Annotated in this window: 49 protein-coding genes and 2 tRNA genes (2 of these 51 only partly in view); 22 read left to right on the top strand and 29 right to left on the bottom strand. The window is 68.2% G+C overall.

What is annotated here, in order from left to right; genetic code table 11:
* A protein-coding gene (locus tag L1Z78_RS21795) for a cobaltochelatase CobT-related protein (protein WP_234638431.1) crosses the window boundary here: on the top strand, positions 1–1535 show its 3' portion. 139 nt of this gene lie to the left of the window's left edge; the window shows 1535 of its 1674 coding nt (coding positions 140–1674); its start codon lies off the left edge, out of view; its stop codon occupies positions 1533–1535.
* Positions 1536–1973: 438 nt separating this feature from the next.
* Here L1Z78_RS21795 and L1Z78_RS21790 read toward each other — a convergent pair whose 3' ends face one another.
* The gene (locus L1Z78_RS21790) at positions 1974–3395 is read right to left on the bottom strand and encodes an NAD(P)/FAD-dependent oxidoreductase (protein WP_234638430.1); all 1422 of its coding nucleotides are present in this window, start codon (positions 3393–3395) and stop codon (positions 1974–1976) included.
* 341 nt (positions 3396–3736) lie between these two features.
* On the opposite strand from L1Z78_RS21790, the gene L1Z78_RS21785 reads away from it, so the two are divergent.
* Positions 3737–4135, top strand: a complete 399-nt coding sequence (locus L1Z78_RS21785; RefSeq protein WP_234638429.1) for a nuclear transport factor 2 family protein — start codon at positions 3737–3739, stop codon at positions 4133–4135.
* A 126-nt stretch (positions 4136–4261) separates the two neighbouring features.
* Positions 4262–5704, top strand: a complete 1443-nt coding sequence (locus L1Z78_RS21780) for an amino acid permease (RefSeq protein ID WP_234638428.1) — start codon at positions 4262–4264, stop codon at positions 5702–5704.
* Positions 5705–5742: 38 nt separating this feature from the next.
* Here L1Z78_RS21780 and L1Z78_RS21775 read toward each other — a convergent pair whose 3' ends face one another.
* On the bottom strand, positions 5743–7254 hold the full coding sequence (locus L1Z78_RS21775; RefSeq protein WP_234638427.1) for a PLP-dependent aminotransferase family protein: 1512 nt from the start codon (positions 7252–7254) through the stop codon (positions 5743–5745).
* 182 nt (positions 7255–7436) lie between these two features.
* Between L1Z78_RS21775 and L1Z78_RS21770 the strand changes: the two genes are divergently transcribed.
* From L1Z78_RS21770 to greB, 3 genes are all read left to right on the top strand, one after another.
* Positions 7437–7513: transfer RNA gene (locus tag L1Z78_RS21770), tRNA-Arg, on the top strand.
* 145 nt (positions 7514–7658) lie between these two features.
* Positions 7659–7735: transfer RNA gene (locus tag L1Z78_RS21765), tRNA-Arg, on the top strand.
* Positions 7736–7828: 93 nt separating this feature from the next.
* The gene (gene greB, locus L1Z78_RS21760) at positions 7829–8398 is read left to right on the top strand and encodes a transcription elongation factor GreB (RefSeq protein ID WP_234638426.1); all 570 of its coding nucleotides are present in this window, start codon (positions 7829–7831) and stop codon (positions 8396–8398) included.
* Between the two features lie 4 nt (positions 8399–8402).
* Here the strand turns inward: greB and L1Z78_RS21755 are convergent, their stop codons facing one another.
* A complete protein-coding gene (locus tag L1Z78_RS21755) occupies positions 8403–9740 on the bottom strand; it encodes a lytic murein transglycosylase (protein WP_234638425.1) in 1338 nt (445 codons plus the stop codon).
* Between the two features lie 84 nt (positions 9741–9824).
* On the opposite strand from L1Z78_RS21755, the gene L1Z78_RS21750 reads away from it, so the two are divergent.
* Positions 9825–10688: an NAD-dependent protein deacetylase gene (locus tag L1Z78_RS21750; protein WP_234638424.1), complete on the top strand. Its 864-nt coding sequence runs from the start codon at positions 9825–9827 to the stop codon at positions 10686–10688.
* Positions 10689–10721: 33 nt separating this feature from the next.
* On the opposite strand, the gene L1Z78_RS21745 is transcribed toward L1Z78_RS21750, so the two are convergent.
* The 4 genes from L1Z78_RS21745 to L1Z78_RS21730 form a co-directional block, all read right to left on the bottom strand.
* On the bottom strand, positions 10722–12989 hold the full coding sequence (locus tag L1Z78_RS21745) for a RelA/SpoT family protein (RefSeq protein ID WP_234638423.1): 2268 nt from the start codon (positions 12987–12989) through the stop codon (positions 10722–10724).
* Positions 12990–13090: 101 nt separating this feature from the next.
* Positions 13091–13294 carry a DNA-directed RNA polymerase subunit omega gene (rpoZ, locus tag L1Z78_RS21740; RefSeq protein WP_234638422.1) on the bottom strand — a complete coding sequence of 68 codons (204 nt, stop codon included), beginning with the start codon at positions 13292–13294 and terminating at the stop codon, positions 13091–13093.
* 18 nt (positions 13295–13312) lie between these two features.
* A complete protein-coding gene (gmk, locus tag L1Z78_RS21735) occupies positions 13313–13942 on the bottom strand; it encodes a guanylate kinase (RefSeq protein WP_234638421.1) in 630 nt (209 codons plus the stop codon).
* Between the two features lie 44 nt (positions 13943–13986).
* Positions 13987–14880: a YicC/YloC family endoribonuclease gene (locus tag L1Z78_RS21730; RefSeq protein WP_239384144.1), complete on the bottom strand. Its 894-nt coding sequence runs from the start codon at positions 14878–14880 to the stop codon at positions 13987–13989.
* Positions 14881–14969: 89 nt separating this feature from the next.
* On the opposite strand from L1Z78_RS21730, the gene L1Z78_RS21725 reads away from it, so the two are divergent.
* From L1Z78_RS21725 to hemW, 4 genes are all read left to right on the top strand, one after another.
* Positions 14970–16001: a serine/threonine protein kinase gene (locus L1Z78_RS21725; RefSeq protein ID WP_234638419.1), complete on the top strand. Its 1032-nt coding sequence runs from the start codon at positions 14970–14972 to the stop codon at positions 15999–16001.
* A complete protein-coding gene (locus tag L1Z78_RS21720) occupies positions 15998–16903 on the top strand; it encodes a PP2C family protein-serine/threonine phosphatase (protein ID WP_234638418.1) in 906 nt (301 codons plus the stop codon). The genes L1Z78_RS21725 and L1Z78_RS21720 overlap by 4 nt, the downstream gene beginning before the upstream one ends.
* Positions 16904–16995: 92 nt before the next feature.
* Complete coding sequence (gene rdgB, locus L1Z78_RS21715; RefSeq protein WP_234638417.1) at positions 16996–17598, top strand: RdgB/HAM1 family non-canonical purine NTP pyrophosphatase; 603 nt, start codon at positions 16996–16998, stop codon at positions 17596–17598.
* Positions 17595–18842, top strand: coding sequence for a radical SAM family heme chaperone HemW (gene hemW / locus L1Z78_RS21710; protein ID WP_234638416.1), 1248 nt, complete (start codon positions 17595–17597; stop codon positions 18840–18842). Before rdgB ends, hemW begins: the two co-directional genes overlap by 4 nt.
* Positions 18843–18910: 68 nt before the next feature.
* On the opposite strand, the gene L1Z78_RS21705 is transcribed toward hemW, so the two are convergent.
* The 4 genes from L1Z78_RS21705 to L1Z78_RS21690 form a co-directional block, all read right to left on the bottom strand.
* Positions 18911–19264: an I78 family peptidase inhibitor gene (locus tag L1Z78_RS21705; protein ID WP_234638415.1), complete on the bottom strand. Its 354-nt coding sequence runs from the start codon at positions 19262–19264 to the stop codon at positions 18911–18913.
* Positions 19265–19420: 156 nt separating this feature from the next.
* Positions 19421–20884 carry an SPOR domain-containing protein gene (locus L1Z78_RS21700; RefSeq protein ID WP_234638414.1) on the bottom strand — a complete coding sequence of 488 codons (1464 nt, stop codon included), beginning with the start codon at positions 20882–20884 and terminating at the stop codon, positions 19421–19423.
* An 88-nt stretch (positions 20885–20972) separates the two neighbouring features.
* Complete coding sequence (gene fahA, locus L1Z78_RS21695; RefSeq protein ID WP_234638413.1) at positions 20973–22289, bottom strand: fumarylacetoacetase; 1317 nt, start codon at positions 22287–22289, stop codon at positions 20973–20975.
* Positions 22290–22351: 62 nt separating this feature from the next.
* A complete protein-coding gene (locus L1Z78_RS21690) occupies positions 22352–23095 on the bottom strand; it encodes a GntR family transcriptional regulator (RefSeq protein WP_234638412.1) in 744 nt (247 codons plus the stop codon).
* A 177-nt stretch (positions 23096–23272) separates the two neighbouring features.
* On the opposite strand from L1Z78_RS21690, the gene L1Z78_RS21685 reads away from it, so the two are divergent.
* Together L1Z78_RS21685 and L1Z78_RS21680 are read left to right on the top strand one after the other, a co-directional pair.
* Entirely contained in the window at positions 23273–25507 is a 2235-nt protein-coding gene (locus L1Z78_RS21685) for a hypothetical protein (RefSeq protein ID WP_234638411.1), read from the top strand.
* A gap of 68 nt (positions 25508–25575) precedes the next feature.
* Positions 25576–26691 carry a 3-deoxy-7-phosphoheptulonate synthase gene (locus L1Z78_RS21680; RefSeq protein WP_234638410.1) on the top strand — a complete coding sequence of 372 codons (1116 nt, stop codon included), beginning with the start codon at positions 25576–25578 and terminating at the stop codon, positions 26689–26691.
* 65 nt (positions 26692–26756) lie between these two features.
* On the opposite strand, the gene L1Z78_RS21675 is transcribed toward L1Z78_RS21680, so the two are convergent.
* Both L1Z78_RS21675 and L1Z78_RS21670 read right to left on the bottom strand, forming a co-directional pair.
* Positions 26757–28499, bottom strand: a complete 1743-nt coding sequence (locus L1Z78_RS21675; RefSeq protein ID WP_234638409.1) for a hybrid sensor histidine kinase/response regulator — start codon at positions 28497–28499, stop codon at positions 26757–26759.
* A 15-nt stretch (positions 28500–28514) separates the two neighbouring features.
* Entirely contained in the window at positions 28515–29147 is a 633-nt protein-coding gene (locus L1Z78_RS21670) for a response regulator (protein ID WP_234638408.1), read from the bottom strand.
* A 141-nt stretch (positions 29148–29288) separates the two neighbouring features.
* On the opposite strand from L1Z78_RS21670, the gene L1Z78_RS21665 reads away from it, so the two are divergent.
* Positions 29289–33755 carry a M36 family metallopeptidase gene (locus L1Z78_RS21665; protein ID WP_234638407.1) on the top strand — a complete coding sequence of 1489 codons (4467 nt, stop codon included), beginning with the start codon at positions 29289–29291 and terminating at the stop codon, positions 33753–33755.
* 61 nt (positions 33756–33816) lie between these two features.
* Here the strand turns inward: L1Z78_RS21665 and L1Z78_RS21660 are convergent, their stop codons facing one another.
* Together L1Z78_RS21660 and L1Z78_RS21655 are read right to left on the bottom strand one after the other, a co-directional pair.
* Entirely contained in the window at positions 33817–34443 is a 627-nt protein-coding gene (locus tag L1Z78_RS21660) for a hypothetical protein (RefSeq protein ID WP_234638406.1), read from the bottom strand.
* A gap of 77 nt (positions 34444–34520) precedes the next feature.
* Positions 34521–35303 carry an SDR family NAD(P)-dependent oxidoreductase gene (locus L1Z78_RS21655; protein ID WP_234638405.1) on the bottom strand — a complete coding sequence of 261 codons (783 nt, stop codon included), beginning with the start codon at positions 35301–35303 and terminating at the stop codon, positions 34521–34523.
* Positions 35304–35369: 66 nt separating this feature from the next.
* Between L1Z78_RS21655 and L1Z78_RS21650 the strand changes: the two genes are divergently transcribed.
* Positions 35370–36305: a LysR family transcriptional regulator gene (locus tag L1Z78_RS21650; RefSeq protein ID WP_234638404.1), complete on the top strand. Its 936-nt coding sequence runs from the start codon at positions 35370–35372 to the stop codon at positions 36303–36305.
* A 72-nt stretch (positions 36306–36377) separates the two neighbouring features.
* Here the strand turns inward: L1Z78_RS21650 and L1Z78_RS21645 are convergent, their stop codons facing one another.
* Positions 36378–36815 carry an acetyltransferase gene (locus L1Z78_RS21645; RefSeq protein WP_234638403.1) on the bottom strand — a complete coding sequence of 146 codons (438 nt, stop codon included), beginning with the start codon at positions 36813–36815 and terminating at the stop codon, positions 36378–36380.
* A gap of 253 nt (positions 36816–37068) precedes the next feature.
* On the opposite strand from L1Z78_RS21645, the gene L1Z78_RS21640 reads away from it, so the two are divergent.
* The 5 genes from L1Z78_RS21640 to L1Z78_RS21620 all read left to right on the top strand — a co-directional run bounded on the left by L1Z78_RS21640 (position 37069) and on the right by L1Z78_RS21620 (position 39307).
* Positions 37069–37239 (top strand): hypothetical protein, encoded by a 171-nt coding sequence (locus L1Z78_RS21640; RefSeq protein WP_234638402.1) that lies wholly within the window; start codon positions 37069–37071, stop codon positions 37237–37239.
* Positions 37240–37585: 346 nt separating this feature from the next.
* Positions 37586–37942, top strand: a complete 357-nt coding sequence (locus tag L1Z78_RS21635; RefSeq protein WP_234642235.1) for a hypothetical protein — start codon at positions 37586–37588, stop codon at positions 37940–37942.
* A gap of 25 nt (positions 37943–37967) precedes the next feature.
* A complete protein-coding gene (locus L1Z78_RS21630; protein ID WP_234638401.1) occupies positions 37968–38282 on the top strand; it encodes an ArsR/SmtB family transcription factor in 315 nt (104 codons plus the stop codon).
* Positions 38279–38635, top strand: coding sequence for an SRPBCC family protein (locus L1Z78_RS21625; RefSeq protein ID WP_234638400.1), 357 nt, complete (start codon positions 38279–38281; stop codon positions 38633–38635). Before L1Z78_RS21630 ends, L1Z78_RS21625 begins: the two co-directional genes overlap by 4 nt.
* Positions 38636–38713: 78 nt before the next feature.
* Positions 38714–39307, top strand: a complete 594-nt coding sequence (locus tag L1Z78_RS21620) for an ATP-dependent Clp protease proteolytic subunit (protein ID WP_234638399.1) — start codon at positions 38714–38716, stop codon at positions 39305–39307.
* Positions 39308–39314: 7 nt separating this feature from the next.
* Here the strand turns inward: L1Z78_RS21620 and L1Z78_RS21615 are convergent, their stop codons facing one another.
* Positions 39315–40262 carry a DNA/RNA non-specific endonuclease gene (locus L1Z78_RS21615; protein ID WP_234638398.1) on the bottom strand — a complete coding sequence of 316 codons (948 nt, stop codon included), beginning with the start codon at positions 40260–40262 and terminating at the stop codon, positions 39315–39317.
* A gap of 357 nt (positions 40263–40619) precedes the next feature.
* Here L1Z78_RS21615 and L1Z78_RS21610 point away from each other — a divergent pair, with 357 nt between their 5' ends.
* Together L1Z78_RS21610 and L1Z78_RS21605 are read left to right on the top strand one after the other, a co-directional pair.
* Positions 40620–41153, top strand: a complete 534-nt coding sequence (locus L1Z78_RS21610) for a hypothetical protein (protein WP_234638397.1) — start codon at positions 40620–40622, stop codon at positions 41151–41153.
* Between the two features lie 15 nt (positions 41154–41168).
* Positions 41169–42503: an EAL domain-containing protein gene (locus L1Z78_RS21605; RefSeq protein WP_234638396.1), complete on the top strand. Its 1335-nt coding sequence runs from the start codon at positions 41169–41171 to the stop codon at positions 42501–42503.
* Between the two features lie 39 nt (positions 42504–42542).
* On the opposite strand, the gene L1Z78_RS21600 is transcribed toward L1Z78_RS21605, so the two are convergent.
* From L1Z78_RS21600 to L1Z78_RS21545, 12 genes are all read right to left on the bottom strand, one after another.
* The gene (locus L1Z78_RS21600) at positions 42543–43817 is read right to left on the bottom strand and encodes a glycosyltransferase (RefSeq protein ID WP_234638395.1); all 1275 of its coding nucleotides are present in this window, start codon (positions 43815–43817) and stop codon (positions 42543–42545) included.
* A gap of 51 nt (positions 43818–43868) precedes the next feature.
* The gene (locus L1Z78_RS21595) at positions 43869–45263 is read right to left on the bottom strand and encodes a sigma 54-interacting transcriptional regulator (protein WP_234638394.1); all 1395 of its coding nucleotides are present in this window, start codon (positions 45261–45263) and stop codon (positions 43869–43871) included.
* Positions 45264–45313: 50 nt separating this feature from the next.
* Positions 45314–47566, bottom strand: coding sequence for a TadG family pilus assembly protein (locus L1Z78_RS21590; RefSeq protein ID WP_234638393.1), 2253 nt, complete (start codon positions 47564–47566; stop codon positions 45314–45316).
* A gap of 16 nt (positions 47567–47582) precedes the next feature.
* Positions 47583–48104, bottom strand: a complete 522-nt coding sequence (locus tag L1Z78_RS21585; RefSeq protein WP_234638392.1) for a TadE family protein — start codon at positions 48102–48104, stop codon at positions 47583–47585.
* Complete coding sequence (locus tag L1Z78_RS21580) at positions 48101–48607, bottom strand: TadE/TadG family type IV pilus assembly protein (protein ID WP_234638391.1); 507 nt, start codon at positions 48605–48607, stop codon at positions 48101–48103. The genes L1Z78_RS21585 and L1Z78_RS21580 overlap by 4 nt, the downstream gene beginning before the upstream one ends.
* Before the next feature lie 36 nt (positions 48608–48643).
* Positions 48644–49087 carry a DUF3613 domain-containing protein gene (locus L1Z78_RS21575; RefSeq protein WP_234638390.1) on the bottom strand — a complete coding sequence of 148 codons (444 nt, stop codon included), beginning with the start codon at positions 49085–49087 and terminating at the stop codon, positions 48644–48646.
* A gap of 10 nt (positions 49088–49097) precedes the next feature.
* Positions 49098–50066: a tetratricopeptide repeat protein gene (locus L1Z78_RS21570; RefSeq protein WP_234638389.1), complete on the bottom strand. Its 969-nt coding sequence runs from the start codon at positions 50064–50066 to the stop codon at positions 49098–49100.
* A gap of 1 nt (position 50067) precedes the next feature.
* A complete protein-coding gene (locus tag L1Z78_RS21565; protein ID WP_234638388.1) occupies positions 50068–51060 on the bottom strand; it encodes a type II secretion system F family protein in 993 nt (330 codons plus the stop codon).
* 105 nt (positions 51061–51165) lie between these two features.
* Positions 51166–52128 (bottom strand): type II secretion system F family protein, encoded by a 963-nt coding sequence (locus tag L1Z78_RS21560; RefSeq protein WP_234638387.1) that lies wholly within the window; start codon positions 52126–52128, stop codon positions 51166–51168.
* A complete protein-coding gene (locus tag L1Z78_RS21555) occupies positions 52125–53447 on the bottom strand; it encodes a CpaF family protein (protein ID WP_234638386.1) in 1323 nt (440 codons plus the stop codon). The genes L1Z78_RS21560 and L1Z78_RS21555 overlap by 4 nt, the downstream gene beginning before the upstream one ends.
* A gap of 7 nt (positions 53448–53454) precedes the next feature.
* The gene (locus L1Z78_RS21550; protein ID WP_234638385.1) at positions 53455–54927 is read right to left on the bottom strand and encodes an AAA family ATPase; all 1473 of its coding nucleotides are present in this window, start codon (positions 54925–54927) and stop codon (positions 53455–53457) included.
* Positions 54928–54931: 4 nt separating this feature from the next.
* Positions 54932–55228, bottom strand: partial view of a type II and III secretion system protein family protein gene (locus L1Z78_RS21545; protein ID WP_234642234.1) — the 3' end only. The gene runs 1146 nt beyond the window's last position; the window shows 297 of its 1443 coding nt (coding positions 1147–1443); its start codon lies beyond the right edge, outside the window; the stop codon is at positions 54932–54934.

Raw genomic sequence — 55228 nt, 5'->3', positions numbered from 1 at the left:
TGCCCGCAGGGCTGGCCGACCAGCGTGGCCTGCTGGACGGCGCCGGCCTTCGGCTGCGCCTGAGTGATGCCGGCCTGCACGCGCGCCACCTGCCCGGCGATCCCGTGGAGCGGCTGGTGTTCGAGCTGCTGGAGCAGCTGCGCGTGGAAAGCCTGGCGCCTGAAGAATGGCCGGGCGCACGCGCCAACCTGCATGCGCGCTTTGTGCACTGGAGCCAGGCCTTTGCCGATTCGGGGCTGACCGAAAGCAGCCTGGGCATCCTGCTTTTTACCGTGGCGCTGACCGCCTGGAGCCGCCTGAGCGGACATGCGCCGCCCGAAGCCCTGTCCGACCTGGCAGAAGCCACGCGCGCCGCCCTCTCGGGACCGCTGGGGCCGCAATGGGCCCTGCTGCGCCGCCACCGGCATGACCAGCAGGCCTTCATCGCACCGGCGCTGACGGTCAGCCGCTGGGTGGGCGAGTCCGTGCGCGCGGCGCAGCAGGAGGCGCCACGCGGCGCCGGCGGGCCACGCCGGCGTAGCAGCTTCGCGCTGCCGCTGCACTTCGAATCCCAAGGCCTGGACGCGCCCCCCGTGGCGCTGAGCGGGGACAGCCGTGCCTGGGCGGGTTCGGCGCACAGCTACCGCGTGTTCACACGTGCCCATGACCGCGAGGCCCATGCAGTCGAGCTGATCCGCGCGGCGCAACTGGCCGAGTTCCGCGCGCAGATGGACGAGGAGCTGGCGCGCAGCGGCCTGCACGCGGGCCGGCTGGCGCGCCAGCTTCAGCAGCGCCTGGCCGTGCCGCGCCACGATGGCTGGCAGTTCGGGCTGGAGGATGGACACCTGGATGGCGCCCGCCTGGCGCAAGTGATCAGCGACCCGCAGCAGCGCACCATCTTCAGGGATGAGTTGCCGCGCCCCGCGAGCGATGCGGCCGTGGCCATCCTGCTGGACTGCTCGGGCTCGATGAAGGCGCATGCCCGCCCGCTGTCCCTGCTCGTGGACCTGCTGGGCCGTGCCCTGTCCATGGCCGGCGTGCCCGTGGACATCCTGGGCTTTTCCACCCAGGCCTGGAATGGCGGCCGCGCGCGCCGCGACTGGCAGCGCGCGGGCCAGCCAGCCATCCCGGGCCGGCTCAACGAGCGGCTGCACATCGTCTTCAAGGACGCCGCCCGGCCCTGGCGCCACGCGCGCCACGGCATCGCGGCGCTGCGCAGGCCCGACATCTTCCGTGAAGGCGTGGACGGCGAGGCCGTGGAATGGGCCTGCGAGCGTCTGCTGGCGCGGCCTGCGCGGCGGCGCATCCTGCTCGTCGTCTCCGACGGCTGCCCCATGGACACCGCCACGCACCAGGCCAATGACGAACACTATCTGGACCAGCACCTGCGCCAGGTCGTCGCCCGCCACGAGCGCGCGGGTGATGTGCAGATCCGGGCCCTGGGCGTGGGGCTGGACCTGGGGGTGTTCTATCGGCAGCGGCTGGCGGTGGAGCTGCCCGAGCAGATCGATGAGGCCTTGCTGATGGCGGTGGCGGAGTTGGTCTGCCGGCCTTGACAACGGCTTTCCGGCACTGCATTCCGCCCCTGCCGGGCGGTTGTTTTTCGAGGCCGGGTGCCGGCCCGACGCAGGCGCTGCCATGCGGGGCGCGTTCTCGCAGGCCTTCGCTGCGCGCGGCCTGCCGATCCATTGGCGGAAAAAAAGGCTGGCCACAACCACGCAGCCAGCCCAAGCAGCAACTGATTCAGCGAAGAGGAGGCCGTCCAGGCATTTCCTGCATGCCCGGGCGCAGCACTCAAGCCCGCGCGGCCTTTCCCTTGCCAGGGGTGCCGAGTCTTGGCCCGGCGCTCAAATCGGTGCGGCCCAAAACGAGGGACACCGAGGAAGGGCCTGAGCCGGCCGCGCCTGAGCCGGCCGCGCCTACGCCGGCCGCGCCGCCCCGCACCGAGGGTGTCGTCCCCCTTTCAGGGGGAAGCGGCGAAGCCGCTCAGGGGGTCAAAGCTTCTCATCCCGCAGGTAGTACCAGTGGTACAGGAACCGCTGTCCCATCCGCCGGAACGGCGCGAATGCCGGTGAGCGCACCATGTTGAAGACGTTGGGATACTCCAGCTCGGAGTTGTAGATGGGCAGCTCGAAGGCCTTGCTCTGGCGGCCCGCGATGCGCTCGGCCATGCGCCGGCCCGCATGGGCGGAGAAGGACACGCCGTTGCCGCCGTAGCCCACGGCGTAGAAGATGCTTTGGACCGGGTCGGGCTGGAACACGCGCGGCATCATGTCGTGGCTCACATCGACCCAGCCCCACCAGGAGTAGTCGATGGTGATGCCCTTGAGGGCCGGGAACTTGCGGTGCAGGCCGTCCACCAGCTTGGCCATGTGCACGGGGTTGGGCGCGTCGGCGCCCGTGACGGCGCTGCGGCTGCCGATCTGCACGCGGTTGTCGGGCAGGCGGCGGTAGTAGAAGCGCAGTGTGCGCGTATCGGTGATGACCTGGGTGGTCTTGAAGCCCGTGGCCTCCAGCTCCTGCTCGGTCAGGGGACGCGTGACCAGCGAGTTCGAGAGGATGGGCATGATCCTGGAGCGCAGGCTGCCGTGCAGTGCATTGCTGGTGTAGCCGCCCGTGGCAAAGCCCACGGCGCGTGCGCGCACGGTGCCGCCGGGCGTGCGCAGGTGGTGCACGCCGTTGCGCGTCTCCATGCCCAGTACCGGGCTGGCTGGATGCACCTTCACGCCCAGCTCGCGCGCCTTGCGCAGGTAGCCGAAGGCGAGCTTGAGCGGGTGCACGCCGATGCCGTCGGGCTCGTGCATGGCGCCGTGGCTGTCGGCGTCGTTGACGTAGTCGCGGCGGACTTCCTCGGGGCTGAGCATGCGCGCGTCATAGCCGAAGATCTCGCGCATGACCTGGGTCTCGTTGCGCAGGAAATCGAGCTTCTTGTCGCGGTGGGCGATGTACAGGTGGCCGCCGGGCTGGGGTTCGCATTCGGGGAACTCGGCCACCAGGTCCTTGAAGGTCTGGAAGCCTTCGCGGATCTCGGCATCGAGCTTGAGCGCCACGTCCTTGCCCCAGCGTGCGATCCACTGCGAGCGGTACAGGCGGCCGCTGGCATTCTGGCCCTGACCACCATTGCGGCTGGTGCAGCCCCAGGCCGTCTGGTTGGCATCCAGCACCACGGCGCGGATGCCATGCTCGCGCGCCAGGAACAGCGCCGTGGACAGTCCCGTGAAGCCCGAGCCGACGATGGCCACGTCCACATCCATGTCGCCGCAGACTGGGCCGTCATCCTCGGGCGGGCGGCCGGCGGTTCCCACCCAGTAGGTGGGGGCGTAGCCCGTGCCGTGGCCCGGGTTGTCGGCCACCAGCGGGTCGTAGCGCGGGTCGTAGGGACGCAGGTGGCTGGGGCGGATGTCCTCGGCTTTCATGGCGGATGTCTCCTGGTGCGGCGGCCTTTTGCGGGAGCCGGCTTTTTTGCTATGGGAAAAGGTGCGATGGGGTCCGTGCCGGCGGGCCTTGCGAGGCCTTGTGCCGACGATGGAACCAGCATATCCAGCGCCCGCCCGGGCCGGTTAGCGCCACAGGACCGCTTTCGATAGGGCCAGTGGAGGCGGCTGGCGGCGCGGCTGGACCTAACGATTGTTGGCATCTGGTTCTAACGGGTCCGTGTGCCTGCTACCTACCATGGCCCATCGACATCTCGATGACGCGGCAGCCGCCCCGCATGGACTGCGGCAGCCGCGCAGCCCACCACCGACAAGGAGACAGCATGAGCGCACACACCAATCCTCCCGACGCCCAATTCCTGGCGCGCTTCGCCGATGCCTGGAACCGCCACGACATCGAGGCCCTGATGGGCTTCATGGCCGAAGAATGCGAGTTCCATGCCGTGGCCGGCCCCGATCTCATGGGCCGCAGCTTCATCGGCCGCGACGCGGTGCGTGAAGGCTTCCAGATGGCCTGGCAGGCCTTTCCCGATGCAGCCTGGCTGGATGGGGACCACTTCGTGCAGGGTGATCGCGGCGTGTCCGAGAGCACCTTCAAGGGCACAAAGGCCGACGGCCTGCGCGTGGAAGCGCGCATGGTCGATGTGTTCACCTTCCGCGATGGAAAGATCGCCGTGAAGAACGCCTTCCGCAAGGATCGCCCGCCGGTGGCGGCCGCCTGACGGCAGGGGCCGCAAGGCCTCTTGCCGCCGGGCTCACCGGACACGCCACGGCATGGCACGCACCGCTGCGCAGCCGACCACTACAGAGCAACAGCCGTGGCGCCTGAAGACAACAGGAGACAAGACATGATCGGAAATCAGCACGCCTCTTCGCCGGGGCTTTCACACGGGCTCAAGCAGCGCCACATGACCATGATCGCCCTGGGAGGCGTGATCGGTGCGGGGCTGTTCGTGGGCAGCGGCGTCGTCATCAAGTCGGCCGGGCCGGCCGCCATTCTTTCCTTTCTCATCACGGGCCTGCTTGTGGTGTTGGTCATGCGCATGCTGGGCGAGCTGGCCTGCTCCATGCCCGGCGGCGGCTCGTTCTACGAGTACGCCAGAGAGGCCTGGCGCGACCGCCCCGGCGTGGGGCGGCTGGCGGGCTTTCTGACGGGCTGGATGTACTGGTATTTCTGGGTCATCGTCGTGGCGCTGGAGGCCGTGGCCGGTGCCGATCTCGTGCGCTACTGGCTGCCCGATGTCCCCAACTGGAGCATCAGCCTGGTGCTGCTGGTGATGCTGACGCTGACCAACCTGGTGTCGGTCAAGTCCTTTGGCGAGTTCGAGTTCTGGTTCGCCTCCATCAAGGTGGCGGCCATCGTGGTCTTCCTGTTCGTGGCCGGCATCTATGTGCTGGGCCTGACGCCGGCCTCGCAGGGCATGCACTTCACCAATCTGACGGGCAACGGAGGCTTCATGCCCAACGGCATCGTGCCGGTGCTGACCGGAGCCGTGGCGGCCACGGGCTTTTACTTCGGCGCCGAGATCGTGACGATCGCCGCCGCAGAGACGGCCGAGCCGCAGAAGGCCGTGGCCAAGGCCACGAACTCGGTGATCACACGCGTGCTGGTGTTCTATGTGGGCTCCATCTTCCTGGTGGCCTGCCTGGTGCCCTGGAACGCCGGCGGTATCGCCACACCCTATGTCAGCGCGCTCAACGCCATGGGTGTGCCTGCAGCGGCGCAGATCATGAATGCCATCGTGCTGACGGCCGTGCTGTCGGCGCTGAATTCGGGCCTGTATGCGTCTTCGCGCATGCTGTTCGCGCTGACGCGGCGCGGCGATGCGCCCAAGGCACTGGCCAAGGTCAGCCGCAATGGCGTCCCCGTGCGCGCCATCCTCGTGGCCACGGTATTCGGCTATGGCGCCGTGGTGATGTCCTATGTGTCGCCGGACACGGTCTTCGCCTTCCTCGTCAATTCGTACGGGACGGTTGCCATCTTCGTCTACATCCTGATCGCCATCTCGCAGCTGCGCCTGCGTGCCCGCCTGGAGCGCGAGGCGCCGCACCAGCTCAGGGTGCGCATGTGGTGCTATCCGTACCTGACCTGGTTCGCTATCTTCGGCATGCTGTCCATCGTCATCGCCATGGCCTTCATTCCCGAGCAGCGCACGCCGCTGGCGCTGGGCGTGGCCAGCCTGTGCCTCCTGCTGGTGGCCTACGGCGTGCGCCAGTTCCTTCAGCGCGGCGTGGCGCCGGTGGTCTCCTCGCTGTCGGAAGCCGCGCAGCCCGAGCCGCAGAAGTACTGAGGGCGGTCCGGGAGCGGGACATCGACCCCGCCCGGTCCCTACAGTTCCCGCATCGCATCGGCCAGGGCCTTCACGCCCTGGCCGATGTCGTTGGCGGGTATGGACTGGTAGCCCATGCGCATGAAGCTGCCGGGTGTATCCGGCCGTGCGAAGAACACATCGCCAGGCTCGATGAGCACGCCGTGCCCCGCGGCCCGCTGCGACAGGGCCTGCACGGGGATGTGCTCGGGCAACTGCACCCAGCACGATCCGCCGCCGCGCACGGGCGTGATGCGGCAGCCGGGGGCATGCTCGGCCATGGCGGCGGTCAGCGCCGCGTGCCGCTCCTTCTGCGCCTGCGCCAGACGGCGCTGCTGGGCCTCGTAGTGGCCCAGGGAGATGAACATGGCCAGCGTGCGCTGCACGAAGGTGGCGGGGTGGCGGATCATGAGCCGGCGCAGCGCGCGCAGCTCGCGGATCAGCTCGGGCGCGGCCACGATGTAGCCTACGCGCAGGCCCGGCGCCAGGCTCTTGGACAGGCTGCCCACGTAGATCACGCGGTTGCTGCGGTCCAGGCTCTTGAGCGCGGGAATGGGCTGGCCGTCGAAGCTGCTCTCGCTCTCGTAGTCGTCCTCGATGAGGATGATGTCGTGCTCCTCGGCCATCTCCAGCAGCGCCTCGCGCCGCGCCAGAGGCATGGTCACGCCCGTGGGGCACTGGTGGCTGGGGGTCACGTACAGATAGTCGAGCTGGCGCAGCAGCGGCGTCAGCGGCAGGCCCTGGCCATCGACGGGCAGCGGGATGACCTGGGAAGTGCGGCTGCTGAATATGTTGCGCGCGTCGGGGTAGCCCGGCTCCTCGATGCCCACGGCCGTGCCCTCGCGCATCAGCAGGTCGGCCACCATGTACAGCGCATGCTGGGCGCCCACGGTGATGATCAGCTCGTCGGCCGAGGCCCGCACGCCGCGCCGGGGCAGGATCTTGGTCTGCACCTGCTGGATCAGCATCTCGTCGTCGCGTGCGATCTGGTCCGGCGCCCACTGGCGTATGTCGAGCACGCCCAGGGCCTTGAGGCAGCATTCGCGCCAGGCAGCCGTGGGGAACAGCTCCTTGTCGAACTGGCCGTAGAGAAAGGGGTAGGGGTAGCGCTGCCAGTCGTCTTCCTTGACGATGCTGCGCTGCTGGCTGGGCAGCAGCCACAGGCGGCGCGACCAGTCGGTGCGGCGGCCCTGAGTGGCCGTCACGGTGGCGGTGCCTGGCGCGCGCCCCTTGAGCACGTCGGGGTGGATGAAATGGCCTTTGCGCTGGCGGCTCAGCAGGAAGGCTTCCTCGGCCAGCTGCTGGTAGGCCAGCACCACGGTGATGCGCGCCACGCCCAGGTGGCGGGCCAGCTCGCGGCTGGAGGGGATGGGCTCGCCGGGCGCAAGAATGCCGCAGAGAATGGCGTCGACCAGCATCTCGCGGATCTGGCCCTGCAGGCTCAGGGCGGGGCGGGCGCTGCGGCGAAACAGCTGCCCCCACATGGCGCCTTCGGGCGATTGAGGCGCGGTGGCCGCGCGCGTGTCTGTCATGTCTTGTCGTTCCCGCCGCTGCGGCGTGCCGCTCGCTGTGTTTGTCTCCCGCGAAGGGCGGAGCCGTGCCCGCATCCGCGACCGGTCAATATAGGACAGGCCGGGCCCTGCGGGGCCCGGAGTTTGCGATGCCTGCGATTTTTTCCGGCCGGTCTGAAAATTGGTATACAATAGATGTCTTGGCGGCTGTAGCTCAGCTGGATAGAGTACTTGGCTACGAACCAAGGGGTCGTGGGTTCGATTCCTGCCAGCCGCACCAAAAACGACAAGCCTCAGAATCGCAAGATTCTGAGGCTTTTTCGTTGATGGATCCGGGCAGGCCGTGCAGGGGCCCAGGATTCTTGTTTGCTTATTTTCTTGGATTTCTCGTTGGCTTGAAAAAGCACGCTATAATTCAAAGCTTGGCGGCTGTAGCTCAGCTGGATAGAGTACTTGGCTACGAACCAAGGGGTCGTGGGTTCGATTCCTGCCAGCCGCACCAAAACGACAAGCCTCAGAATCGCAAGGTTCTGAGGCTTTTTCGTTGGCGCGGCCTTGCCGCACGGCTGGTGCGTTCTGTGTGAAGATCGGCTCCATGAGCAAGGCTTTCACCAAGGAATCCGACGGCGACGACGACGATGATGAAGTCGGTCTGCCGCCGCTGCCTGCGGGCGGCAAGAACTACATCACGCCCCAGGGCTTCGCACGGCTCAAGTCCGAACTGCTGGACCTGATCGACAACGAGCGCCCGCGCATCGTGGAGATCGTGCACTGGGCCGCCAGCAATGGCGACCGCTCCGAGAATGGCGACTATCTCTACGGCAAGAAGCGCCTGCGCGAGATCGACCGGCGCATCCGCTTCCTCACCAGGCGGCTGGAGATCGCCGAGGTGGTCGATCCGTCCCTGCACGCGGGCAGCGAGCAGATCTACTTCGGCGCCACCGTCACCTATGCGGATGACGAAGGCGAGGAGCGCACCATCACCATCATGGGCATCGACGAGGCTGACAGCGCGCGTGGCCAGGTCAGCTGGATCGCTCCTGTCTCGCGGGCGCTGCTCAAGGCCCGCGTGGGCGACGAGGTGGCCCTGCCCACGCCCGCCGGCGTGCGCACGCTGGAGATCCTCGACGTGCGCTATCCGGAGCCGGGCACCGCCACCGGGTGAGCCTTCAGGGCCGCAGCAGCTGCAGCAGTTGCTGCGTGGGGTAGCCGTCGGCCACCAGTCCCTGGCTCTGCTGGAACTGGCGCAGGCCTGCACGCGTTGCCGGGCCCATCACGCCATCGGCACTGCCTGCAGAAAAGCCGCGCTCGTTCAGCGCCGTCTGCAGCGTGCGCAGCTGCTGGCGCGTCAGCGGCGTGAGATCGCGCGGCCACGCGGCCTGCACGCCGGGACCGCCGGCCAGTTGCTGTGACAGCAGGCCCACGCCCAGGGCGTAGTTCACGGAATTGTTGTAGCGCAGGATGGTGCGGAAGTTGGTGCCGACCATGAAGGCGGGCCCTCTCGCGCCGGCCGGAGCGATGATGCTGGCGTCGGCCATGGCGGGCGGGGCCGATCCGTCCATGGCCTGCACACCTTCTGCCGCCCACTGCGCGCTGCCCTGGCGCACGCTGGTCTCGGCGCGTGCATGGTCGAAGCCCGGGGGCAGGCGTACTTCCACGCCCCAGGGCTCGCCCGGCTTCCAGCCGGAATGCGCGAGGTAGTTGGCCGTGGAGGCGGTCACATCGGGCAGGCTGCCCCAGATGTCGCGGCGGCCGTCACCGTCGGCATCGACCGCATAGGCAAGAAAGACCGAGGGCAGGAACTGCGTATGCCCCATGGCGCCCGCCCAGGAGCCGACCATGTGGGCCGCATCGATGTCGCCGTTGTCGATGATGCGCAAGGCCGCGAGCAGCTCCTTTTGCGCCCAGTCCGCGCGCCGGCCGTCGAAGGCCAGCGTGGCCAGCGCATCGACGGTGGCGAAGTTGCCGAAATTGCCGCCGTAGTTGCTCTCCATGCCCCAGATGGCCGCGATCACCTCGGCCGGCACGCCGTAGCGCTGGCTGGCCGATTGCAGCGGCGCGGCTGCTTCCCGCAGCTTGGCGCGGCCCTGCGTGATGCGCGTAGCGGAGACGGCGCTGTCCAGATACTGCCAGGGCGTGCGCGTGAACTCGGGCTGGGAGCGGTCGAGCTGGACCGCGCGCTGCTGCAGCCGGGCCGGCTCCAGCGCGCCGCGCACGGTCTTCTCGGAAATTCCTGCATCCAGCGCCTTGCGTGCGAAGTCGCGCTTCCAGGCTTCGAAGCTGGCTGCCTCGGCCTGTGCGGGAGCATCCGCCGAGGCGGTGGATGTTTCTGCGGCGGGGATGGGAGACGGGGCTGGTTGCGCAGGCTCGGGCGCGGGAACGGGTGTCGGCCTGGATGCGCAGCCGCCCAGCAGTGCGGCGGCCAGGGCGGCTGCAAGTCCCGCGCGGGTCAGCATGCGGTGGGGCTGTCGGGCGGGACGGGGGGCTGTGGCAGGTGCATGGGGCATGCGACCATTGTCTCCTGTGCGCCTGGCCGCGGAATGCAACACGGTGTTTCCGATCGGACTGCCGGGCGGCTATGCTGTGCTGCCATGATCGCCCATCCGTCACCATCACCGATCTCCGCTGCGCCTGGCGCCGTGCAGGCGCTGCAGGCCTTGTTGCGCCCCGGCCAGCGCTGGCTGGTGCTGACCGGCGCGGGGTGCAGCACCGGTTCCGGCATTCCCGACTATCGCGACCGGGCGGGGCAGTGGAAGCGCGCCCAGCCCGTGACACTGCAAGCCTTCATGGGCAGCCAGGCCACGCGCCAGCGCTATTGGGCGCGCAGCCTGCTGGGCTGGCCCGTCATGGCGCAGGCCAGGCCCGGTCCGGCTCACGAGGCATTGGTGCGGCTGCAGCAGCGCGGGTGGATGGAAGGCCTGGTCACCCAGAACGTGGACGGACTGCATGCGGCCGCCGGCAGCGTGGATGTCATCGACCTGCATGGCCGCATCGCCGCCGTGCGCTGCATGGGCTGCGGCGCCATCACGGAGCGCGGGGCCCTGCAGGCTCTGCTGCTGGCGCGAAACCCTGGATGGGCGGACCTGCGCGCCGAGGCCGCGCCCGATGGCGACGCCGACCTGGAGGGGCGCGACTTCAGCCGCTTCGAGGTGCCTGCCTGCGGGCAGTGTGGTGGCGTGCTCAAGCCCGACGTGGTGTTCTACGGCGAAGGCGTGCCGCGCGAGCGCGTGCAGGCGGTGCGGGCTGCGCTGCTGCGTTCCCATGGCCTGCTGGTCGTGGGTTCATCGTTGATGGTGTATTCGGGCCTGCGCTTCGTGCATGAGGCCGTGGCCCAGGGCAAGCCCGTGGCGGCGGTCAACCAGGGGCGCATGCGGGGCGAGGAGCTGCTGGCGCTCAAGATCGAGCAGGACTGCGGCCAGGTGCTGTGGCAGCTGGTGCAAGACCTGCAGGAATGAAAAAGCCCCGCGCAGCGGGGCCAGGATCAGGGTTCAGGGGATGACGCGCGATGCGCGCACCACCGAATGCACGCGCCGCAGGTTGCGCAGCGCGGCCTCCACCTGCTGGTTGTCGTGCACCGAGATCACGAAGCACAGGTCGGTGGTGCTCATGGCGGCCTCGTCGGCCATGTCCACCCGCAGGATGTCCACCTCGGCGCCGGCCAGCTCGGCCGCCACGCGCGCCAGCACGCCCTTGCCGTTGTTGACGGTGACGACGATGCGCGCGTCGAACAGGCGCGCCGGGTCGATGTCATCGGCCCATTCGACGACGATGAAGCGGTCGCGGTCCTTTTCCTGCAGGCGCTGGGCGATCTTGCACTGGGCATGGTGCACGATCAGGCCTTCGCCGCTGCCCAGGTAGCCCACGATGGCATCGCCGGGCACGGGGCGGCAGCACTGCGCATAGTGGATGGATCCCTGGTTGGATCCATCCAGCAGCACGGCGCCTTGGAAAGGGCGGTTGCTGGTGTTGAAGCGCTCGCGCGTGAGCAGCAGGGCGTCGGGCCGGTGGCCGTGGCGCGCCATCAGCGCCGTCAGGCGCGAGGCCACCAGCGATGCGATGCGCCGGCCCATGCCGATGTCCACCATGAGGTCGGTGCGGCTGCGGCTGCCCGCCATGCGCAGCACCTCGTCCCATAGCGCCTGGTTGGCCTCGTCCGCGGGGGGGACGGCGTCCATGCCCTCGGCGCGCATGGCCTGGGCCAGCAGGTTCTCGCCCAGGCGCGCCGATTCGCTTTGCGCGGCCGTCTTCAGGTAGTGGCGGATCTTGGAGCGCGCGCGACCGGTCTTGACGAAACCCAGCCAGGCTGGGTTGGGGGTGGCTTCCTCGGAGGTGACGATCTGCACCACGTCGCCGCTCTTGAGCTCGGTGCGCAGCGGCACTTCCTCGTTGTTGATGCGCGCGGCCGTCATGTGGTTGCCGACCTTGCTGTGGATGGCGTAGGCGAAGTCCACCACGGTGGCGCCGCGCGGCATGGCCATGATCTCGCTCTTGGGCGTGAACACGTAGACGGCGTCGGGGAACAGGTCCACCTTGACATGGTCCCAGAACTCGGCGGCATCGCGCGTCTCGTTCTGGATGTCCAGCAGCGACTGCAGCCACTGCGTGCCCAGTTGCTCGGAGTCGTGGCCGGGCTGGGCCTTGTACAGCCAGTGGGCGGCCACGCCGGCCTCGGCGACGATGTGCATCTCCTCGGTGCGGATCTGGAACTCGATGTTCACGCCGGAGGGGCCGACCAGGGTGGTGTGCAGCGACTGGTAGCCGTTGTTCTTGGCAATGGCGATGTAGTCCTTGAAGCGGCCCGGCATGGGCTTGTACATCTGGTGCAGCACGCCCAGCGCGGTGTAGCAGTCGATCACGCGCGGCAGGATGATGCGGAAACCGTAGATGTCCGTCACCTTGGCGAAGCTCAGCTGGTTCTTCTCCATGCGCAGATAGAGCGAGTACAGCGTGCTTTCGCGGCCGGCCAGGCGTGCCTGCAGGCCGGCCTGGGCGAATTCGGCGTTGACCTCGTCCTGCACGCGCTGGACCAGATCGCGGCGGCGCTTGCGCGAGCGCGCGATGGCCTTCTCCAGCGTGGCGTAGCGCCAGGGGTGCAGGTGGCGGAAGGCCAGGTCCTGCAGTTCGCGGTAGGTCTGGTTCAGGCCCAGCCGGTGGGCGATGGGTGCGTAGATCTCCAGCGTCTCCGACGAGATGCGACCCCACTTGCTGCGCGGCATGTCGCCCATGGTGCGCATGTTGTGGGTGCGGTCGGCCAGCTTGATCAGGATGACGCGCACATCGCGCGCCATGGCCAGCAGCATCTTGCGGAAGGACTCGGCCTGGTTTTCCTCGCGGGTGTTGAACTGCAGCTTGTCGAGCTTGGTGAGCCCGTCGACCAGCTCGGCCACGTCCTGGCCGAAGCGCTGGGCGAGATCCGCCTTGGTGACGCCGCAGTCTTCCATGGCGTCGTGCAGCAGGGCCGCCATCAGGGCTGGCGCATCGAGCTTCCAGCTCGCGCACAGCGCGGTGACGGCAATGGGGTGCGTGATGTAGGGTTCGCCGCTGCTGCGCCACTGGTCGCTGTGGGCACGGTCGGCGAACGCATAGGCTTCGCGCACCTGCTCGATGCTGGAGGCATCCAGGTAGCTCAGTTGCTCCATCAGCCCCGCAAAGGCGCTGGCCGACACGGAGGCAGCCTGCTCGGCAGACATGCGCTCGGACCGGGGCGGCGGTACGGGATCGGACGGGGCTGTGAACGAAGTCAAGGCCGCTTTCATGACTTAAATGTAGCGTGCATGCGGGTTTGTGCAGGCTTCATGTAAAAAAAGCACCGCTGGGCGGTGCTTTTTTGGGGGCCATTGTGTTGCTTTGCAGCAAATCAGCCCGGAACCTTCTTGAGCATCTCGAGGCCGACCTTGCCGTCGGCGATCTCGCGCAGCGCGGTGACGCCGGGCTTGTTCTTGGTCTCGATCTTGGGGGTGTGGCCCTGGCTGAGCATGCGGGCGCGGTAGGTTGCTGCCAGCACGAGCTGGAAGCGGTTGGGAATTTGCTCCAGGCAATCTTCAACAGTGATGCGTGCCATCAGGATCTCCAGGAAACGTCAGTTGGGTTCAGAAATATTGAGCGACTCGAAGGTCTCGGCGCGGCGGCTGCGCTGAGCCGCGTATTTGAGACGCTGGGCGTGGATGATCGCCTTGAGATCAAAGAGCGCGGTCTCGAACAATTCGTTGATTATAACGAAGTCGAATTTCGACACCTGGGCCATCTCCTCGGCCGCGTTCTTCAGGCGCAACTCGATGACCTCGGGCGCATCCTCTCCGCGGTTTTCCAGGCGCGCGCGCAACTCGTCCCAGCTGGGAGGCAGGATGAAGATCAGCACGGCGTTGGGAAACGCCTGCTTGACCTGGAGCGCGCCCTGGTAGTCGATCTCCAGCAGCACGTCGGTGCCCACCTGGATGCGCTCCTCCAGGGCCTTCTTGGCCGTGCCGTAGCGACGGCTGTGCACGTGCGCCCATTCGACGAAGGCGTTGTTGCCGACCATGGCGTCGAACTCCTGGTCGGAGACGAAGTAGTACTCGCGGCCATGCTTTTCCTGGCCACGCGGTGCGCGCGTGGTGTGGGAGACAGAGGGCGAGACGCGCGCGTCGAACTCGCGCAGTGCCCGCACCAGGCTGGACTTGCCGGCCCCGCTGGGGGCCGAGACGACAAAGAGGTTTCCGGGGTAATCCATGGAATTTTGCGCAGTTGGGTTACGCATGGGCATCAGTGGGGGGCTTATTCGATGTTCTGCACCTGCTCGCGCATCTGCTCGATCAGCACTTTCATGTCCACGCTGATGCGCGTCAGCTCCAGCGTGGCGGACTTGGAGCCCAGGGTGTTGGCCTCGCGGTGCAGTTCCTGGATCAGGAAGTCCAGGCGCTTGCCGATCTCGCCGCCCTTCTTGAGCAGGCTCTGCAGCTCGTCGAGGTGCGAGTCCAGGCGCGTGACCTCCTCGGCCACATCGATGCGGATCGCAAAGGCGGTGGCCTCGGTCAGGGCGCGGTCCTGGGCGGCTTCGGGCGCGACGGCGCCTTCGGCCAGGGCCATGGCTTCCTTCCAGCGTTCCATGAAGCGCAGGCGCTGCTGCTCCACGAGCTGGGGCACCAGCGGGGTGGCGTCGGCCGCCAGCTTGCGCAGTTGGGCGATGCGGTCCTGGAGCATGGTGGCCAGGCGCTTGCCCTCGCTGGCGCGGGCCTCCATGAGCGAGGCCAGGGCCTGCTCGGCCAGGGCGGGCAGCACGCTGCCCCAGTCGATGGAGGAGGCGGCCCCACCGCCGGACAGGCGCAGCACATCGGCCACCGACAGGCTGCGCGCGTCGGGCAGCCAGGACTGGATGGTGTCCTGGAGCATGGACAGCCGCTGCAGCACGGCCGTGGAGGGATCGGGCAGGGCATTGCCGTCATCGCTGTCGATGGCGGCGCGCACTTCGACCTTGCCGCGCTTGAGGCGGGCAGTCAGAATGGCCCTGAGGGCCGGTTCATGGGCGCGCAGTTCGTCTGGAAGGCGGAACGACAGATCCAGGAAGCGGCTGTTGACCGAACGGATCTCCAGGCCGAGCCGGCTGTTGCGGCCCGACGCTCCACCATCTTCTGCGGATGCGCCGTGCTGGGCACTGGCGTATCCGGTCATGCTGTAAACTGGCATTGGACTTTTGATGGATGCTTGCAATCGCCCGATTATCCGGGTTTCGCTCCGTCCCTGAGGTTTACCCGAAAAAAATGTCATCCAAGATCAAGCCTGCGCCATTGCCGCCAGGCAGCGCGATCGGCGGCTACCGGGTGGTGCGCAGGCTTGCTTCCGGCGGTTTCGGCGTTGTCTACCTGGCCTTGGATGCGCAGGGCAAGCAGGTGGCGATCAAGGAATACCTGCCCGCCTCGCTGGCCACCCGAGCCCCAGGAGAGCTGCAACCTGTCGTGGCCCCCGAAAAACTCTCGCTGTACCGCCTGGGCCTCAAGAGCTTCTTCGAGGAGGGGCGCTCGCTGGCGCAGATCTCCCATGCCTCCGTGGTCAGCGTGCTCAACTTCTTCCGCGAGAACGAGACCGTCTACATGGTGATGAACTACCTGGAAGGGGCGACCCTGCAGGACTTCATCGTCACGGCGCGCGATCTCAAGGCCGAGAAGGTGTTCCGCGAATCGACCATACGCTCGCTGTTCGACGAGGTGCTGCGCGGTCTGCGTATCGTGCACCAGCACAAGATGCTGCACCTGGACATCAAGCCCGCCAACATCTTCATCACCAACGACGACCGTGCCGTGATGATCGACTTCGGCGCGGCGCGCGAGGTGCTTTCCAAGGAAGGCAACTTCATCCGCCCCATGTACACGCCGGGATTCGCCGCCCCCGAGATGTACCGCCGCGATGCGTCGCTGGGGCCCTGGACCGACATCTACGCCATCGGCGCCTGCATCTACGCCTGCATGCAGGGCTTTCCTCCCAACGAGGCGCCGCAGCGCCAGGACAAGGATCGGCTGGCGCTGGCGCTGACCAAGCTGCGCGGCGTCTACTCGGACAACCTCATCGAGGTCGTCGAGTGGTGCATGGCCATGGATCCGGGGTCGCGCCCTCAGTCGGTGTTCGCGCTGCAAAAGGAATTGAGCCGCGAGGGCGAGCGCCGCTACACCAGGCTCAGCGTTTCCGAACGCATGCGGCTGCAGCTGGACACGCTGGTGACCGACGCCAGGAAGAACATGCAAAAGATCAGCGGCGCGGCCGGCCTGCCGGCCGCGGGCCAGGAGCGCAAGCCATGAGGTTTTCGGTGTTCCAGCTGAGCCGCCGGGGCGGCAGGGTGCTCAACGAGGACCGCATGGGCTACTGCTACACGCGGGAAGCCGTGCTCTTCGTGCTGGCCGACGGCATGGGGGGCCACCCCGAGGGCGAGGTCGCGGCGCAGCTGGCGCTGCAGGTGATGTCCGTTCATTTCCAGCGCCAGGCCAAGCCCCTGCTGGAGGATCCCCAGACCTTCCTGGTCGATGCACTGCTGCAGGCGCACCGGCAGATCCTGCGCTATGCCAGCGGCAAGGGCATGATAGACACGCCGCGCACCACGCTGGTGGCGGCCGTCATCCAGAAGGGCAAGATCACCTGGATCCATTGCGGCGACTCGCGCCTGTACCTGGTGCGCGGCGGGGAGCTGCTGGCGCGGACACGCGACCATTCCTACCTGGAGATGGGCGAGATCGCGGCACAGCTCAAGACCTCGAGCCGCAACGTGCTGTTCACCTGCCTGGGCTCGCCTTCCAAGCCCATCTACGACGTGACCGAACCGCGCCGCCTGGAGCAGGGCGACAGGCTGCTGCTGTGCTCGGACGGCCTGTGGGGCAGCGTGGACGAGGGGCATCTGCTGCGGACCCTGCACGGACGCACCGTCTCCCAGGCCATCCCGCAGCTGGTGGACACCGCGCTGCGCAATGCCGGCGATGCCAGCGACAACGTCACGGCCATCGCCATGGAGTGGGAGACGCCCGACGCCTTCGCGTCCACCATGGGTATCTCCACCCAGGACATCGAGGACAACGCATTCGAGTCCACAATCCAGGGCGGGCCCATCGATGACCTGGAAGACGAGCTGGACGACGCGGCCATCGAGCGCTCCATCGCCGAGATCAACGAGGCGATACGCCGCTCGGCCGAGCGCCAGTTCAAGCGCTGAGCCTGGCCGCCGGTGCCTGCCGGTGGCGGCAGGCATGCCCATCACACCGATTGACGACAAGGGGCGCGCGGGCGCCCGAACGGATTTGCACGATGAAGATAGTGTTGGCCTCCAACAACCGCGGCAAGCTCGCCGAGCTGCAAGCCATGTTCGCCCCCCTGGGGGTGGAGCTGGTTCGCCAGGGTGACCTGTTCGAGGGCGAGGCGCCCGAGCCGCATTGCACCTTCGTGGAGAACGCGCTGTCCAAGGCGCGCTTCGCGGCCGAGCGCACGGGCCTGCCCGCCATCGCCGATGACGCCGGCATGTGCGTGGAGCACTTCGGCGGCCTGCCCGGCGTGGACACGGCGTACTACTGCACCCGGTTCGGCTACGAAAAGAGCGACGAGAACAACGTCCGTGCCCTGCTGGAGCAGATGCAGGGCGTGGCCGATCGCCGCGCGGCCATGGTCAGCACCCTGGTCGGCGTGCGCAGCGCGCGCGACCCCGAGCCGCTGATCGCCATGGGCCGCGTGCAGGGCGAGATCGCCACCGAGCGCCGGGGCACGCAGGGCTTCGGCTTCGATCCCGTGATGTACCTGCCCGAGCTGGGCCGGACCTTTGCCGAGATGGATCCGGCCGTCAAGCACGCGCACAGCCACCGTGGCCGCGCCACCTTGCAGATGATCGATCTCGTGCGCGAGCGCTGGCTGCGATGATTCCCATCCAGCCCCAGGATGTGGCGGCCGTCGGCGCGGGGGCGGCCGTGCAGCGCGACATCCAGCATTACATGCGCCCGGGCACGCTGCTGCTGGGCAGCCTGCCGCCGCTGTCGCTGTACGTGCACCTGCCCTGGTGCCTGCGCAAGTGCCCCTACTGCGACTTCAACTCGCATGAGCATGGGCGCGACGGCCCGGCCCTGCCCGAGCAGCGCTACGTCGATGCCGTGGTCGCGGACCTGGAAAGCGCGCTGCCACTGATCTGGGGCCGCACGGTGCACAGCATCTTCATCGGCGGCGGCACGCCCAGCCTGTTCTCGCCCGAGGCCATCGACCGGCTGCTGGCCGCCATCCGCGCGCGCCTGCGCATGGAGGCCGACTGCGAGATCACCATGGAGGCCAATCCCGGCACCTTCGAGACCGACCGCTTCCGCGCCTTCCGCGCGGCCGGCGTCACGCGGCTGTCCATCGGCGTGCAGAGCTTCGATGACCGCTTCCTGCAGGCCGTGGGGCGCGTGCATGACGGGGCCCAGGCGCGCGCCGCGGTGCGCGAGGCCGCCGACAGCTTCGAGACCTTCAACATCGACCTGATGTATGCGTTGCCGGGGCAGACCGAGCTGGACCTGGCGCGCGACCTGGACGCGGCCCTGTCGTTCGCGCCGCCGCACCTGTCGGTCTACCACCTGACGATCGAGCCCAACACCTGGTTCGCCAAGTTCCCCCCGGCGCTGCCCGAGGATGACATCGCCTACGACATGCTGGACCGCATCACGGCGCGCACGGCCACCGCGGGCCTGCAACGCTACGAGATCTCGGCCTATGCGCGCGACGGCCACCAGTGCTGGCACAACCGCAACTACTGGCAGTTCGGCGACTACCTGGGCATAGGCGCGGGCGCGCACAGCAAGCTCAGCTTTGCGCACCGCATCGTGCGCCAGGTGCGCTTTCGCGATCCGGCCCGCTACATGGACCAGGCCCTGGCCGGCACGCCGCTGGCGCAGGACAGCGAGGTACGCCGTGCCGACCTGCCCTTCGAGTACATGCTCAACGCACTGCGCCTGCGCGAGGGCTTTGCGCTGCAGGACTTCATGGAGCGCACGGGCCTGCCCCTGTCATCCATCGCCAGGGGGCTGGATGCCGCCCAGGCCAAGGGCCTGATCACGCGCGACCTGGGCCGGGTGGTGCCCACCGAGCGTGGCTTCGATTTCCTCAGCGACCTGCAGGAGCTGTTCCTGGCGGAGTGAGCGGAGACCACCACCCAAGGAAAAAGGACGCCGTGGCGTCTTTTTTCCATTCGGTGCGGCGAGGCTGCTCAGCCGCAGCGCACGGCCACGATGCGGCCCGTGCCATCGACCACCAGGTTCAGGCGCTCCTGGTTGAATTCCATGGTCGTGGGCTGGCCTTCGCGCAGCACGCGGGCCATGTAGGCGCCCGATTGCTTGCGCGCGGCCTCCAGCGTGGCCGAGGTGTTGTTCTTGCCCACGAAGGACTGTGCCGGTGCGGCATTGCAGACCTGCACGGGGCGCGGAGCGGGCTGGGCCGCTCCACCACCGGTGCCGCCCAGGGGATTCATGCCTGCACAGCCCGCGATCAGGGCGGTGGTGCCCAGCAGGGAGAGCGCGGCAAGGCGGCGATGGCGATGAAGGACAGGGGCGGTGTTGGGCATGGGCTTTTTCCTCGATTCAGGGGGCACTGAGCAGTATCAGGGCAGGTGCTGGCACGCTGCCTCGGACAACGCCGCATACCTTAGCCGTCCTCGGGCCGTGTCATCGGCATGCGGAAGTAACAGGCGGCAGCAAATGCAGGCATTGCCGCACCAGGATCAGCGCCGTGCGCCCTTGCCTTCCTGGGGCGTGTGGTGAAAGACCGTGGCCTCCAGCCCCATGGCGCGGATCCTGCCCGCCGCCTGGTCGGCGCTGCGCTCCTTCGCGAAGGGGCCGGAGCGCACGCGCACGATCTCGCCCTTGTTGCTGTGCAGCGTCTGGCTGAGCGCGGGCAGCCTGGCCTTTTCCAGACGCTCCACCACGCGGGCGGCATTGCCGGCATCCGAGAACACGCCGATGTTGATGTAGTAGCTGCCCGCCTCCAGCGCGGAGGAAGCGGGCTTGGCGGGCGCCGCCTTGGCGGCAGGTTCGGCGGATTTGGCCTGCCTGGATTCAGCCACCCTGGTGGATTTGGCAGGGGCGGGGGCGGGCGCAGGGGCTGGCGCTGGCGGCTTGACCGGCACCTGGGCCGCCTTCGCAGGCGCGGCCGCCAGGGCGGCGGCCCCGGCCGTTGCAATGGCCGGCATGGGCTCGACCATGCCTGACACCGCAGTGCCCGGGGCAGGCGATGGTGGCTGGGGCTGCGGATCGGGCCGGGGCTCGGCCTGCGCTGGCGGGTCTTGCTGCGTCTGTGCAGGGGTGGGCGGGATCGGCGGCTCTGCCACCGGTGGCTCAGCGGGCGGTGTGACTGCCGCAGGCGCCGGCTCCACGGCGGGCGTGGAAGCCGGTGCGGGTCCGGGCGGCGTTGCCGCGGACGATGCTGCCGTGAAATGCGCCGGGTCTGCCAGCACCCAGGCGGCTGCACCTGCGGCCGCAGCGAGCACCACGCCGGCCGCCGTCGCCAGCCGCTTGCGCGCGGGCGTGGCCGCGTGCCGGGACAGGCGCTCATGGGCCTGGGCCATGGTGGGGGCCTCGCCTATGGCCTCCAGGGTATGGCGGCGCACATGGCGCCAGTACAGGGCGTTGGCGCCCAGGCCCGGGATGGCGATGGCCAGCAGGGCCAGGGTGGCGTCCATGCCATGGGCGATGGCCGGTGGCAGGCCCAGGGCGGGGCGCAGCAGCAGGCCCCAGAGCAGGCCGGTGCTTGCCGTGGCCAGCGCATAGAGCCCGCCTTCGCGCCACAGGCCGCGCAGTGCGCACCAGGGAAGGGTGAACAGGCCGGCGGCCAGGTTCCAGGTGGGCAAGGCCTTGCCCAGTGCATCGAAGCGCTCGAACAGGCGCAGGTAGTAGCCGCGCGAAGCTTCGCCGATCATGCTGGCGTACAGGCCGGGCATCAGGCCCGTCCCCAGGCCGCTGCCGGTGTTCGTGCCTGTGCCGGGATCCCGGCGCTCGCCAGCGACCGGCGCATCATCCCCGTGCTGCAGCGCATAGGCCGCCGCGGCAAAGGCGCTGGCTATCGAGGGCGGCAGCTTGCTGGGGCCGGGCTCGGCAAACGACGGCTCCTGTCGGGCAGGAGCCGCCTGTCTGTCGAAGTCGATGGTGGCGGGAGGTGCTGAGAGGGCGTCTTCCGATGGGGCGGGCATGTGAACAATTGTGTCATGCACACGCACCCGTCGGAAAGACGACATTCACTTCGTTCGCCAGCCCAGGGAGGCGGATCGAGCCGCCCGCTCAGGCCTGGCGTGCCGGCAGCACGGTGGCGCGGCATTCGCCGAAGCCGATGCGCGCGGCGCCGGGTTTCTCGCACCAGCCACGCAGGATGACGGCATCTCCATCCTGCAGGAAGGTGCGGCTTTCACCGTTGGCCAGGACCAGGGGCTTCTTGCCGCCCTCGGTCAACTCCAGCAGCGCGCCGGCCTCGGAGGCCGTGGGGCCGGACAACGTGCCCGTGCCCAGCAGGTCGCCGGGCTGCAGGTCGCAGCCGTTGACGCTGTGGTGGGCCACCAGCTGGGCCATGGTCCAGTAGGCGTGGCGGTAGCTGGTGTGGGTGATCTGCTGCGCAGCCTGGCCTTCGGCGCGCATGCGGCCGGTCTCCAGCGCCACGCTCAACTGCACGTCGAACGCGCCGCGCTCGGAGTTGGCGGCCGAGCTCAGGTAGGGCAGGGGCTGGGGATCAGCGGCGGGCCGCGTGAAGGCCGTGCGGTAGGGCTCCAGCGCCTCCAGCGTCACGATCCAGGGCGACAGCGAGGACGCGAAGTTCTTCGACAGGAAGGGGCCCAGCGGCTGGTATTCCCAGGCCTGGATGTCGCGCGCCGACCAGTCGTTGAGCAGGCACAGGCCGAAGATGTGGTTTTCTGCCTCGTCCATGGAAATCGCTTCGCCCCAGGCGTTGCCGGCGCCGGTGTAGATGCCCATCTCCAGCTCATAGTCCAGGCGTGCGCAGGGCTTGAGCGCGGGTGCGGCGGCGTCGGGCGCCTTCAGCTGGCCCATGGGGCGGCGGAAATCCACGCCGGACACGCGAAGGCTGGACGCACGGCCGTGGTAGCCAATCGGCACCCACTTGTAGTTTTCCATCAGCGGGTTGTCCGGGCGGAACAGCTTGCCGACGTTGGTGGCGTGGTGCACCGAGGTGTAGAAGTCCGTGTAGTCGCCAACCTGGGCCGGCACGGTGTACTCCACGTCGGACTGGGCCACAAGGCAATCCTGCAGGACAGCCTGCGCGGCAGCGCCTTCGCGCAGCGCGCGCGACAGCGCCAGGCGCAGGGCCGACCAGGCGGCCGGTCCCATGGCCATGAAGCCGTTCAGGCGCTGTTGCGAAGCGGCCTCCAGCTGCGGCTGCACGGCTTCGCCCAGTGCCTTGAGGGCGCTGGCGCGCGCCAGGTCCAGCACCTGGTCGCCAATGGCCACGCCGCCGCGCCAGGCCTCCTGGCTGCCAGCGCGGCGGAACACCGCGTAGGGCAGGTTCTGGATGGGAAAGTCGCTGGCGCCGGTGTTGGCCGAGGCCACCCAGCTGCGCAGGTTTGCGTCATGGGTTTCGTTCAAGGACATCTGTCTCTCCTGGTTGGGTTTGTCTGTCGTTGGGTTGAAAGGGAGCTGGCTTGTGGGCGGGGTCATTTCAGCAGATCCATTTCCATGTGGACGTACTCGCTGAGAAAGCGGATCCGCGCCCAATAGATCAGCACGCCGTCGGCATTGCAGGCCCAGCGCAGGACCTGCATCAGCGGCATGCCCAGGGCCACACCCAGGTACTGGGTGGCCAGCTCGTCGGCCGGCGCCACGCTCAGGTGCTGGCGCGCCACGGCAATGCGCGAGGGATCGCTGCTCAGGGCCACGGCCAGGGAGCTGCGCTCCAGCTGGGCCTCGATCTCGGGGAACAGCTGCTGCTCCAGGTACAGCTGCGACAGGCAGAACCGCGCCGCGTCATGGTCGTACACGCGCAGCAGGTGTACGTAGGCGGGGGCCATGCGGCCCACATCGGGGAAGCCTTCGGGGATCGGCGGCAGGCAGTCGCGCTCGGTATGCAGGGTGATCTGGCCGATGTGGGCGCCAAAGGCCACCAGCTCCTTCCAGCTGGTGGGCAGCAGAAAGGACGGCGGCTTGTAGGGCGCTGCAATCACCCGCGTGCCGCCGCGCTTGCGCGTGAGCAGCAGGCCCTCTGACACCAGGGCGCCCAGCGCCATGCGCACCGTGGTGCGCGACACGCCATGCAGCGCCTCCAGCTCCTGCACCGTGGGAATGGCGCTGCCCACGGGCCAGGCGCCCGTGGACACCTTGCTGCGGAACAGCCGCGCCAGCTGCAGGTGCAGCTTGTCCCGGCCTTGTTGAGGGGCCGACGCGGTGGAGTTGGAGGGCATGGAGGCAATAAAGTATCTATTCAGTGCTTTTATTTTCACACAAAGCGATGCCCATGACGGCCGGCGCCGACGACCATCGTTGACAAATGTCTTCAATTGGGCAGGCCGAATGACTTTTAAACTGCGGCCCTTTTTTCCGTTTTTCGAACGTTGGCCAGAGCGGCCGTTGGGTATTTCATGCAGCAGCAACATGCTTGGGAGTTTTTTCGCGCCGGTGGAGTGGACCAGGTGGTCATCCGCACCGGGCAGGACATTGCGCACATCGGCGAGCTGGACCAGAAGCTGTGGGTGGCCCTGGCCTGCCCCACGCGCGGCATCGAGTTCGACAGCGGCACGCTGGACCTGATCGACGAGGACAAGGATGGCCGCATCCGCCCGCCCGAGCTGATCGCTGCCTGCCAGTGGGCCGTGGCCCGCGTGCGCGATCCGCAGGTGCTGGCCGACGGGGGGGATGTGCTGCGGCTGTCCAGCCTGGAGCGCGACAGCGAGGAGGGGCGTCTGCTGCATGCCGAGGCCGAGCGCGTGCTGGCCCTGGCCGGCCAGGGCGGCGGCGCCGCCCTGAGCCTGGCCCAGGTGCGCGAGCGCCTGGCCTCGCTGGCGGCCATGCGCTTCAATGGCGACGGCATCATCGGCCCCGCCACGGCGCAGGACGATGCGGCGCTGGCCGCGCTGATCGAACGCATCGGCAAGGCCTGCGGTACCCGCGATGGCGCCGATGGCGTGGCGGGCATCGGTCGCGAGCAGGTGGAGCGCTTCTTCGCCGACCTGCGCGCCCTGCGCGACTGGCATGCGCAGGCCGACACCCTGGGCTGTGCCCTGGCCCCGCGCGAGCGGGCGCTGGCTGCCACGCAGGCACTCAATGCGGTGCAGGCCAAGGTGGATGATTTCTTCGCGCGCACGCGGCTGGCTGCCTTCGACACACGCGCCCAGGACCCGCTGAACCCCTCCATCGAAGGCTATGCGGCCCTGGGCCGCGAGGTGCTGGACAGTGGCGCCGAAGCGATCGCCGCCCTGCCCCTGGCTGCCGTGGCTGCCGACCGCGCGCTGCCTTTGTCGCGGGGCGTCAATCCTGCCTGGGCCGGTGCCCTGGAGGCGCTGCGAGAGCAGGCCGTGGTGCCTGTGCTGGGCGAGGACCTGCACGAGATCGACGCCGCGCAATGGGAGCAGCTCAAGGCTGCGCTGGAGCCCTGCCGCCAGTGGCTGGCGGCCCGTCCGGCCACGCCGCTGGACGCCGAACCCCTGCAGGAGATCCAGGCCTTGCTGGACGGCGGCCAGGAGGCCGCGCTGCTGCACCTCATCGACCAGGACGAAGCCGAGAAGGAGCACGGCCTCCAGGCCGTGGCCCTGGAAAAGCTGATCCGCCTGCAGCGCGACCTGCTGGCGCTGCTCAACAACTTCGTGTCCTTCAGCCATTTCTACCGGCGCGAGGGCGCGGCCTTTCAGGCCGGCACGCTGTATCTGGATGCGCGCAGCTGCGATCTGACGGTGGAGGTGGCCGACACGGCGGCCCACGCCGCGCTGGCCGGCCGCGCCAAGACCTGCCTGGCCTACTGCGACATCCGCCGCGAAGGCAAGACGAAGGCCATCGTCGCCGCCTTCACGGCCGGCGATGTGGACTTCCTCTTCGTGGGCCGCAACGGTGTGTTCTACGACCGCGAGGGCAACGACTGGGACGCCACCATCGTCAAGCTCATCGAGAACCCCACTAGCATCGGCCAGGCCTTCTTCCTGCCCTACAAGAAATTCCTGCGCATGGTGGAGGAGCAGGTGGCCAAGCGCGCCTCGGCCAAGGAAGAGGGCGTGACCGCCAGCCTGGGCACGCAGGCCGGCCAACTGGTCGCCGCGCCCGGCACCGCAGCGGCCAACGCCACCGCCGCCACGGCCGCAGCCGCACCGCGCAAGACCGATGTAGGCACCGTGGCCGCCCTGGGCGTGGCCCTGGGCTCCATCAGCGCCGTGCTGGTGGGCATCTTCGGCAAGTTCATCGATCTGGGGCCCTGGATCCCCGTGGCCCTGGTCGGCCTGATCGCCGCCATTTCCGGGCCCAGCATGATGATTGCCTGGCTCAAGCTGCGCCAGCGCAGCCTGGGCCCCATCCTGGACGCCAGCGGCTGGGCCATCAACGGCCGCATGCGCATCAACCTGCCGCTGGGCCGCAGCCTCTCGCAGACCGCCAAGGTGCCGGTGGGCGCGCGGCGCAGCGCGGGCGATCCCTATGCCGACGGCAACGGCCTGCGCAACACCGTGGTGGCGCTGGCCGTGGTCGCCCTGCTGGCGCTGCTGGCCTGGCGCCTGCACTGGATCGACGGCCTGCTGCCTGCGGGCTGGCAGTACGGCGCGGCGCCCGCTGCGCAGGCCGTGCCGGCGTCCACGCCGGATCCAGTGCCGGCCCCTGCGCCGGCCGTGCAGTAGGCGGACAGCCGGGGCAGGGATGGCGAGGGAGGCCCGCCCGCCCTGGCACTACGCGCGACAATAGCGCCATGACCATCCCCACCCACGCACAACGCGGCGCCAAGGCGCCGAGCACGCACGACACCACCCGCATCGACGACCTGCGCATCAAGGCCGTGCGCCCGCTGATCACGCCGGCCCTGCTCCAGGAATGGCTGCCCGCGCCCGAGGCCGCGCAGCAGCTGGTGGAGTCCAGCCGCGCGGCCATCTCCGCCGTGTTGCAGGGCCGCGATGACCGGCTCATCGTCGTCGTCGGCCCCTGCTCCATCCACGACCACGACCAGGCCATGGACTACGCGCGCCAGCTCAAGGCGCAGGCCGACGCCCTGGCCGGCGAGCTGCTGGTGGTGATGCGCGTGTATTTCGAGAAGCCCCGCACCACCGTGGGCTGGAAGGGCTACATCAACGACCCGCACCTGGATGGCAGCTTCGCCATCAACGAAGGGCTGGAGATGGCGCGCGCCCTGCTGCTCGATGTGCTGGAGCTGGGCCTGCCGGTGGGCACGGAATTCCTGGACCTGCTGTCGCCGCAATTCATCAGCGACCTGGTGAGCTGGGGGGCCATCGGCGCGCGCACCACGGAAAGCCAGAGCCACCGCCAACTGGCCAGCGGCCTGTCCTGTCCCGTGGGCTTCAAGAACGGCACGGATGGCGGCGCCAAGGTGGCCAGCGATGCCATCCTCGCGGCCAGCGCGCCGCATGCCTTCATGGGCATGACCAAGATGGGGCAGTCGGCCATCTTCGAGACGCGCGGCAATGGCGACTGCCATGTGATCCTGCGTGGCGGCAAGCAGCCCAACTACGGCGCCGAGCATGTGCAGGCTGCCTGTGCCCTGCTGGAAGGCTCGGGCCTGAGGCCCCAGGTGATGATCGACGTCTCGCATGCCAACAGCAGCAAGCAGCACCGCCGCCAGATTGATGTCGCGGCCGATGTCGCGCAGCAGATCGCCGGCGGCGATGCGCGCATCACGGGGCTGATGATCGAAAGCCACCTGCGGGAAGGGCGGCAGGACATCGTGCAGGGCCAGCCGCTGGCGCATGGCGTCTCGGTGACCGATGCCTGCATCAGCCTGGAGCAGACGGTGCCCGTGCTGGAGCAGTTGGCGGAGGCCGTGAGGGCGCGGCGGGCGAAGCTGCGGGGGTGAGCGCAGGATCCGGTGGTCTTGTGCCGTGCCCGGCCCTCGGGCTCGTGCGAGCCGGGGCTCCAGATCTAGGCAGGCGACAGCTTCCGGGCCTGCGCCAGCGTGCCCAGTGCTTCTCGCAACTGGCGCGTGGACACGGGCTTGTGCAGCAGCAGGGCCGCGGTGGACTGTGCGTCGCGCAGCCGCTGCGGCGAGGTGTCGCCCGTCATGATGATGGCGGGAACGGGCCACCCCAGGTGCCCGCGCAGGGCCTGCAGCGCCTGCTTGCCCGTTTCCTCGTTGCGCAGCCGGAAGTCGGTCACGATCACGTCGGGCGACCGGTCCGCATGCAGCCCGGCCAGTGCGTCGGCTCCCGACTCTGCGCAAATGCACCGGCAGCCCCAGCTTTCGAGCAGCGACTGCATGCCCTGGCGCACGGCTTCATCGTCATCGATCACGAGGATGCGCAGGCCATGCAGGCTGCTGGTGGCGGCTGCTGCCGGACAGGCTTCGTCCTCCAGCGTTCCCGACCACAGCGGCAGCCACAGCCGGAACACCGACCCCCGGCCCGGGCGTGAGCGCACCTGGACCCGGGCCTGCATGGCGTGGGCCAGGCGCTGCACGATGGCCAGCCCCAGGCCCAGCCCCTTGCGGCGGTCGCGCTCGGAGTTGCCGAGCTGGTGGAACTCCTTGAAGATGTCCTGCTGGTGCTCCTCGGCGATGCCGCTGCCGGTATCCCAGACCTCCAGGGCCAGGCCTGCTTCACGCGGGCGGCAGGTGACCAGGACGCCGCCTGTCTGCGTGTAGCGCAGTGCATTGGAGATGAGATTGCGCATGACCAGATCCACCAGCACCTTGTCGGCCAGCGCGGCGGCCGTGGTCTCGCGCGTGCGGTAGACCAGGCAGGCCGCGTCGGCCTGCACGCCGAACTCCTGCTCCAGGGCACCGAGCAGGGGCTGCACCGCGAACGGGGCCGCATGCGGCTGCACCACGCCCGCGTCCAGGCGAGAGTAGTCCAGCAAGGTGTTGAGCATCTCCGAGGCCGCCGCCGAGGCCGAACGCGCATGCCCGAACACGGTGGCCTGGCGCGGGGACATGGCATGCCGCTCCAGGGAGTCCAGAAACAGGCCCAGCGCATGCAGCGGCTGGCGCAGGTCGTGGCTGGCAGCCGCAAGGAACCTGGACTTGGCAAGGTTGGCGGTCTCGGCACGGTCGCGCTCTATCTTCAGTTGTTCCACCAGGGCCGCGTTCTCGAAGCGCAGACGCACGCTGGCGAGCAGGGTGTTGTAGGTGCCCCGGCTGTAGTACAGGTTCACCGCGAACAGGCACAGGGCAAACACCCCGTAGACCTGTGCCAGCCCTTCGCCCACGGTGAAGCTGCGTGCCGCAAAGGGCAGCACCAGCAGCACCTGGGCAATGGCCGCCGCCGGCGCAAACGCCGCGAACGAGGCGATGGTGCCGCAGGACAGCCCCGCGATGACGATGCAGACGAAGGCCACCAGCTGCGGCTGCCCGGGCAGGTACAGCGCCCAGCCCAGCCAGCCCCACAGCGCACTGGACACACTGCTGCCCACGGTGAAGTACCAGGCCCAGGCACGGCTGTGCGCGGGATCGGCGTGGCGCGCATGGGCCAGGCCCAGCACCAGGCGGGCCAGCGTCACCACCAGGACCAGGCCCGCCCAGGCCAGCAAGGTGGAGTGCGGGCCGTAAGGCCACAGCACCGCCAGCACCGGCACCGGGATCACGAAGTTGGCCAGCAGCACGGCGCGCGACTGCCGGTACAGCAGCGCGACCAGGGCCGAGCGCTCGCAAGGGGTGAGATCGGAGGCCAAGGAAAGTGCTTCCCGTCAGACCGCGATCGGGGAGGCGGGTGGCTCCACCAGCCCCAGGCTTTGGGCACGCAGCAGCGCCGCGCTGCGGCTGCCCACGCCCAGCTGGCCGAAGATGGCGGCCACGTGGACACGCACCGTGTTCTCGCTCAGCCCCAGATCGCGCGCGATCAGCTTGTTGGACTTGCCCAGGCACAGCAGGCGCAGCACGTCGATCTGGCGGGCCGTCAGTGCCGGCGTGGCCGCGGGTGCGGGCTCGGCGGCTGCGGCCGCAGGAAAGCAGCTGCGGCCCGATAGCGCCAGGTCGATGGCCGCCAGGATGTCGTCCCCGCTGGCGGACTTGGGCAGAAAGCCGTCGGCGCCGCGCAGACGGGCCTCGCGCACCGCGTCCGGCGCCACGCTGGCCGATACCAGCACGATGCGCGCACGGGGAAAGGCCGCGCGCAGCGGGCGCAGCCCGTCCAGCCCGTTCATGCCCGGCATCAGGATGTCCAGCAGCACCAGGTCGACCGGCATCGGGGCCAGCGCGCAGGCCTGGGCGATGGTGCCGGCCTCGGCGATGCCATCCACCCCGGGATGCTCCTGCACGATCAGGCGCAGGCCGGTGCGAAACAGCGTGTGGTCGTCGATGAGCAGCAAACGGGAGGGCATGGCGCAAGTATCGGACAAGCTGAAACGGCGTGGCCTAGTCTTTTTGTGCGATGGACGCGTACACGTCTTGTTGCACATACTGCGCCCGATCCCGCGAGGCCGATGGCCTGGCATTCCCTGCCGCTCTTACCGGGCTCCGTCATGACCTCTTGCCTGCACCCACTGTCCATTCTGGTCGCCGCATGCACGGCCTTTGCCGCCCCCCCGGCAGCCTGGGGCAGGGAGCTGCCCGCGCTGGACGCGCTGGGCGACGCGCCTTTGCGCATGCGGGCGCAGGCCGATGTCGCATCCGCCGGTGAGCCGCTTCCTGCACAGGTCCACCGGATTTCACGCGAGGAACGCCTGGGCCTGCCGACCTTCGTCCAGCTGGGAGCCCTGCCCCGGACCGAGCTCCCCATGCGCGCGCAGGCCGTGGCACGGGACCCCGCAGGCGCCGCCCGCTCGGTGCTCAAGGGGCTGGCCGGCCTGTACGGCCTGAGTGAGCGGGAGGTGGAGGATGCGCCACTGCACCATGTGCAAAACCTCGCGGCGGGAGCCCGGCTGGTGCGCCTGACCAACCAGCGCGACGGCATCGAGGTCTTCCGCGAGCAGGCCACGGTACTGTTCGACGCCCGGGGGCAGGCCAGCGCCATTGGCGGCTATCTGGGCAGCACGGCGCTGGCCCCGGACCAGCGCCCGGCGTCCGGGAGCGCACTGGCCGCAACGCACGCCTTGGCCCGTGCGTTGCAGGATTTCGGCTTTGCACCCGGCGTGGCGTCGCAACTGCAAGGAGCGGCCGCCACCGGCCGCCGCCCCCCGGGCCCCTATCAATGGTGGGGACTGCCCGAGGGCGTGCATGGCGCGCAAGGCGCCAGGCTGCTGGGGCCCGCACGCACCAGGCCCGTGTGGTTCCGCCTGCCCCAGGGCCTGGTCCGTGCCTACCACGTGGAACTGCAGGTGCGCGAGAAAGGCCTGCTGCATGCCTATTCCTACGTGGTGGCCGCCGATGATGGACGCCTGCTCAGGCGCAGCTCCCTGAACGCGCATGCCCAGACCTTCCGATACCGCGCCTGGGCCGACCCTGCAACGGGTGTCCCACTGCCAGGGCCGCAGGGGCGCAACGCCTCGCCGCATCCCACGGGGCTGCCCGATGGCTTCGCTCCCATGCTGGAGCCTTCCCGCCTGGTGGCGGCGGGCCATGCCGTCAATCCCTGGCTGCCCGATGGTGCCCGTTGGACGCAGGGCAACAACGTGCAGGCCTTCGCCAACCTTTCGCAGCCCGAGGGCCTGGGACCGGTGGACGCCGACGAGTGCACAGGCCCGGTGGCCGATGACTTCCGTGCCTGTGCCACGGCACCGGGCCTCTTCGACCATGCCTACGATCACGCGCGCGACCCCTTGTCCGACAAGTCCCAGGCGGCTGCTTCCGTGGTCAACCTGTTCTATGTGAACAACTGGCTGCATGACTGGTTCTACGAGGCCGGTTTCGACGAGGCTGCGGGCAATGCCCAGGCCGACAATTTCGGCCGCGCAGGCCTGGATGGCGATGCCATGGTGGCGCAGGCACTGGATCTCTCGAGGATCAACAATGCCTCCATGGTGGTGCCTGCGGACGGCAGCTCCCCGCGCATGAGCATGCACCTCTACCTCAATCAGGACGTGCGGCTGGAGGTGCGGGCGCCGGCGGCGATCGCGGCAACGGTGGCCGCGGCGGGCGCGGATTTCGGCCCCCCCGTCGCCGACGTACAGGCCAGCGTGGCCGTGGCCGAGCCGGCCGAGGCCTGCGGGCCTCTCGCCAATCCGGCGGCCATCACGGGCCGCTTCGCCCTGGTCAGCGCGACCGGATGCCCCTTCGACATGAAGGCTGACATGGCCCAGCGTGCGGGCGCCGTCGGTGTCGTGATCGTGGGCCATCGTCCGGGACGGCCCATGTCCATGGGCATCCACGACCCTGGCTTGCAGATACGCATCCCGACGGTGCAGATCTCCAAGGCCGACGGCGACCGCTGGCTGCAACGCCTGTCGGTCCCGGAAACCGTTTCACTCAGCCTTGGGCAACGTTCCGTCTACCGCAGCAGCGCGCTGGACAATTCCATCATCACCCACGAGTGGGGGCACTACATCAGCAATCGGCTGATCGGCGATGCCAATGGCCTGGGCACCCCCCATGCCCGCGGCCTGGGCGAGGGCTGGAGCGATTTCCATGCCCTGTTGATGATGGCCGGCGAAGAGGATGGCCAACGGCCTGGAAACGCGAACTACCAAGGGGCCTACGCCACCGCGACCTATGCGGCTGGCGCCGTGCAAGGCCCTTCCCTGGACGCCCTGGATTCGGCGCTGTACGGCCTGCGGCGCTATCCGTACTCCACGGACATGGCCAGGAACCCGCTGACTTTCAGGCACATCCAGCGCAGCGAGGCCTTGCCTGCGCAACCCGCCCCGGGCTTTGACAGTGACAACGCCGAAGCGCACAACATGGGCGAAGTCTGGGCCAGCATGCTGTGGGAGTGCTATGTGGCCCTGCTCAATGCCCATCCGTTCCATGAGGCGCAGGACCGCATGAAGCGTTACCTGGTGGCGGGTTACAAGCTCACGCCCATCGACCCCGTGCTGACCGAGGCGCGCGATGCGCTGCTGGCCGCGGCCCTGGCGATGGACCCGGCGGACCACCGGCGCTTTGCGCAAGCCTTTGCCAAACGCGGAGCAGGTGCCTTGGCGCGATCCCCGTACGACCGCTATACCGTCACCAATGATGGCGTGGTGGAAAGCTATTCCACGGGAGGGATGCTGGAGGCTGATGCCTTCTCCCTGTCGCTGGAGCAGGCCGGCAGCCAGCGCTGCGACGCGGACCGTTTCCTGGACAGCGGCGAGACCGCGGTGCTGCGGCTGACGCTGCGCAACCAGGGCTGGGCTGCCGTGGACCAGGGGGAGGTGAGCTGGGGGGCGAACCTCACGGGCCTGGAGTTTCCGGATGGCAACCAGACCGGCGTCCCCTCCCTGGCACCCGGCCAAAGCGCGGTGGTCACGGCCCGCATACGCCTGAACGGGCTGGCGGCCCCCGCGCTGGGGCGCATCACGGCGGCTGTCAGCCATCCCGGCCAGCCCCAGGGGCCGCAGCACAACTACCTGGCCGTTCCCTTGAACCTGGACGTGCATGCTGGACGCTCGGCCACGGACAGCGCCGATGCACTGCCATCGGCCATGACGTTCACCAGTACCTCGCCGCAGTACGCGGACGCCTGGGGCGTGGCGGTGGAGGCCGCGCCCAATCTTTTCTATGCGGCGGGCTCGCCAGGGGTGGCCGGATCGCACCGGATGCAGACCCCCTTGCTGCAGGTGGCGAGTACCGGCGACTTCACCGTTTCGTTCCGGCACCGGCACGCGTTCGAAACGGATGGGGCGTACCACTATGACGGCGGGCAGCTGATGATCTCCACCGACGACGGCAGCACCTGGCAGCGTGTCGATGGCCTGGCCTACAACGGCATCCTGGCCGAGGGCGGCGGCAACCCGGCGCAGGGCGAACCGGCCTTTGTCGGCGACAGTGCGGCCTTGCCCGGTTTCATCCAGGCCTCGGTCAACCTGGGGGGCGCCTATTCCGGGCGGGCCGTGCGCCTGGCCTGGGTGATCCACAGCGACAGTGTCTTTGCCAGCGCGGGCTGGCAGGTCGATGACATCGTCCTCACGGGCCTTGCCAACCAGCCTTTCCCGCAGGCCGTGGCCGATGCGCAGACCTGTGCAGGCCCCGAGGCCACCATGGCCGTGGTGGACGGCTCGCCGCAATCCGCTCCGGTCGGCACCCGGTTTGGCCAGCTGCTGCGCCTGAGGCTGAGCGACGCCCATGGCCAGCCGCTGGCGAACCGGGCCATCACGTTCACGGCTCCCGGGTCGGGACCCTCGGCCCGGTTCGCGGGGGGCGGTGCCAGCGTGCAGGCCGTGACCGATGCCCAGGGGATGGCGTCGGTCGAGGCCACGGCGAACGCCCTGCATGGCAGCTATACCGTGGCTGCCGTGGGCGGTGGCGCATCGGCGGGATTGACGCTGCGCAACACGGTGGCCGCCCAGCAGCCGGGCGCTGGTGGCCGGCTTGCGTTCCAGGGCCCGTCGCCGGGCGGGCAGGGCGCGGTCGAGTTCACGGTGCACGGCGCCCTGCGGCCGCTGCCGGCCCACGCCTACTACTCGCAGGCGCGCATCACCACGCAGGCGCAGGCGGGTGTGCCGCCGCTGGAAGGGTTCCATTTCCCGTTCGGGCTGGCGGGTTTCGTGCTGGAGAATGCCGGGCAGGGCAATGCGGTGACCTTCCACATCCGATATCCGGCGGCCCTGCCGGAAGGTGCCGGATACTGGAAGTACGGACGGACCAGCCCCACCGCAGCGCCGCACTGGCACCGCCTGCCCATGGCACGGATCGATGCCCGCACCATTGCGATCACGCTGACCGATGGAGGCCTGGGCGACACCGACGCCATGGCCGATGGCAACCTCACCGACCCGGGTGGGCTGGCAGTGCCGGTCGGGGGGGCCGCTCCGGCAGGTGTTCCCATCCCTTTCCTGTCGCCGCAGGCCCTGGCCCTGCTGGTCCTGTGCATGGCCTGGCTGGGCGTGCGTGCGGGGCGCGGCCGCCGTTGACCGGCAGGCCGGCGCCGCTCCTGCGAAGCCCGTGCCATCTGCCGAACCCGCGGATGGCCCTTCAGGGCGACCGGGCGTCGACGGGTTCGGGCCTGGCGTCCTGGGGCCGGTTCTTGTCGATGCGCTTCGAAACCATGGGCCAGTCCGCCAGATGCGTACGCACCATGTCGCGGACCTCGGCCTCACCGCGCGCCGTCAGCACCGTGGCGTAGCGAAACCCGCTGCCGCCCGTGCGCTGGATCACGAAATCTCCGACATAGGTGACCTCGCCCGCCTGCAGCCGGACGCAGTCCTCCTTGCCCAGGTCACCGATTCGCGCGGAACGCATGGGAAGGGACGGGTAGTGCTGGCCGAAGTGTATTTCGTCGGCGCATATCCAGCCGGGGAGCACCTCGTAGGCCACCAGTTCCCCCGCCCGGGTGAAGGGCAGGAACAGCCGCTTGCCCTCTCCAAAGTCCGTGGAGGCGCCCCAGGAGAAATCCGGCCCGGCTGCGTTGCCCCGGTAGGCGAAGCTGATGTTGCCGTCCTCGCGCGCCGAAAGAATGTGCACGCGCGAGACGACAACGGCACTGGCCGGCCCCGGGATGGCCGATGTCTCGTCCATGGCCAGGACGGCCCTGCGCGGCGTGGCCGTTTCGCAGGCCGTCAGCAGCAAGGCCGCCATGAGGCACGAGAGCAGAAATCGCATGGGTATTTGAGTTGAGGGGGGGATGCGTCGGAACTTGCGGCCTGATTCTGCCTTGCATCCACGAGAACCAGAGACATTCAAGCCGGGTGCACTGCAGGCCTCATCACGCGCGCCGTGAACCGGGCCATGAACTCGCGCGTGGCAATGCGCGCGCCCAGGGCCGTCAGGTAGTTGGCGCATCCGTGCACCACCGAGGCGCGGTTCGCGCCGAAGGCCTTCAATCCGAGGCGAACCACCTCTTCGGCGGACGCTTTTTTCCCGAAGGCCGCGGCTTCGCCGGCACGGGTGAAGAAGGCCGTCTCGGTAGCGCCCGGGCACAGGGCCAGCACCCGCACGCCGCGTGGCCGGTACTCGGCCCAGAGTGCCTCGCTGAACGAAAGCACGAAGGCCTTGGTGGCCGCGTAGACCGCCATGTAGGGCACCGGCTGGAACGCCGCCGTGGAGGCGACGTTGATGACGCCCCCCTGCCTGTGCTCCAGCACGGGCAGCAGCAGGCGCGTCAGCTCCACCAGGGCGCACACGTTCAGGTCGATGGCCTCGCGCTGCACGGCCAGCGTCAGGGCATCGAACCCGCCGTGGGTGCCGAAGCCCGCATTGTTCACCAGCACATCCGGCAGCAGGCCCCTGGTGGTGACGGCATCGAACACCCGCCGGGCCGCCCCGGGTGTCGCCAGGTCTTCGACCAGGAATGTGGCGCCGGGCAATTCGCCAGCGAGCTTTTCGAGCCTGTCGCGGCTGCGCGCGACCAGCACGACCTTGGCGCCACGGCGTGCAAGCTCCCTGGCGAAACCTTCGCCGATGCCCATGGAGGCACCGGTCACCAGGACGGTTTTCTGCGAGAAATCAAAAGGGGTTTTCATGCACTCGAGTATTGCGACGGGGTGCCCGCCTGGGAATGGGCAGCGCTGGTAAGCTGATTTGCATTCATGAAAACCCAATCGCCGACCACCTGGGATGACCTGCGCGTGCTCCTGGCGCTGCACCGCCACCACAGCCTTCTTGCCGCGGGCGCTGCCCTGGGCCTGTCCACCTCCACCGTCGCACGGCGCATCGAGGCACTGGAGCATTCCCTGGGGCGGGTCCTGGTACAGCGCAGCAGTGCAGGCACGACGGTCGAGCCCGATGCGATGGAACTGGTGGAGCTGGCCGAGCAGTTCGAGCTGGGGCTGGGCGGTATCAAGCGCGACGACCGGCCCGATGAGAAGGCCCATGCGCTGACCGGCACCATCCGCGTCAGCATGGGCGAGGGCTTCGTGAAGCCCGTGACCGCCGTGCTCTCGCAGTTGAGAAGCGCGCACCCCGGACTGCATATCGAAGTGGCCGTGGAGTCGCGCTTCACGGATGTGGGGCGGCGCGAAGTGGATGTCGCGCTCAGGGTCGGACGCTCCAGTTCGGCCGTGGTGGTGGAAAAATGGGCGGGGCAACTGACATTTGGCCTGTACGCCTCGCAGGGCTATGTCGAGCAGCGCCTGCCGGGCCGCCAGCTGCGCGTGCAGGACTTCGCCAACCAAGATTTCGTGGGGCAGGACCTGGCCACCGGCAGGCAGGACGCATCCAACCAGTGGCTGGCCAGCCGGGGCGCCTCCCGATTCGTCTTTCGATCCGGCTCCGACCTGGCCCGCCAGGAGGCCACGGAGCAAGGGCAGGGCATCTGCCTGCTGCCCGACGCCATGGCCCATGCCGTGCCCGGCCTGGTGCGGCTGGAGGTGGATGCGCCACTGCCGTCCTGCCCGGTGTACCTGGCCTATCACCGCGACCGCCGCAACGTGCCGGGCGTGCGGGCGGTCATCGAGGCGCTGGGGGCGGCGCTGGCTGACGGGCTGAAGCCGCCCGCAGAAAACGCGGCAGAGGAACGACCCTGAGTCGAACTGGAATGCTCCCGGTCTGGTAGACAAACCCCAGCCTCAAGCCGAGGCGCAGCGGCCTGCTTCCAGCTAGCCCTGGTATCGCAGGTGAATAAGAGGATAAGGGCGTCCCTGCGAATCCACCTCCGAACGCCCTGTTTCAACGAACCCCATCCGTTGATAGAAGCCAACCGCTTGGGAGTTCTGCATGTTGACGTCTGTGCTCAATTTCCCGTGCAGCGCCAATCCATGCTGCAACAACTGGCGGCCGATGCCGGTGCCACGGACATCCGGATCGATGAACAGCGCCTCCATGTGCGTGCCATCGATCAGCATGAAGCCATGGGGCTGGTCATGCTCATCGACAGCAACAGTCACCGGCGCATGAGGTAGAAACGCGACCACTTCGGCATCAATTGCCTTTCGATCATCGGGACTGAGGAAGTGATGGGTGGCGTCTACGGAACGCCGCCAAAGGTCAACCAGGGCGGCACCATCTTCAGGACGTGATGCGCGGAGTGTGTACATGGCAACTTTGCAAATGATTCAGCGTTGCGTGAAGTATGACGGTAGACAGCTGCGAAGTCGCCTCGGCTCCTGTGGAATGCGCTGAACGCCACCTTTGTGTCGCCAGCGCCTATTCTTGGGCCGCTATAGCGGATTTCCAGGAGTCCCCTGGGTCACCGTCGACTAGTTAACTGAAGTCCGTCGCAGGGCCGGCTTGAGCCTTGGTGCTCGGATGACCGGTATGCGGCCGTGACTGAATGTTCACGATGAGACCATGAGCGACAGCAATCGCTGCACAGCAGACATTGCCAGTGACGGCTTGATTGACTGCAACGGGTCGAGAGCCGTCGTCTGGTTGTCTCCTCTGAACGTCGGCAACCAGCCTGAAGCCGTCGCCCGGAAGCTGGGAGCGGATGACCGCTTATGGCTGTTTGCCGTCGTCTGAGAAGAGCAGCCTCCCTTGGCGATATCGATACGCAGTCAGCGATCTCTTGCCGCTTGATCCTGCCAACATGCCGTCATAGGGGCTGCAGTTCCTTCACCCCTACCGGCCAGCCACCAAACCCAGCACGGCTTTTTTCGCCTGCGCCCGACTGCCGCGAGCCAGCTTGCTCCACGCCAGGATCATTTCGGCAAGATCATCGTCCTCGCAACAAAGGTAGGCAGTCGGCGCCCCGAGGACTTGCGCAATCCGGCGAGAAATTTTCACGGGCGGTCGCCATCGTCGTATCCAAGCCGAGGACAACCATCCTACGAATTCCGTAGAGACGCCTCTTGGCTATTCAACGAGCATCGCAGGATGCCTCATCATCCCGATCCTTCATCAGCAGGGCGCCGCGCTGGATGTCCTGGACCTGCCCGCTCGCCACAAGGTCACGGCCATCAACTGCGTGTGCCGCGACCTGCTGCGCATCTACTACGTCAAGGCGGATCAGGCGCAGTCGCTGGAGCCGCAGGACAAGGAACTGTTGGGTCTGCTGCACGACACGGCGGTGAACCTGGGCTATGCCATCGAGGTGGTTGACCATCTCAACGGCGATGAGGCCGACGACCCCATCCTCTATGCCGTGAGCTATCTGCTCAAGGCGGCCAAGCGGTTTGCGGAGGAGGGCGTGGCGGCGGGATCGGCGTGCGGGGCTTGCATTTGAAATAAGTGATTGCTAAAGTGTCGCCATGCCCGAGAACGACATCTTCAAGGCCCTGGCCGACCCTACGCGCCGCTCCATCTTCGAGAAGCTGGCCGCCGGCAGCCTGCATGCCAGCGCGCTGCGCGAGGGGATGGATATCAGCCAGTCGGCCATGTCCCAGCATCTGTCCGTGCTGCGCAACGCGGGGCTGGTGAGCGAGCAGCGGCAGGGGCGCTTCATGCATTACGAGGTCGATCCCGAGGGACTGGCGCTGATCGCGGGCTGGCTGGCGAAGTACCGCGCCTACTGGCCGCAGCGCGTGGATGCACTCAAGGGCTTGCTCAAGGACATGGACCAATGAACAAGATGAGCAATATGGACACCGACGATGCGGCCTGCGAGCTGGTGCAGGAGTACGCGCTGGACGCCCCGCCCGAGAAGGTCTGGCGCGCGCTGAGCATTCCCGAGCTGCGCGCGCAGTGGCTGCCGGGTACCGAGCATGCCGAGGCTTTGCACCAGGAGCCGCAGCGGGAACTGCGCCTGCGGCTGCGCGAGGCGGAGCCGCCCTTTCTGGAAAGCACGGTGGACCTGCAGATCAGCCCCGCAGCGGATGGCGGCACGCTGCTGCGCATCGTCCATGTGCTGACCGATGCGCGCATGCAGCCCGCCAGGGAAGCGGCCAACGACGGCGGTTTCCTGATGTACGCGACCTGAGGCCCTGCCCCGGCGACGGGGCGTGCGGCGCAGGGCGGCAGCCCTTTCTTTTCCAACCCAACCCACAGGAGTTCGCCCATGCGCGAATCGATGATGCTCGTCCCCATGGTTGTCGAACAGTCGGCGCGCGGAGAGCGGTCCTTCGACATCTATTCGCGGCTGCTGCGCGACCGCGTGATCTTTCTCAATGGCGAGGTGAACGACACGGTCTCGGCCCTGGTCTGCGCCCAGCTGCTGTTCCTGGAGGCCGAGAACCCCGACAAGCCCATCCACCTGTACATCAACTCGCCCGGCGGCGTGATCACCAGCGGGCTGGCCATGTACGACACCATGCAGTTCATCAAGTCCCCCGTGCACACGCTGTGCATGGGCACGGCGCGGTCCATGGGGTCGTTCCTGCTGATGGCCGGCGAGCCCGGTCACCGCATGGCCCTGCCCAATGCCAGCCTGCATGTGCACCAGCCGCTGGGCGGCGTGCAGGGCCAGGCCTCGGACATCCGCATCCATGCCGAGGAAATGCTGCGCACCAAGGAACGTGTGACACGCCTGTATGCCCGGCACTGCGGCCGCAGCTACGAGGAAGTGGAGCGCGACCTGGACCGCGACCGCTTCATGACGGCTGATGAGGCGCGCGACTGGGGCCTGATCGACCGGGTGCTGGAGCCGCGCTGAACACGCCCTAGCTGCCCGTGCGCATCACGCCGGACAGCAAAGGCATCCCCGTGCGCCGGGTGAACTCCTCATAGCTGATGGGCGCTCTCATGCGCGTGTCCGGGCTGTTGGCCTGCCAGTGGACCCAGGAGCGGCCCGTGCTGGCGTCATAGACCAGCTTGAAGATGTGGCTGGGCACGTGGACCTTTCCCGGCCCGATGGTGGAGACTTCGCCGTCGAACACGGGACCGGTGAACACATAGACATCGCCCCTGGCGCGCATGGCATAGCGGCGCGTGTCCTGCTCGACCTTGCTCCAGACGCCGCCGTTGTGGGTCTGGTCCTGGGGGACCATGTTGGCCAGGCTGAAGCTCTGGGCCATGGCCTCGGGGGAGTACATGTCGCCGGCCGGCGCCATGTGCCCGCGCGAGTAGCCGGAGCGGCGGTAGTCGTCCAGCTCGGCGCGCTCGGCGCCGGGCAGGCGCGCGTCGGCATAGAACTTGTCGCTGCGCTTGAGGCCCTGGCCCTGTTCCAGCAACTGGCGATTCAGGCGCTCCACCACGAAGACGGGGGTCTTGGTCTGGCCGCTGTGCAGCACGGCAAAGGCGCTGAAGCACAGTTCGCGCAGTTGGGGCCGTGGCTGCAGGGCCGGGGGCTCGCCACCCGGAAAGAAGTCGCGGCAATGCGAGAAGCCGGTGGCCAGGCTGCCGGCCGGTGGCCTGGCGCCGGAACCTGTATCAGGCTGTTTGCGCAGGTGCTCCAGGCCCGGGATGGGCAGCGTGGACAGCAAGGGCGGCTCGGGCAGCCTGGGGTGCCAGTTCGGGTCCAGGCTGCAACTGGCGATCTGGAAGGTGCCGGCGGCCGCCACCACGGCGGCGAGCACGAAGCGCCACAGGCCGAAGCGGCTCGGGGCTTTCTTCTTGGAGGAGGAGGGGCTGCGCTTGCGCGCGGAAGGCTTCTTGTTCTTGGCAGTCATTCGGGGGCGGCAGCAAGGGGCCGCAAGGGGACGGTGCAGGGATCGGAGCCTAGGAATTTTCCTATGTTTCCGGACGGTGGCCGGCGAGTTGGGCTCTGGGCCGCAGCAGGGGGGCGGGTAACGGCTGCGCAGGGGTGTGTTACGTGACGCGCCCCGTAACACGGGGCCCGGAGTCGCCGCCATGCCGCCATGCGATCCATGTAAATCAAGGGGTTGCGGATGCCTTGGGCGTCGCGCATCGGCATCCGCGCCGTGGCATGGTTGTTGCAACAGGATGCAAAAAAGGGATCGCGATGTCTGGAAATCCAGGTCCGGCGCGTCCCGCTTGATCGATCAAAGGCTTTCGGAGGAGAAACCATGGCCGTTCTCTCGATGTCGTTTGCGGGTACCGCCCTGCCGCGCTTGCGCAATGGATCCGACAAGGTCCGCGGCAGGCCGCTGAATGTGCCTGGCTCGTTCGCCTCTGCGGCCGTGCCGGTCGCGCTGGCCCGGGAGGGCGCGGCGGAGGGGCCGGTCGCGCTGCTGACGAACGTCAGCGAGGGCGTGCGCATCGTGCGCCGCAACGAGATCTCGCCGGCCCAGGCCGGCGCCGTGCTGCGGCAGGGCGACCGGGTCATCGTGCCCGGCCAGGGATACGCACAGGCGGTGTTCCAGGAGCAGGACGGCCAGATGCTGACGGGCCGCTTCGAGGGCGGCACCGATGCCCGGCTGGCCTATTTCAGCAGGAAGGATGGCGCCTGTTCCGTGGTCTTCGACCTGGCCGCGGGCCATGTGGATCTCTCATTGACGGCGCTGCCACGCACGGCCCTGGACACAGGGGCGGGCGAGGGGGCACCGGCCCGCCGGGCCATCGGTTTTCACTGCCATGCACAGGCCATCGCCTGCCGTTGAATCCAGGAGCACACCATGCGGGACACACTTGACAACACGCAATGCGGCAGGCCCGTCAGCCTGATGATCTGGCTTGCCAACCTGGAGGAGCTCAAGTCCGCCTATGGCGGGGCTTTGGCGGAAGCCGCCGTGCAGACCTGCCTGGAGAGGCTGGCCGGACTGGGCATGGCCTCCCATCAGATCGCGCGCAACGGCGCCACCATCATGGTGGCCGACTTCCTGCCACAGGCGCTGGAGGCGACCGGCGACAGGGGCGAACAGCGCTGGGCCGAGGCCATCCAGTCGGCCCTGGGCTGCGATCCCGTGCAGCACGCCAGTACACAGGCCTACCTGCAGGTCGAGGTCGAGGCGCTGGGCTGCATCTCCATGAGCGGCGCCCACGAGATGCAGGGCCGCCACGGCTTTTCCAGCTACCGGCGCCAGGTGCCCGAGTCGGGCCGGCTGCGTGCGCGCTGGAGCCGCTCCTATCAGGATGACATGCAGCTGGCCGGCCGCCTGCTCGATGAGTTGCGCCTGGGCCAGCTGGCGCTGGCCCTGCAGCCGGTGGCGGCGCTGGGAGCGGACGGCACGGGGGATGCCCTCTACCATGAATGCCTGCTGCGCCGCCGCCAGCTCGCGGTCTATGACAACTACACGGTGCCCGAGGCCATCGAGGCGCTGGAGCGCCTGGGCCTGGTCTCGCGCCTGGACCGCAGCGTGCTGTGGTCGGTGCTGGGGGCGCTGCAGGCGTGCTCCGGACACAGCCTGGGCTGCAACCTCTCGGCCAGTTCCTTCGTGGACGAGGCCTGGTGGGACGGCCTGTTCACCTACCTGGAGGACCGCCCCGACGTCGCCCGGCGGCTGGTCGTGGAAATCACGGAGACCAGCGCCTTCCCCTGCGAGAGGAGTGCCCTGGCGCTGGTGCGGCACCTGCAGATCCTGGGCGTGCGCGTGGCGCTGGATGACATCGCGCCCAAGCGCGGCGGCCTGGATATCCTGTCCAGGCTGCGCGCCAACATCATCAAGCTCGACAGGTCGGTGCTGGAGCCGGTGGACGGCAGGCGCTCTCCGAGAATGCTGCAGGACCTGGTGCGCCTGTGCGCCGATGGCGGTGCCTGCGTGGTGCTGGAAGGCATCGAGAGCGCCGAAGATCTGGTGGCGGCCTGGCGGGCCCGGGTGCATGGGGTGCAGGGCTTCTTCGTGGCCCGCCCCTCGCTGCTGCGCCACGGTTTGTTCGACGAGGTCGTGGGGGTCGAGGATGTGCTCCAGCCCACGGATGCCGTGGCCTCGGACTGGGCCGAGCTGTCACTGAGCTGGGCCGGCGCCGTGGCGCGGCCCGAGGCAACGCCCTATACGCTGGCACGGGCCTGAAGGGCACCGGCGGCCGGGCCGGTCCATGTCCGGCGGCGCTCAGGGTACGCGCTGGCGCAGCTGTTCCTGCTGCACCGCCGTGCGGCGCTGGGCGATGGCCAGGCGGAACAGCTCCATGAAGCGCGGGGCCACGTTGGAGATGTGAAAGCGCCGGCCCGTCTCTCGCGCGGCCTTGCCGTAGCGTTCGCGCCGGGCCGGGTCGTCGCGCAACTGGCGGATGGCCGCAAGCCAGGCATCGTCGTTGTCGGGCAGCAGCAGGCCGTTGACATCGTTTTGCACCAGCTCCGGCACGAAGCCCCAGTTCGATCCGATCACGCAGCCGCCGCGCGCCAGGATCTCCATCAGGCCCCAGTTGGCCACGCCATAGCGCAGCGGGTACAGGAACAGGTCCACCGAGGCCAGTGTGCGCGCGAACTCGTCATAGGGCAGCTTGCCCGGAAACTCCACCACCTGGGCCAGGGGATGGATCTGCAGGAGGTGGTCGCGGAAGCTGGCCACCTTGCCCTGGTAGCGCCGCTCCACCCATTGCTGCTCGTAGCCGTAGGTCACGGCCGTGGGGTCGCCCAGCGCGATGAAGCGCATCTGGCGGCCATCGCCTTCGCGCACCAGGCGATCGACCAGGCGCATGAAGGTCTCGAACCCCTTGGAGCTGGACAGGTCGCGCGAGGAGAAGGCCACCGTGAAGCGCGGGTCCTGGCGCGGCGCCACGCCGGCCTGCTCGTCGGGCGCCTGGATGTCGAAGCCCTCGAACTGCACGGCCACGCGCTCCTGCAGCAGGGGCGGGAACAGCGAGCGCGCATGGGCGCTGGGCGTGATGGTCAGGTCGCTGCACAGCACCTGGTGGTAGTGCAGCATTTCCATGTTGCGGTCGGCCAGGCGCTGGGAGAGATCGGGCGGATAGTCCGGCTCGTTGCCGTGGACGCGGTAGCTGGGGAACTCGATGTAGCTGACGATGGCGGCATCGATCTCGCCGTAGAGCAGGTTGGGTGCGCCCCACAGCGAGTGCGTGACCACCACGTCGATGCGCCTGCCCTTGTCCTTCTCGAAGGCCTGCAGCGCCTGCAGCAGGCCCTTGCCTATGCGCGCCGACCGCTCCACCTTGCTGGAGTAGTAATAGCTCTGCGGTCCGACGATGTCGCCGTCGGGCCTGAAGGAGAGCAGGTGGTCGCATTCATGGGCATGGCGTTCGGCATGGCCGGGCATGGTCATGAACCAGCTGTCGGCCGCGCCGCTGGCGCGCAGATGGCTGCACAGAAGGCTGTACTGGCTGGGGTAGACGGCACTGACGAAGATGATGACCGGCTTGTCCTGCATGGTTCGTGTGGCTCTGCGTGATGGGATGGGCTGGATGGTGGGAACGGGCGGTCAGCCGGGCAGGGGCACTTCGGGCTCGCCGTCGCTGATCTGGTACTTGCGCATCTTTTCCCACAGCACCTTGCGGCTGATGCCCAGGTGCTGGGCGGTGTTCTGGCGCTTCCAGTCATTGCTGTTGAGCGCGGCGATGATGCGATTGCGCTCGTCCATGTCCCAGTTGCTGCGGTCGGCCAGCAGGGGCTCGCCACCGCTGGTGTCCGGCGGGAAGGTGGCCGCCGACAGGGCCTGGGCGTGCTGGAGGATGCGCTGCGTGGCGCCGTCCGCGGTCCAGTCGCGTGTCTGGCGGGCGGCCACGCCGATGCGCTCGGCCAGGTTGCGCAGCTCGCGCACGTTGCCGGGGAAGTACATCTGTGCGACGGCATCGAGGATGAAGAAGGGGGGCTCGCCCAGCTCCTTCATCGTGGCCTCGCCCACCACCTTGTGCAGGATGGCGTGGAAGATGGCCAGCTTGTCGGCCTCGCCGCGCTCCTCCAGGCTGGGGATCTGCAGCTCGATCACGGCCAGCCGGAAGAACAGGTCGGCCCGGAAGCGCCCCTCGCGCACCAGCTCGCGCAGCGGCTTGTTGGTGGCCGCCACCAGGCGGAAGTCCAGCCGCACGGCCGCGGCCGAGCCCAGGCGCGTGATGGAGCGTTCCTCCAGCACGCGCAGCAGCTTGACCTGCTGGTACAGCGGCAGGTCGGCGATCTCGTCGAGGAACAGCGTGCCGCCGTTGGCCTGCTCCAGATAGCCCTTGTGGGCGTTCACGGCGCCCGTGAAGGAGCCCTTTGCATGGCCGAAGAACAGGGACTCGAACAGGCCGTCGGGAATGGCGCCGCAGTTGACCACCACGAAGGGGCCCTGGCCATAGCGGCCGTTGCGCTCGTGCAGCCGCTCGGCGATGCGTTCCTTGCCCACGCCGGTCTCGCCGATGATGAGCACGCTGTGCTCGCAGTCGGCAAAGGTGTCCACGTCGCGCAGCAGGCGCTGCATGCAGTCGGCCACCGCGATGATGTCCTCCGAGCGCTGCACCTGGCGCTGGTTGCTCTGCATGCGCCGCAGGATGCGCACCAGCATGGCGCGCAGTTCGGCCCCCGTGAAGTCGAAGGGCAGCACATGGGAGTACTCCATGGCATAGGTGCCGGAGCTGGCGTCGCGCTGCTTGGCGCTGACCCACAGCACGGGCATGCCGAAGGTGCCCTCCACTCCCTGGCGCGTGAAGCGCGCGCCCTCCAGCACGGAGACGCTGACCACGGCAATCGCATTGCCCAGCTCGCTGGTGTCGGCAGGCAGGCTCAGCCCGTCGGCCCGCACCACGTCCACGCCCAGATTGAGCACGCAGCGCTCGACCCGCTCGGCAATGTCGGCCTGGCCTTCCCAGACATAGATGACCAACTCGTCCAGATTCACTGTGCAGTCCCTCGTTGTCGATTCATGGTTCGCTTTTCCCTGCCCGCCGTTCAGAAGACCAGTTGCGCCGTATCGCAGCCAATGGACAGGGCCTTGATGTCCGTCCTGCCCACCTCCAGGCCCAGGGTGTCCTTGAGGACGCCGGTCAGCAGCGTGCCCACGCCGTTGAGGATGGGCTTGAGCACCGTGGTGATCAGCGGCTTGAGCAGGGTGCACAGCGCGCCGCTGCAGTTGAGGTTGTTGTCGCGGTTGAGCAGGGACTGGATCTCGGGGCTGTTGGGGTTGATCGTGTACAGGTACTGCGGATGGGAGGTGAGCAGCTTGGTCACGTTGTTCTTGACGCAGCCATTCCAGTTGAGCAGCGAGCTGAGCAGGCCGGCGCAGCTCTGGTAGCCGTTGTCGAAGGTGGAGATGCCCAGTACGTCCAGCAGGCCGCCAGGCACGCTGGTATAGGAGTTGAGCGCGGCCGAGAAGCTGCCGCTGCTCCAGGTGGAGGAAGGGCAGGCCACCAGCAGGCAGGACTTGGCGATGGCGTTGTTGAACGTGAAATTGGAGGTCAGCAGCGGAGGCATGTAGTCCTTGTCCCCGGCCACCCCCCGGCCATTGAGCAGCAGGTTGGTGACGCTGTTGACGTTGTACAGGCCGTTGACCATGGCTGCGTCCAGGTAGGACTCCAGCAGGCGCGAGGTCAGGTCGGAGGGCGTGCCGCCGGGCGGCTGGAGCAGGCCGCTGAGCAGGTTCAGCAGCCCCGTGACGAGGTTGTTGACCGTGTCGCCCAGCGCCAGCTGGTTCACCTGGGTGGAGCGGTTGGTCTTGGACCAGTTGGGGTCGGAGGGGTCTTCATATCCAGGCTCCATGCCCAGGCCCGTGGTGGAGTCGGTGTACTCCAGGGCCGGGACCCAGAGCTTGCCGGTCAGCACGGGCAGGCGCAGCAGGGTGATCAGTTTTTCGTCCTGCAGGCCTTTTTCGCAGCTTTGCTTGTTGGCGGGGTCCATCTTGCCCACGCAGGCATTGAGGATGGAGGACTTGACCGAAAGGTCCATGGTCTGTGGACTGCGGCTGCACTGCAGTGCCGTCAGCGTGCCCGTGGCGTTGGTGATGTCGATGGCGATGGGCAGCTTGACCTGGGTGCCCAGGATGTCCTTGACCAGCCATTTCAGCGCCCCGCCCAGCAACTGGTCCGTGTCCACGTTCAGGTTCAGGCGGATCTGCGCGCTGTAGCCCTGCGTGCCCACGGGGCCCACGGCGATGGTGGGTGGCTGCACGATGGTCAGCTGGGCCTTGATCAGGCCCGCCACATCAAGCTGGTTGGCCTGCAGCGCATGGCCGTTCGCGCCGATGGCGATGGCGGTCTTGAGGATGTCGCCCATGCCCAGCTGCACGTCCATGGCCGCATTCAGCGGATCGGTGCGGCCGGCACCGATGAAGGCGAACAGGCCCTTCTGGTCATCGATGCTGCCCAGCGGGATCTTGATGGTGCTCAGGCCCAGGTTGATGATCTGGGTCTTGAGCGCGTTGAGCTGCACCGCCAGCGCGTTGTCGGTGATGGCGCTGATGGAGGCATCGATGATGTTGAGGAGGGTGACGCTGGCGAGGTTGGCCACGCCTTCGGGGGACAGGGCGCGCAATTGCTCTATGCCCAGGTTGACGCCCAGTGCCTTGAGCAGGCCGGCTGGCGTGATCTTGGCGTTGGCCAGGCCCTGGGAGTCCAGCAGGGTCAGGGCACCCACATCCAGCCCCACCAGGCCGAGCAGCCCGCCCAGCGGTGTGTCCTTGTTGAAGCGCAGCAACTGCGAGCCGACCTGAAAGGACGCGACGGAGTCATTGCGCATGGCGATGGCCTCGGCCACGACGGCCCGGCTCCAGGGGCCGGGGAAGAGGGTGGGTGAAGTGCCGCCCACCGTGACGCGGGCCGCGTTGAGCGGGCCTGCGCTGGCGTCGAAGAAGCGTCCCCCGCTGGATTGGCGAGCAGGGTCCGCAGGGTTCCAGTTGCCGCAGGTGACCTGGGTCTGGCTGTCGTTGCGGGTCAGTGGCACGGGCCAGTTGCCGGCGATGCTGTCCTGGCCGGCACTCACGCACGCGGCACGGTTGCTGCGCTCGGCATTGATGGCCTGCGCGGCCTGGGTCGCCGCCAGGTCGGCAATGCGCTGCAGGTCGCGCTTGGCGTAGTACATGTAGCCCAGGTCGATGACGCCCAGCATCAGGAACAGCACCGAGCCCAGCAGGGCGAACTGCACGAGCAGGCTGCCGCCTTGCCGCCGCGTGCGGGGGCGGCGTGTGCAGGGGGGGAGGTGGGTGAGCATGCTCGGATCCTCCTGTCTAGCTGGCGGGGGCGAGCCTGACCCGGCTGCGGGCCTCCAGGCGCGTGGGTTCGCCCAGGGTCTGGTTGCCCACCGTCAGGCCTTGGCCCAGCACGGGAGGCAGCATATAGACCACGCTCAGCGTGGCCTGCGATGTGCTCCAGTCGATCTGTATCTGGGTGGGAGCCGTGCCCGGTGGCATGCCACTGGCCGCCAGGCTCTGGTTCACCACGTCGATGGTGGCCTGCAGGATGTTGGCCTGCTCCGCCGGGCGTGTAGGGTTGAAGCCCGCCATTCCACCATAGACCAGTTGCTGGACCATGCGTGCGCCATCGCCCGTGGCGCGTGCGAGCGACTGCTGGGCCTGCAGCACGCGCCAGTAGACGAACATGCCCATCAGCAGCATCACCATGATGCCGGCAATCAGCGCGAACTCCACTGCCGCCACGCCCCGTTGGCGAACGCGCCATGCCGTTGCAGCGGTGATGTCTGCGGCAGCATTGCAGGGGGCGGTGGCGCAGTCGTGCGACCGGTGGCTCATACTCCCCCCCTTTCCACCATGATGCTGGCATTGGCCGTCAGCGTGGCTGGCATGAGCAGGCCCAGGCCTGGCAAGGCTGGTGCTATCGGGTTGCTGCCATAGGGGATGCTGAAACCCACGCGCACCATGCAGCGTTCGGCCATCGGCACGCCGCAGGTCAGCGAAGGCGAGCACAGCTCGCTGTCCTGCAGCCTGCAGATGCGGACGTTGATGCTGGCTGCTGCGGGGCGCAGTTCGGTGGGCAGCCAGTCGAGCCGCTGCTGCACGGTGGTGCGGGCTGCGTCCAGACGGGCGCTGCGGCTGGTCTGGTAGCGCAACGCGGCGCGCGCGGCGTCCTCGGCCGCCGCCTGCATGGATTCACGCACCAGAAAGGCCAGTCCATAACTGATGCAGGCATACAGCAGGGCGAAGAAGACCGGGAAGATGATGGCCCACTCCAGCGCGTAGACCCCCCTCTGCCGGAGGCCGGCAGGGGGGCAGGGGGATGGAGGAGGCCGGCGCATGGTCATTCCTGCAGGCGTGGATGGTCCGGTCCCGCGTCAGTTCCTGGCCCCGGCCTCGACACCGGTCTTGTACAGGGCGGGAATGTCCGTCTCGAAGCTCTTGAGATAGCGCGCATAGCTGCGCCGGGCCTGCTCTCCATCGATGGGACGTGCCCGCCGGCCGGTGCCGCTGTGCTGCATCTGCAGCAACCGTGCTGTGCCCCGGCCGATGTCGATCTCGCGCCTGGGAAGGTACATCACCGTTCCATCAGGATTGGTGTAGAGCGTGTAGCCGACCACGGTGGAGTCGGTGGGGTCTGTGGCGGTGCCGGCAGGTGCATCGCCACGCGCATCCTCGGCCGGCGCCGGAGGGCTCTGCACCTGCCCGAAGCTCTGGGCATGCAATGGCGTCACAGCCAGTGCCCCGCAGGCTGCCAGCAGCCAGGAGGCCAGTGCCGCGGCAGCAGGGCGCTGCGAGGGGGAGCGATGTGTGGCTGGCATGTCATGGTCCTCAAAGTGGCGAGGCCGGCGCAGTGTCCGGGGTGCCGGGTGGCTCGGAAAGAAGAATGCGGCGGGTGGTGCCGGATGGCGCCGTCTTTTTGTCGGGGTCATTCCTGGAGCCAGGTTCCACGACCTGTGCCGGCAGGTTCTCGGGCAGGGGTGCTGGTGGCGGGCTGGTACCGGGCTCCGGGGACAGGGAGGCGCTGCGCAGTCGCACGGCCTCGCGCACGCCGGCCAGTTGTGTCTGCAAGGTCTGAAGCGAGGTCTGGTCGATCAGGGGTGCAACGCCCTTGGCCTGGGGCTGGGCGAGCTGGCGCAGCAACCGCGAGGCTTGTGCCTGGTTGCCGCTGGCCAGCCAGAAAAGGGCCAGGTTCAGCTGGACCCGGGCGTTGCCGGGTGCCAGCTGCGAGGCTTGCATGATGGGAATCTGTGCCGCGTCCAGGCGTCCGTCCAGCATGTGTGCGTAGGCCAGGTCGCTGAGGACGCTGGCATCGATGGGGTTGAGCTGGCGGGCCTTGTCCAACTGTTCCACGGCTTGGCCATACTGGCCCTGACTGGCGTGCAGCAGGCCCAGGCCTCGGCGCGCGCGCGCCTGGGTTGCCCCCTGCAGCAGGGACTGGTATGCCTGCCGGGCCTGCTCTGCCTGGCCCGTGTTGCGCAGGGCGTCCGCCCGCATCAGCAGCGACTCCGGGCTCGCGCCGTATTGCTGCTCGAAGGCTTCGGTATGCGCCAGCGATGCATACCACTGGCCGGCCTGCTGCATTTGCGTTATCAGGTCCAGATAGGTCTGGGCGTTGTCGACCTGGGTGGCGCGCTGGGCGCTTTGCAACTGCTGCTGGGCCTGGGCGGCCGTCTCCTGCTGCGGGGAGGGGGTTCCATAGCCCTGCGGGGCCTTGCCGGCACAGCCGGCCATGGCCAGCACGGCCAGCAGCAGGACCATCGGCGTTCGCCGGATATGCATGCCCTGGTTGTGTCGCATGTCAACGTCCTCCCATGGTGGTCAAGGCCCGGATCACGGCCAGGAAGCCGGGGCCCGCCGTGATGACGAGCAGGGCGGGTAGCAGCGTGAGGACCATGACGCCCGTCATCTTGACGGTGATGGAACCTATCTTCTCCTTGAAGCTGGCCTGGCGCTTTTCGCGCAGACGGATGCTGAACTCCTTGAGCGGTTCCTGGACGGCACCGCCGTGCCTGTCCACCTGGACCAGCAGGTTGACGATGGCGCTCATGTCGTCGTCGGCGCTCATGTTGACCATTCTCTGAAAGGACTGCTCCCGCGTGCGCCCGGTGTTGTAGAGCTGGTTGGCCAGGGCCAGCTCGCCGCTGATGACGCAAAGGACGCTCTTGAACTCCGAAGACAGGATCTGCAGGCTCTGGTCCACGCTCAGGCCCACGCCCTGCAGCAGCCGCAGCAGGTCGACGAACAGAGGCAGTTCCTCCACCACCTGTTCGCGTCGGCGCCTGGCGCGCGAGCGCATGAGCCACTTGGGAAGCATGAGGCCCAGGCTCAGGCCGATGAAGCCGTAGGCCAGGCCCATGTCGCCGCCGGGGCGCAGCACCCCCAGGATCAGCAGAGGCAGGAGCATGCACAGCACCATGCGGCTGGCGACATAGAGCATGCTTCCGTTGCGCGTGCCCAGGCCGGCCTGGTCCAAAAGCTTGCGGTCTTCGTCGGCCAGCAGGGCCTTGGCCACTCCCCATTGCAGCCATGCCGGAGGCGGCAGGCTGGCGGCCTTGGCCTGGGGTGTGTCCGAGGCACGTACGTTGAGGGACAGTGGATTGAGCAACTGCGCATCACTGGCGGACGTGGGCGGCTTCATGGCCGATGCGCTTTCGCGGGCCTGGAGTATCTTCGCCACCTGGCTGGAGGCGCGTGCCGAGCGCCACAGCCTCCATGCCAGGGTCGACGCCCACAGCAGCAGTCCCAGGGCGCCCAGGCAGATGCTGGCGATCCACAGCTGCTGCGTGTTCATCCGTTGGTCCTCCACTGGGGGGCCCTGCATGGGCAGTACGCCGGGCCTGGCCGCGTGACTGGGCCGACGGTGCGAAGAGAAAGAGGGGGCTGTGTCTGCATGGAGTCACCTGAGGCGTGCCAGCCGGTAGAGAAGGAAGGCCCCGCACACTTCCAGGGCTGCCGCGACCAGGATCATGGTCTGGCCGCTGTCATCGTTCCACATGCGCAGGAAGTACCCCCGGTTGATGACCATGATCAGGGCGCCCACCACCAGGGGCAGGAGGGCCAGAACCCAGGCGGACATGCGGATTTCGGAGGACAGCGCATGCAGTTCGCGCTCGGCGGACTGGCGGTCGCGGATATAGGCCGACACGCGCTCCAGCACGAGGTCGGCGCGGCCGCCATAGCGCACGCTCATGCGGAAGACGGCGGCAAGCAGGCCGAACTCGGGCAGGCGCCAGTTGCGTTCGAGCTGACCCATGGCCTGGCCCAGGTCGGGCGACGCGCTGAGCAGGGAGGCCGCCTGCTGCAGGGCATCGCCCAGCGGGGAGGGAACGTTGTTCAATGCCATCTGGAAGGCCGCATGGGGCGAGTTGCCTATGGAGATCAGGCGCACCATGTTGTCCAGGAAGCCGGGCAACTGTTGCAGCAGCCTCTCGCGGCGCTTGCCCTGCCGCCGCCAGATGCCGAAGGCAAGCACGACCGCATAGAGGGCTGCGATCGTCACTGCGGCGGCTGCACCGGCCTGGGTTGCGGCCAGCAGCGACAGGACCGCGCCCGTGGTGGCGAACAGGATCAGCGCGCGGGAGGAGATGCCCCAGGACTGTACGCCCAACTGCTCGGACAGCCATTGCAACGCGGCGGGCCTGGCACTCGCCTGCGGCGGGGCCGACCTGAAGGAGGGCTCGGCCAGAGGCAGCGCAGGCGCCGCGGCTTCCCGGGCTCCATCGACACTGCGCTGCATATGCCGGCTGATCGACTGCTCATGCTCCTTGCGGCGCCCGCGTGAGAACACCCACAGCGCCATGGCCAGCAGCAGGCATGCCAGTGCGCCCAGGACCAGGGTGGCGGGGCTCAGGCCGGTCATCGCACCGCTCCGTTGCCTGCCTGCTGCTGGGATCTCCACCAGCTCAGCAGCTTGGGCGAATGGGGCGAGATGCCCAGCGAGACCCAGTGGTCGATCTCCTGTCCGTCGGTCCCCACCTGAGGCTCGTAGCGGTACAGCTCCTGCATGGAGATCATGTTGTCGGTCATGCCGGTGACCTCGGTCAGCGACAGCAGGCGGCGGCGGCCGTTGGACAGGCGACCTATCTGCACGATGAAGTCCACGGCGTTGGCGATCTGGCGGCGCAGGCTGACCTCGCTGCCCTGAAAGCCGGCGAAGCCGGCCAGCATCTCGGCGCGGTACAGGCATTCGCGCGGCGAGCTGGCGTGGATGGTACCCATGGAGCCGTCGTGGCCGGTGTTCATGGCCTGCAGCAGCTCCAGCACCTCGCCGCCGCGCACTTCGCCGACGATGATGCGGTCCGGCCGCATGCGCAGGCTGTTGCGCAGCAGGTCGCGGATGCTGACGTGGCCGGATCCGTCGAAGCCGCCGGGGCGGCTTTCCAGCCGGACCACGTGGTTGTGGTTGAGGGCCAGCTCGGCCGTGTCCTCGATGCTGACGATGCGCTCGCTGCCGGGGATGAAGCTGGCCAGCGCGTTCAGCAGCGAGGTCTTGCCCGAGCTGGTGCCGCCGCTGACCAGGATGTTGCAGCGTGCCTGCACCGCCATCTCCAGGATGCGGCAGATGTCCTGGTTGAAGGTGCCCAGCTGCACCAGTTCGGCTGGGGTCAGAGGATCCTTGCGGAACTTGCGGATGGAGACCGAGGGGCCGTCGATGGACAGCGGTTCGATGATGACGTTGATGCGGCCGCCATCGGGCAGGCGCGCATCGACCATGGGGCTGGACTCGTCCAGGCGCCGGCCCAGCGGCGCCAGGATGCGGCGCACGATGCGCAGCACATGCTCGTCGTCCTTGAAGTGCAGGGTCTCGCGCTGCAGCACGCCGCCGCGCGAGACGTAGATGTTGCCATGGCCGTTGATGAGAATGTCCTCGACGCGAGGGTCCTCCAGCAGCGGTTGCAGCGGTCCCAGGCCCGTGAGTTCGCGCGTCAGGGCGCGAGCCACCAGCAGCGCCTCCTGCTCGTTGACGGGCACCGAGTGCAGGCGGATGAAGCTGTCCAGCTCCATCAGCACGAACTGCGCGATGGCGGCCTGTGACCAGCGGCCGAACTCGGCTCCAAGCTCCTCGATACGGCTGAGAAGGTGCTCGTGCGTGCGGTTTTTCAGGTCGAGGAACAGCGCGCTTTGCTCGAATTCACTGGCCTGGGTATCCGCCAGATTGGGATAAGCCGTGGTCGTCATGGTGCGTTCAGCTTCTTGTTCGGTGGAAGAAACGGTTCAGGCCACGGGCCGCCCCGGCCTGCTCACCTGCGTGGGCCTGGTGATGGCTGGTCATCAGCAGCGTGGCCAGCTTGTCCACGGCCTGCACATAAGGCTCGCGCTGCAGCCGGCTGGGCAGCAACTGTCCCTGATTGACAGCCTGGGCCAGTTCGCGCCGCCGCTCCGGGATGGTGGCCAGCAGCGGCAGCTTCAGTTGCCTGGCGATCTGCTGGGCGTCCAGCTCCAGCTGGCTGTCATGTCGACTGACGATGAGGTGCAGGCGTTCGCGTTCTATCTTCTGCTCCTCGAGCTGGCGCAGCAGTTCGGTCGTGGAGACCACGCTGGCCACGCTCTGGTCGCAGACCACCCAGACCTGGCTGGCGCGCAGGGCCACGCGCATGGCCAGGTGCGTGGGGACCACGGCACCCAGGTCGGCCACCACATGGCGGAAGTACTGGCGCATGCGCGCCAGCAGCGCGTCGACATCGGCGTACGAGACATCGCGCAGGCGGCTGGGCTGGCGCGGCAGCGTGAGCATGCGCAGTCCACTGTCGTGGCGCGCCAGCCCGGTCGACGCGAGCCTGCGGTCGAAGCGGCGAAGGTTGTTGACGGCCTCAATGAAGTCGAAGTCGCTGAGCGTGCCCAGGTAGAGGCCGCAGTCGCCGCCGGGATTGCCCAGGTCGATGAGCAGGCCGTCAAGGGTTTCGTTGCTGATTTCGCTGGCGCTGATTTCCTTGCCCTGGGTGGTGCCATGCAGGCGCTTTTGCAGATACCAGGCCAGATGCGAAGCCAGCAGGCTGCTGCCCAGTCCGGCGCGGGCGGAGAGGATGGCCGTCAGGGGGGCGCTGGGACCGCTGGCCTGCGATGCAGGCATGCGCTGGATCAGTTCGCGCACCGTCTGCTGGGCGGCCTGTATCGGGGCGTCCACATCCAGGAAATCCTGTACGCCGGCACGTAGCGCCGCCAGCATGCATTGCGGGTACTTGGTGCGGCCCACGGCAACGCAGGGCAGGTGGGGGTGCGAGATGTGCAACTGCGATGCCAGCTGCGCGGCCTCGTCGGTGGACAAAGGGTCGAAATGCACGAAGATGGCATGCGGCATGTGGCGCTGCGCCAGCTCGGAGACGTTGTCCTGGAAGCGCGCCACATGCAGCCGGGAGCCGTCCAGCATGCGCTGCATCCACGCCTGGGCCAGCGCGCTTTCAGGCGTGCCCGCGTGGATGAACAGCAACTCCACCTGCAGATCCGCGTCCAGGGGCTGCGGAGGCGGGCGCAGCGTGTCCGTGCCGGCATAGGCAGACACCCTGTCCTGGGTTGCCGCCTCTTGCGCAGGCAGCATCTGGCCGGCCCGAGGGACCGGGGTCCGCAGACCCAGCAGCGTCTCCAGCGAGGTGGGTGAGCCGATGGCCGGCGAGCCCGCAGACTCCAAGGGCGAATCGGTGGCGGTGGGCTTGCTTGTCATGTCGTCAGTACGAGAATCCGGGGACGGCGGTGTCGTGGTTCATTCCGCCTGCGAGGTAGGGCAGCCAGACCTTTGCGGCATGGCGCTGCTCCGATTGCACGCCGGGCAGCAGGGCTTCGAGATCGGTGCTGGCGGGCAGCGGGTGGACCAGGCGGGGCGTCACGATGATCACCAGCTCGGTCTCTTCCTGCGTGTAGTTCAGGTTCTTGAAGAAGGCTCCTATCACCGGCAGGTCGCCCAGCAGGGGAACCTTGCTCACGTTGGAAGTCGTGGCACGGCTGACCAGGCCGCCGATGACGAA

It is taken from the genome of Delftia tsuruhatensis (assembly GCF_903815225.1).
Classification (GTDB): domain Bacteria; phylum Pseudomonadota; class Gammaproteobacteria; order Burkholderiales; family Burkholderiaceae_C; genus Comamonas; species Comamonas tsuruhatensis_A.
The sequence above is the reverse complement of the archived record's forward strand: the minus strand, read 5'-3'. Positions and strand labels throughout refer to the sequence as shown.

What these genes read in the sequence shown, in the direction of transcription:
- L1Z78_RS21685 (WP_234638411.1), top strand. Translation starts at nt 23,273, where the DNA reads ATGCAGCAGCAACATGCTTGGGAGTTTTTTCGCGCCGGTGGAGTGGAC.
- rdgB (WP_234638417.1), top strand. Translation starts at nt 16,996, where the DNA reads ATGAAGATAGTGTTGGCCTCCAACAACCGCGGCAAGCTCGCCGAGCTG.
- L1Z78_RS21725 (WP_234638419.1), top strand. Translation starts at nt 14,970, where the DNA reads ATGTCATCCAAGATCAAGCCTGCGCCATTGCCGCCAGGCAGCGCGATC.
- L1Z78_RS21585 (WP_234638392.1), bottom strand. Translation starts at nt 48,104, where the DNA reads ATGAGCCACCGGTCGCACGACTGCGCCACCGCCCCCTGCAATGCTGCC.
- L1Z78_RS21750 (WP_234638424.1), top strand. Translation starts at nt 9,825, where the DNA reads ATGATCGCCCATCCGTCACCATCACCGATCTCCGCTGCGCCTGGCGCC.
- L1Z78_RS21790 (WP_234638430.1), bottom strand. Translation starts at nt 3,395, where the DNA reads ATGAAAGCCGAGGACATCCGCCCCAGCCACCTGCGTCCCTACGACCCG.
- fahA (WP_234638413.1), bottom strand. Translation starts at nt 22,289, where the DNA reads ATGTCCTTGAACGAAACCCATGACGCAAACCTGCGCAGCTGGGTGGCC.
- L1Z78_RS21775 (WP_234638427.1), bottom strand. Translation starts at nt 7,254, where the DNA reads ATGACAGACACGCGCGCGGCCACCGCGCCTCAATCGCCCGAAGGCGCC.
- gmk (WP_234638421.1), bottom strand. Translation starts at nt 13,942, where the DNA reads ATGGATTACCCCGGAAACCTCTTTGTCGTCTCGGCCCCCAGCGGGGCC.
- L1Z78_RS21640 (WP_234638402.1), top strand. Translation starts at nt 37,069, where the DNA reads ATGAGCGACAGCAATCGCTGCACAGCAGACATTGCCAGTGACGGCTTG.
- L1Z78_RS21680 (WP_234638410.1), top strand. Translation starts at nt 25,576, where the DNA reads ATGACCATCCCCACCCACGCACAACGCGGCGCCAAGGCGCCGAGCACG.
- L1Z78_RS21600 (WP_234638395.1), bottom strand. Translation starts at nt 43,817, where the DNA reads ATGCAGGACAAGCCGGTCATCATCTTCGTCAGTGCCGTCTACCCCAGC.
- L1Z78_RS21700 (WP_234638414.1), bottom strand. Translation starts at nt 20,884, where the DNA reads ATGCCCGCCCCATCGGAAGACGCCCTCTCAGCACCTCCCGCCACCATC.
- L1Z78_RS21665 (WP_234638407.1), top strand. Translation starts at nt 29,289, where the DNA reads ATGACCTCTTGCCTGCACCCACTGTCCATTCTGGTCGCCGCATGCACG.
- L1Z78_RS21560 (WP_234638387.1), bottom strand. Translation starts at nt 52,128, where the DNA reads ATGACCGGCCTGAGCCCCGCCACCCTGGTCCTGGGCGCACTGGCATGC.
- L1Z78_RS21565 (WP_234638388.1), bottom strand. Translation starts at nt 51,060, where the DNA reads ATGAACACGCAGCAGCTGTGGATCGCCAGCATCTGCCTGGGCGCCCTG.
- L1Z78_RS21550 (WP_234638385.1), bottom strand. Translation starts at nt 54,927, where the DNA reads ATGACAAGCAAGCCCACCGCCACCGATTCGCCCTTGGAGTCTGCGGGC.
- L1Z78_RS21630 (WP_234638401.1), top strand. Translation starts at nt 37,968, where the DNA reads ATGCCCGAGAACGACATCTTCAAGGCCCTGGCCGACCCTACGCGCCGC.
- hemW (WP_234638416.1), top strand. Translation starts at nt 17,595, where the DNA reads ATGATTCCCATCCAGCCCCAGGATGTGGCGGCCGTCGGCGCGGGGGCG.
- L1Z78_RS21755 (WP_234638425.1), bottom strand. Translation starts at nt 9,740, where the DNA reads ATGCCCCATGCACCTGCCACAGCCCCCCGTCCCGCCCGACAGCCCCAC.
- L1Z78_RS21570 (WP_234638389.1), bottom strand. Translation starts at nt 50,066, where the DNA reads ATGCGACACAACCAGGGCATGCATATCCGGCGAACGCCGATGGTCCTG.
- L1Z78_RS21705 (WP_234638415.1), bottom strand. Translation starts at nt 19,264, where the DNA reads ATGCCCAACACCGCCCCTGTCCTTCATCGCCATCGCCGCCTTGCCGCG.
- L1Z78_RS21610 (WP_234638397.1), top strand. Translation starts at nt 40,620, where the DNA reads ATGGCCGTTCTCTCGATGTCGTTTGCGGGTACCGCCCTGCCGCGCTTG.
- L1Z78_RS21650 (WP_234638404.1), top strand. Translation starts at nt 35,370, where the DNA reads ATGAAAACCCAATCGCCGACCACCTGGGATGACCTGCGCGTGCTCCTG.
- L1Z78_RS21655 (WP_234638405.1), bottom strand. Translation starts at nt 35,303, where the DNA reads ATGAAAACCCCTTTTGATTTCTCGCAGAAAACCGTCCTGGTGACCGGT.
- L1Z78_RS21660 (WP_234638406.1), bottom strand. Translation starts at nt 34,443, where the DNA reads ATGCGATTTCTGCTCTCGTGCCTCATGGCGGCCTTGCTGCTGACGGCC.
- L1Z78_RS21580 (WP_234638391.1), bottom strand. Translation starts at nt 48,607, where the DNA reads ATGCGCCGGCCTCCTCCATCCCCCTGCCCCCCTGCCGGCCTCCGGCAG.
- L1Z78_RS21575 (WP_234638390.1), bottom strand. Translation starts at nt 49,087, where the DNA reads ATGCCAGCCACACATCGCTCCCCCTCGCAGCGCCCTGCTGCCGCGGCA.
- rpoZ (WP_234638422.1), bottom strand. Translation starts at nt 13,294, where the DNA reads ATGGCACGCATCACTGTTGAAGATTGCCTGGAGCAAATTCCCAACCGC.
- L1Z78_RS21720 (WP_234638418.1), top strand. Translation starts at nt 15,998, where the DNA reads ATGAGGTTTTCGGTGTTCCAGCTGAGCCGCCGGGGCGGCAGGGTGCTC.
- L1Z78_RS21590 (WP_234638393.1), bottom strand. Translation starts at nt 47,566, where the DNA reads ATGCTCACCCACCTCCCCCCCTGCACACGCCGCCCCCGCACGCGGCGG.
- L1Z78_RS21555 (WP_234638386.1), bottom strand. Translation starts at nt 53,447, where the DNA reads ATGACGACCACGGCTTATCCCAATCTGGCGGATACCCAGGCCAGTGAA.
- L1Z78_RS21780 (WP_234638428.1), top strand. Translation starts at nt 4,262, where the DNA reads ATGATCGGAAATCAGCACGCCTCTTCGCCGGGGCTTTCACACGGGCTC.
- L1Z78_RS21785 (WP_234638429.1), top strand. Translation starts at nt 3,737, where the DNA reads ATGAGCGCACACACCAATCCTCCCGACGCCCAATTCCTGGCGCGCTTC.
- L1Z78_RS21620 (WP_234638399.1), top strand. Translation starts at nt 38,714, where the DNA reads ATGCGCGAATCGATGATGCTCGTCCCCATGGTTGTCGAACAGTCGGCG.
- greB (WP_234638426.1), top strand. Translation starts at nt 7,829, where the DNA reads ATGAGCAAGGCTTTCACCAAGGAATCCGACGGCGACGACGACGATGAT.
- L1Z78_RS21625 (WP_234638400.1), top strand. Translation starts at nt 38,279, where the DNA reads ATGAACAAGATGAGCAATATGGACACCGACGATGCGGCCTGCGAGCTG.
- L1Z78_RS21745 (WP_234638423.1), bottom strand. Translation starts at nt 12,989, where the DNA reads ATGAAAGCGGCCTTGACTTCGTTCACAGCCCCGTCCGATCCCGTACCG.
- L1Z78_RS21645 (WP_234638403.1), bottom strand. Translation starts at nt 36,815, where the DNA reads ATGTACACACTCCGCGCATCACGTCCTGAAGATGGTGCCGCCCTGGTT.
- L1Z78_RS21690 (WP_234638412.1), bottom strand. Translation starts at nt 23,095, where the DNA reads ATGCCCTCCAACTCCACCGCGTCGGCCCCTCAACAAGGCCGGGACAAG.
- L1Z78_RS21730 (WP_239384144.1), bottom strand. Translation starts at nt 14,880, where the DNA reads ATGACCGGATACGCCAGTGCCCAGCACGGCGCATCCGCAGAAGATGGT.
- L1Z78_RS21605 (WP_234638396.1), top strand. Translation starts at nt 41,169, where the DNA reads ATGCGGGACACACTTGACAACACGCAATGCGGCAGGCCCGTCAGCCTG.
- L1Z78_RS21670 (WP_234638408.1), bottom strand. Translation starts at nt 29,147, where the DNA reads ATGCCCTCCCGTTTGCTGCTCATCGACGACCACACGCTGTTTCGCACC.
- L1Z78_RS21615 (WP_234638398.1), bottom strand. Translation starts at nt 40,262, where the DNA reads ATGACTGCCAAGAACAAGAAGCCTTCCGCGCGCAAGCGCAGCCCCTCC.